The following is a 57,671-nucleotide window of genomic DNA, read 5'->3' as shown; positions in this document are numbered from 1 at the left end:
AAACTCTCGCCAGCCCAGCGTCAGCAGCCTTTGGGTTATTACTGGCGCCATTCTCCGGTCGTAGATGGTAAAGATCCGGCGCTGTTGGATCCCCTTTTTACCTGCGTGAAAGACGGACTGGATAAAGTACGGGTCAGCCAGCTTTCCGGTGGCGAACCTGACGGCGAGACGCTGTCGCTGATGGACTTTCCGGAGCGGTTGCCTCAGTTACAACCCGCGCTGCAACGCTATCTGGCGGCCTTGTGCGAACCGGATGCGTACTTTCAACCGGCGGAGTTAGGCGGGATCTGGTTTACCGCTACGGAGCCGGTCAGTAAAAACAGTGCCACGCGTCAGGCCGTCTTTGTCCATGATCTGATGACGCGGATTTTACCGATATTAAGCCGTCAGCGTGAAGTCATGCCAGTCGGGTTTGGCCGGCGTTTTCTGCAGCAATGGGGGATGCTGACTTTCAGCGCACTGGCGGTCTTATATGTGCTGGTGAGCGGCTATTTTGTCCACAATCTGACGGATGTCTTACCCGGAAAAACCGATGTCATGGCACAGGTTCAGCAACTGGAAAATATCGAAGGCTGGAGCAAGACACCCGTGCGTTATCTGCCTTTTGTGCCGGTGCTCAACCAGCGTCATGCGCAACTTGAAGCCAGCATCATGGCGGCAACGCCACGCGATAACATTAACATCCGCCAGATTGCTGACCAGTATCAGGAACAATTTGAACAGGCCGATGCGCCGCAAAAACGAACCATGATCCTTACGCTGGCACGCACTCTGATCACTAAGCAGGCCATGTGGGAAAAGCAGCCGTTAAGTGAACTGATGACGCGGGAGCCTGTTCCCGCTGAACTTAGCCTGACCGGGGCGACGCTTGCCTTGCCACCGTCGCAAGATGTGGTACTGCAGCGAGCTTTGTTGCAACAGCCCGGTGGCGAAGAACAACTTACCGTGCTGCGTGAATTGCTGGGCCGTCTGGTGAACAGTGATCCGCAAACTGAGTGGTTAGTGGCACCGTCTGAAGATCTGACGCCGGTGAATCTGACCGATTTCCTGCCTGCTTCAGCCGATAAAACTTACCTCAGCGGTCTGTGGACGTTGCAGGGCACCGCTGAAATTCAGCACTGGCTGGATGAAATTCGCCTGGCGGGCGGCAATACCCCGATGCCGGAACTGGCCGCGTTTGAGCAACGTTGGCCGATCCTGCGTCAGACACAATGGATGAAGATGATGCTGGCCATGAACCAGCAACCTGCCCCCGTTCTGGCTGATGAACAGTGGCAAGCAACGCTGATCGCTCTTGATCAGGGGCACAGTCCGTCGATGAAGTTTGCCGCGTATGCGAATGAGCAACTGGAAGATATCAGCGTAACGCAAGCACAGTTCTGGCTGCGCGAGCTTCGCCGTCTGCAGCAGTTGCAAACTATGCCGTTACCCGGCGCGCTGATGCCTCGCTTCAGCAGACTGCAGCAATCCATGCAACAGAAAATATTGGCACTGTTGAAACTCGATAGCAAAACGCAGACGCCTGCAATTTCTGAACTCAACGTGAAGAACTGGAATGCCTGGGAGGCCGGTCTGCACGCGGCAGTCGCGGATGTTTTTGCCACGCCGAAAAACAGTGACCGGCTGACCCGCGGGTTGTTCCAGACCGGTGAGAAGGGTGACAGTAATCCTCTGCAACTGCACGAAAGCCGCTTTAACGTGTTGCGTAAAAGCCTCTCGACGGAACGCCCTGATTTCGCAACTGACGCGGTGTGGGCACTGTATCAAAACGATTCCCGCTGGCTGGTGGCGCATGCCATGCAGCGTTCTGGCTGCTGGCTGCAACAGCAATGGCAGAGCCGCGTGCTGTGGCCGATGGAAAATAACGCCAGTCGTCTTGAGTATCAGGATCAGCAAGATCTGGCCTGGCAGTATCTGTCTGACTTTATTCGCGGACCGGCGAAAAGCGTGCTGGTGGTTGATGACAGCGGGCCGAAAGCGGGTGAATTCAGCGGGCAAACGCCGGGTCTGACACCGGAGTTCCTGCGGATGGTCAATCACGTGCTGCGCCCCGATGACGTACTGGCGATGCCGGAGCGCGAGAATACCCGCAGCGACGATGCACTGGCCGCGCTGAAAGAAGAACAAACTCAGCTCGAAGCACAATTGGCCGCACTGGAGACAAAAACGCTGGAACTGACGTTGAAAAGTCAGCCTGCCACCATTCCCGGCGGCGCGCGTCTGATGCCCACCGGCACCCGGCTGACGCTGTTTTGCGATGAGCAGCAATGGAAACTTAACAGCATGAACTTCAGCGAACAGGCGCCATTCCGCTGGCGGGCTGGGCACTGTAGCCGTGCATCTCTGGTGATTAATTTCCCGGGCTTTGACCTGACTTATGAATATTTTGGCGATGCCGCCTGGCCGGATTTCCTGGAAGATTTTACCAATGGTCAGCACAGCTTTAAAGCCGATGACTTCCCGGATGACGCCGCGCAGCTGGCTTCGCTGGGCATTAAAGAAGTGATGGTGCGCTATCAGGCTGGCGCGCAAAACCGGATCCAGGAAACCTGGCAGCAGTGGCAGGAGTTGCGTCAGGCACTGAATGACAATGCGGATGCGCAACAGGATGCCCGTAGCAAAAAAGCGGAAAAGCAACGACCAGCGGCGCTGAACAGTGGGTTCTCGCAGTTACCGGTCAGTATCACCGATTGTCACTGAGTGTCTGCTTAAGACTCGGTTGAGAAAACTAAACAGGATGACTTATGGGTAACTACCTGAAGAAAATTGTAGAAAAAATGAATGTCGGGGCTCGTGAATGCCTCGATGCGGCGATAAGTCTGGCGGTAAGCCGGACGCATCATGAAGTTGAAGTCGAGCATTTATTGCTGGCGGTGGTGACGCGTCAGCCTGCCATGATTGAGCAACTCTGTCTGAATGCAGGGTTGCGCGGCGATGCGCTGGTCGATGCACTGAAAACCAGCCTGAATCAGCAGCGCAGCGGCAATACGCGCAGTCCGGTGTTATCGGAATTACTGGTGGAGCATCTGGAAAAATCCTGGCTTCATGCCAGCACTTGCTGGCAACAAATGCAGCTTCCGGTACAGGCGTTTCTCGGCAGTCTGATTGCCAATGAAAAAGACATTCAGACGCACCTTTGTCCCGCGCTACAGCAGGCATTGGTGTGTCAGGCGGATCGCGCCGATCAGTTACTGCGTGACGCTTGTGTGCACAATGCCGGTGCCAGCGCAGCCGCGCCGGTGGATCATAACGCGGATTCTGCGGTGATGAAATTCACCCGTAATCTGACCGAACAGGCGCGCAAGGCGACGCTTGATCCGGCACTCGGACGCGAACAGGAAATTCGTCAGCTGATTGATGTGCTGTTGCGTCGTCGCCAGAACAATCCGGTGCTGACCGGTGAGCCGGGGGTAGGGAAAACGGCGCTGGTCGAAGGACTGGCTCAGCGTATTACGCAAGGCAGCGTGCCGGAAGCCTTGAAGAAAATGGAAATTTTATCGCTGGATATGGGGCTGTTACAGGCCGGTGCCAGCGTCAAAGGCGAATTTGAAAATCGTCTGCAAACGCTGTTACGAGAAATCAAAGAATATCCGTCTCCGGTGATCCTGTTTATCGATGAGGCTCACACGCTGATTGGTGCTGGTGGTCAGGCAGGGCAGAACGATGCCGCAAACCTTCTTAAACCTGCTCTGGCGCGAGGAGAAATGCGCGTGGTGGCAGCCACTACCTGGGCGGAATACAAAAAGTATTTTGAAAAAGATGCCGCACTGGCACGTCGTTTTCAGGTCATTAAAGTGGCGGAACCGGATGAAGAAACTGCCACCGCCATGCTGCGCTCGCTGAAACCGGCGCTGAGCCAGCATCACGGCGTGCAGATCCTCGAAAGTGCGCTGGTGGCTGCCGTTCGCTTGTCCAGCCGCTATATATCAGGCCGTCAGCTGCCGGACAAATCGATCAGCCTGCTGGACACCGCCTGTGCCCGTGTGGCGATTTCTCAATGCCATGAACCTAAGGAGATCGAAGATCTCAACGCGCTGCTCAGCAACATTCATACCGAACGGGAAAGCCTGCTCGAAGAAGTAGATAACGCCACAAGGTTGAAATGGCTGGATCAGCGTGAAAGCGAACTTACCCTGAACTTAGAGACACTGCTGCCCGTCTGGCGGCAACAGCAAGATTTGGTGGCGCAGATCACCGCGTGTGAGGATGTGGCGCAGATCGCTGCACTGCGTACCCAACTGGCGGAGATGCATAAAGACCATGCTTTGGTTTATGACTGCGTAGATGCGGTCTGTGTGGCGGATGTGATCGCCGGGTGGACAGGTATTCCGCTGGGCAGAATGGTGGAAAAAGAGCAGCAACAGCTCAGTGATCTGGTCGCGCGGCTGGAAAGCCGGGTGATTGGGCAATCCCATGCATTAGCGACAATTGCACAACAAATCCGCATCGGCCGCGCCAATCTTGCTGATCCGGTTAAGCCAACCGGCGTCTTTATGCTGGCCGGGCCTTCCGGCGTAGGTAAAACAGAAACGGCGCTGGCCTTATCCGAACTACTTTTCGGCGGTGAACAGAGTCTGATTACCATCAATATGTCTGAATATCAGGAAGCGCATTCGGTGTCCGGACTGAAGGGATCGCCGCCGGGGTATGTCGGTTATGGTCAGGGCGGCGTGCTGACCGAGGCGGTGCGCCGTCGCCCTTACAGCGTGGTGCTGCTTGATGAAGTGGAGAAAGCGCACCCTGATGTGATGGAAATGTTCTATCAGGTGTTCGACAAAGGCGTGATGGAAGACGCCGAAGGTCAGCTGATTAACTTCCGTAATACGCTCATTATTCTGACCAGCAACCTGGCAAGCGATCTGGTGATGACCGCCTGCGCAGCCGGAAGCACCGATCAAAATGCGCTGACCCGGTTGTTGCGCCCCGAATTCGACAAATTCTTCCGTCCTGCGCTGATGGGACGTTTGCAACTGATCCCGTATCTGCCGGTTGTGGGCGAAACGCTGGCCAAAATCATCCGACTCAAACTCGATAAAGTGTGCAAACGCTTTATCGCCGCGGGTGAAGGCAACTCTGCGCTGACTTACAGTGAAAAAGTGGTGGAGTTCATGGCCAGCCGTTGTCAGGTGGAACAAAGCGGGGCGCGCGAAATTGATGCCGTACTGAACCGGGAATTGCTGCCATTGCTGACTGACCGCCTGCTGGCAGTTGAAAGTAAAGCTGATATCCGCCTGCAAATTAGTGTCAGTAAAGATCAGCTCACACTGACCAAACAGCCAGCAGTGAAACGCTCTGCGGCGAAACAACCCGCCTGAACGACAGGGAAAGACTGACCATGAAAAACCGGGTGAATCTTCGGGCGCTAAAAATCAACGGGCACGATCCGCGCCTCAGCAAGTCTTTTTTGCTGCTGAGCAGCGAGCTCAGTCCGCTGACCGGCACCATCCCAGCGAGGCTGGACTGGAATGCGCTGGAGGAAAAGTGTTTTCAGCTGTTCCATGAATATGGCTATGACCTGCAAAGTGGCATGTGGTTTTGCCTGATCAACCTGCGGCTTAAAAGCTGGAAAGGGCTGGCGCTGGCACTTGATCTGCTGTCCACAGCATTTGCTCACAACAGCCAGCGTTGCTGGCCACCTGTCGCTGCGGTTCAGCAACGTAAGCAACTGATGGACTGGTTCAATGCAAATGTGGCGACGCATATCTATACGCTGGAATATGGCCCGGAAAACAGTGGCGAAATGCGTCTGGTTGAAAAAAGTATTGGCGTGCTGTGCGGACAGTCTAAAAACCTGCAATCACGAAGCCATGATTCTCTGAACAATCTGCATTATTTTCTTCAGGTTCGCTGCCGGTCGGTGCCCTATCCGTTGCAGCCAAAACCAGTGAAAGCCTTGCAGCCTGTTCCGGAGCCAGCGCCTGAAGTCATCAGCGAGAAAAAAGCGCTGGTGACCGAAATGCTGCCGGATGCAGAACCTGCAGAAATCTGTCTGGAGTCTGCGCCATGTCGGCATCCGCTTTTGTGGGCGTTGGGCGGGATGGCGGCGGGTATCGCGATATGTGCTGTCGCAGCCGGTATCTGGTTTTCTGCGCAGTCGCTGAGTTTCGGTGAAAAACTGAGTGCTCCGTTACTGGCACTGCAACACAGTGAAGGTCAGCTGGATGAGGTCTGGCGTATGGCGCAGGAACCCGAATTGCGAGCACAGAAAACGGCGGTGTTAACCCATGCTGCGCCCTTGCTGGGCTGGCTGAGCGCACAACCTTCCGATGTGCTGCTGCGGCAAGGAAAAATATTATCTGACCATCTGGAAAAAGCTTATCCGGGCAATGAATACAGTGCGCAATGGCAGCGCACAATGGATGAGAAGGCGGGAGATATCCCGGCGCTGGATGGTTTCGTTCTTGCTAATAAACATCTTGATGAGCTTGAAGCACGCTTACTGAATGCCGAAAAAAAACACAGCCAATATATGACTGTGTCGGAATTGAAAACAGCGGTATATCAGATACGCCAGGATCTGCAACGTAACGGAACCAGCGCGGAAACATTATTGTGGACGATTCAACAGGACAGGGAGAATAACCGTCAGGTTAACCCCGCCCTGATAAAACAAATCTCACAGAGAATAGATGCCTTAAATGCTGCCAGTATCACGTTGAATTAGCGAAAGGTAAAAAAATTTAAAGTCTCGGTTATTGCTTAATCATCGCTGCCTATGAAGACTCTAAAAAACAATTAATTTTTTCATTAATAGTACATCTGTAGTCAAATATTCGAAAGTAATTCATCAGGCTAATCGTTCAGGAGAGGTACGGAAAAATATGCATTTTATAGAAAAGTATCCGCAAGGTAAAAAACCATTAATAATGACGTTGTCAGAGGATTTGGAATCACCGCCGGATTATGACCATAATGCCATGAATTTTTCGTTGCTTACGCAAGCATATCAGGATGTTGCTGCGGGTCGTTGTTCTGTGCAATGTGAATCAGGAAAAAAAGATTTTTTGTATATATCAGCAATATACGTCGATGGTAATACCAATACCCCCACCAAGGAAAATCCTAACCAATTTGTTGGGTTAGGACAGATTTTAGTATTCGCTGCGATAAAATATGGGCTCGAATTGAAGATTGAACAAGCCTCACTGGTGGCGGTGGACGACAGTCAGGGATTTTATCTAAAAATGGGATTTCATCCAACTGTAGTGGGTGCCGTAAATCGAATGGATGATAGCGGGGTTTCACTCAAGTCTGGTGGTGGAAAATTAAATCCCCAGTGGCTCAATCGTTTTTCTCAGTCGTCATTTCAGAACGTAAATTTTCGGGGGTCACTCTGGTCGGGGAATATTAATAATATTTATGTAAATCTCCGGAGTAATATCATGAAGAATTGGGATATTGTTGGCTGAAACAATAAATGCTGAAACTTTATCAGGGATTGTAGTGTTGATCTATTTTTCAGAAAGTTAATAACTCATGTGCAAAAATTATATGCTTTATATCGGGAGTCAGGAGATAATGAAACACTAGCGTTTCATCGTATGGATGCTGATAAAGCCCCTAGGGTAACTAGATCCAGATCTAACAAGGAAATCAAACAAGTTACGTGTTGTTGGCGGGCATATCATTATTTTAACTTTGCATGAATTCAATGTCCGAAGCAGTGACAGCTTCACAATATGCACTGTAACAGTATCGCAATGTGAAGTTATGAATATGTCAGTTGTTTTTATTATGATAACTGAATAAATATATTTCAAGGAGTAGTAATATGTTTGGTAATAAAAAAATTAAAACGCAGGGTGAAATAAATATAGCTGAGCTTAAAAAATGGGAAGCAAGAGATAAGAAAAACCTGTTGCTTGTCCATACCGTGAGAACGCAGTATTTGAATAATAGTGTTTTGCTCACTCAGGATGCACAGTCTGTGTTCAAAACATGGGATATAGTGTCGACATCCCTCATTGATTTAAAAGCACTTAAAAAGAACTTCGATGCCGTTGCCCGAAGGGGGCATGTTGCCACAGGGCTTTTTTTCGAAGCCGGTTTTATATTAGAAGTGCCAACCCAGAATATATTAGGTACGTTCCCGCGCGATGCCTGGTTTCCAAACCATGCCGGTGTTGATATGAAAAATCAACGTATCTTTGATAAATCTGCATTGTCTGATAGCATCTTCAGCGGTAAAGCCAAAAAACCATCGAAGAATATCGAGGGAGGGTATAATAAAATTGTGGATCCCCGTAAAATCCTGTCTCAGACGAATAGCTCTTATTATAACGAAATCGTCGTTATCGGGCGTCCAAATATTAGCCTGTACCCTGGTCTGCCAGCGACAAGGGAAATAAAAGTGGCAGGTATTATTCTTGCGCCTAAATATGTCACAAACAGCAGCGAATTCTTTAAGCAGCAAGCAAGAAAAGAATCCAGAAAAGCTGGCGAGTTAATGATGAAGCATAACCCAGGCATTCCGGTAATTGAGTTATAAGGTTACACAGGAACTCTGAGCTTCATAAAGAGCGGCTATACTTTCTGTGTGGGGCGACCAACGTCGCCCCGGTAAATTGTGAAGCCACTCATGAAGCATACAAAAAATAAATCATCGCTGCTGACTGTGACCGTGGCGTGTATTGGTGTCGTCTATGGCGATATCGGTACCAGCCCGCTGTATACCCTGCGTGAATGCCTGACCGGACAAGCGGGCATCGCCGTGACCCAAAGTGCATTATTCGGCTTTCTGTCGCTTATTTTCTGGCTCCTGATGCTGGTGGTGTCGGTAAAATACATCAGCTTCGTGATGCGTGCCGACAACGACGGGGAGGGAGGCATTCTGACGCTGATGTCACTGGCGATCCGCAACCTTAATCCGCGGTGGATCCCTGCGATCATGTTTATCGGGCTGGTCGGTGGCAGCTTCTTCTATGGCGACGGTGTGATAACACCCGCCATTTCGGTACTTTCGGCAATTGAAGGGCTGGAGATTATTGAGCCGTCGCTCGACCGTTTTATCATTCCATTTTCGATTGCCGTGCTGACGCTGCTGTTCTTCATTCAGAAAAATGGCACCGGCAGCGTGGGCAAAATCTTTGCGCCGGTGATGGTGCTGTGGTTTGTGACCATCGGTGCGCTGGGGATTGGCGGAGTTATGCGTAATCCCGATGTATTACAGGCGCTAAATCCTTACTGGGCGCTGCATTTCTTTGTGGAATTCAAAACCGTCTCCTTCTTTGCGCTCGGCATGGTGGTGCTGTCGGTGACCGGTGGAGAAGCGTTATATGCCGACATGGGGCATTTCGGTAAAAAACCGATCCGCATTGCCTGGTTTATTCTGGTGGGGCCTTCGCTGGTGATGAATTATTTCGGACAGGGCGCGCTGCTGCTCAGCAAACCCGATGCTATCGTGAATCCGTTTTTCCTGCTCGCTCCGGGCTGGGCGCTGATCCCGCTGTTGATACTGGCTACGCTGGCAACGGTGATTGCCTCGCAGGCGGTGATTTCCGGCGTGTTCTCCCTGACGCGTCAGGCCGTGCGTATGGGCTATCTGCCGCCGATGCGCATCATCTATACCTCAGATGAAGAATCCGGTCAGATTTACATTCCGGTCGTTAACTGGCTGCTGTATTTCGCGGTACTGATTGCCATCGTCAGCTTTAAACATTCCAGCAATCTGGCGTCGGCGTACGGGATTGTGGTCACTGGCACGATGGTCATTACGTCGGTATTGATTGGCATTGTCATGGTCAAAAACTGGGGATGGAAAACCTGGGCTGGCGGTCTGATGATGGCAGCGATGCTGATCATTGATGTGCCGTTGTTTGCCGCCAACCTGACCAAACTGTTCTCCGGCGGCTGGCTGCCGGTGGCCATCGGGCTGACCATTCTGTTGATTATGCTGACCTGGAAAACCGAGCGTTCGCGCCTGCTGCGCCGCCTGAGGCAGGATCCGGAAGCGCTTGAGGCACTGATCGCCTCGCTGGAAAAAGCACCGCCGAAACGCGTGCCGGGCACGGCAGTGGTGATGTCACGCGGGCAATATGAAGTGCCGCTGGTGCTTTTGCACAATCTAAAGCACAACAAAATTTTGCACGAACGTGTGGTGCTGCTGACGGTGGTGACGGAAGACGTGCCTTATGTTCACAACGTGAAAAGGGTGACGATTGAACAGCTTTCACCGGCATTCTGGCGGGTGATTGCCAGTTATGGCTGGCGGGAAACGCCGAATGTCACGGATATTCTCTACCGCTGCGGGCTGGAAGGGCTGAAGTGTACGATGAACGAGACGTCTTTCTTTATGTCGCGGGACACATTTACGCTGGGCGAACCCCGTCCGTGGTATTTAAAAGCGCGCGGGAAACTGTTTCAGGTTTTGCAGCGTAACTCTCTGCGCGCGCCTGAGCATTATCATATTCCCCCGAACAGGGTGATTGAGCTGGGTGCGGTGGTGAAATTCTGAGGTTTTCCCGCCGGAGGGTGAGAACCGGCGGGAAAAGCAGATTACGCTTGCGGTGCTGAAGTCAGGTCAGTGACTTCAGGCGTAGTCGAACTCTGCGTCGCCTGTGAGGTTTGCGACTGAGTGGTCGGTGTCAGGTCGGTAACGGCCGGTGTCTGCGCAGCTGGCGCGGCAGTTTGTGTCTGCTGAGTCGCCGCCGGTGTTGCAGGCGTAGCGGTTTGCGCAGGCTGAGTCGCAACTGGCGCTGGAGTTGCTGACGTTGAAGCTGTTGAAGTCGCAGACGTTGCAGAAGTCTGCTGAGTCACTTCCGGAGTGGCTGCTGGTGTAGCCGCTGGCATTGCTGAAGCCTGCGATTGTTCGGCGGCTGCCGGTGCTTCGATGTCTTTCGGCAGCGACGGAACCGGTTCTGCCGGAATCGATTCTGACTTCGGTTTCGGGACAGGCGTTGATGCGCGAACCAGGAACGTCGGTTTGAGATTTGCCACAGAATAAGTCACGTGGCTGACCGCATCACGCGATGTCGCGACTTCGACCGGCGCAATGGTGACGCGACCGATCAGTGAACGGGCATAGCCGCCGACTTTATGTTTCCCTTCCGGAAGCTGGACTTCCATGCTCTCGCCAGTCCCCAGCGCACCCGCCTCCTTATCATCAATGGTCACATACAGTTTGGTGCCATCATCGGTTTTCGTCGGGACGTGCGCAACGGTCAGGCGCGTCGAGCCAAAATCGAAAGCCGGTGCCTGGTCGGCGGTTTTCGTTTTTGCGCATCCTGTGAGTGCGATAACGGCTGCTACGGCAGCAAGGGTGAAGCGATAACTCATAGTGCGACGTCTTCCTTTAAGGGATTTTTGTGATCTGCGTATCAATATACCTGATCCCACGGGAGAGATGAACGTTCTTACAGGGAACTCGGAGGAGTCTGCTATTCACTTCTCAATGTGTTCTTCATAGCAGTCCGCTGTAATTTCGGTTGAAGCGCTTCGTCAACTTGTGTATTTTTATGCAAATTAACTGCATAAAATAACAATCACACAGGAGTGACCATGCTTAAGTCATTAATTTTCACCGGGTGCCTGCTTTCTTCATTAATCACATCTGCTTATGCCGCACAGACTACATACGTGGTCGGTTCCGGCGGCACATACCGTCCGTTTGAATACGAAAACAGCCAGAAACAGCTGGAAGGTTTTGATATCGACATTATCAAGGCGATCGCCAAAGCCGAAGATTTTGATATCAAACTGGTTAATACGCCGTGGGAAGGAATTTTTGCGACACTGAATTCCGGTGATCGTGACATCATTATTTCTGGCATCACCATTACCGATAAACGTAAAGCGATGGTGGCTTTCTCCGCCCCGTATTTCCCGGCGGAACAGTCCATCGTGGTGCCTGAAGGCTCTAAAGTGGATTCCGTGGCCGCCCTGAAAGGTCAGAAAGTGGGTGTGGTGAACTCCAGCACCGGCGACATCGTGGTGTCCAATGAACTGGGCAAAAACAGCACCGACATCAAACGTTTTGATAACACTCCGCTGATGTTGCAGGAGCTGGCGGAAGACGGCATCGGCGCGGCGGTCGGTGACGTGGGCGTGGTGAAGTACTACATCAAATCCCATCCGGAGAAAGCGCTGAAACTGGTACCGGATGCTAAATTCGAGCGTCAGTATTTCGGTATTGCGGTCGCTAAAGACAACACCGAACTGTTGGGCAAAGTCAATGCCGGTCTGAAGAAAATCGTGGCTGAAGGCACCTACGCCAAAATCTACGAAACCTGGTTTGACAATAACGTTCCAGCGCTTCCCGCTCAATAATATTCTCATCACGAACAACGTTAATCAGGGGCGGTAACACGCTCCTGAACAAGGACAGGTATGACCGGATTTCGCTGGGAGATAATCTCAGAATATGCGCCGCTGTTTGTACAGGGCGCGCTGATGACCATCAAATGCACCATTATTTGTGTCATTTTAGGCACCACCTGGGGCCTGCTGCTGGGGCTAGGACGGATGGCCCGTGCCGACGACGGTCCGTGGAAACCTATTCTGCGTTTCGCCGTGCAATGGCCGGTGCGTATTTACGTCAGTGCTTTTCGCGGTACGCCGCTGTTTGTGCAGATTATGGTGGTTCACTTTGCTTTAGTGCCGCTGTTTATTAATCCGCGTGACGGCATTTTAGTGGCGAACGGTCTGATGTCCTCGGATTTCGCCCGTGCGCTGCGCTCAGATTACGGTGCATTCTTATCCTGCGTGGTGGCGATTACCCTCAACTCCGGGGCGTATGTTTCCGAGATTTTCCGTGCGGGTATTCAGTCTATCGACAACGGTCAGATGGAAGCTTCCCGCGCGCTGGGAATGGGCTGGGGCAAAACGATGCGCAAGGTTATCTTGCCACAGGCGTTCCGTCGTATTCTTCCGCCGCTGGGTAATAACGCTATCGCGATTGTGAAAGATTCCTCGCTGGCCTCGGCGATTGGCCTGGCCGATCTGGCGTATGCCGCGCGTACTGTTTCCGGCGCTTACGCCACCTACTGGGAACCCTACCTGACTATTTCACTGGTTTACTGGGTTCTGACTTTCCTGCTCTCGCTGCTGGTTCAACACATGGAAAAGAGGTTTGGCAAAAGTGATTCACGTTAAGGATTTACAGAAGCAGTTTGGCGAAACCCACGTGTTGCGCGGCATTTCCTGTGACATCGCAGAGAAAGAAGTGGTGTGCATCATCGGGCCTTCAGGTTCCGGTAAAAGCACCTTTCTGCGCTGCCTGAATGCGCTGGAAAAGCCCAATGGCGGCGAAGTGGTGGTGAACGGTTTTGCGGTGCATGACCCGAAAACCAATCTTAATACGCTGCGTGCCGGCGTCGGCATGGTGTTCCAGCGCTTTAATCTGTTCCCGCACATGACCGTGCTGGAAAACCTGATTATGGCGCCGATGTCGCTGAAGGGATTATCGAAAGCGGACGCCGTTTCCCGTGCCGAAAAGTTGCTGCAAAAAGTCGGACTGATCGACAAAATCGACGCCTGGCCTTCCAGTTTGTCCGGTGGTCAGCAACAGCGCGTGGCGATTGCCCGTGCACTGGCAATGGAACCGTCGATCATTCTTTTTGATGAACCGACGTCAGCGCTGGATCCGGAGCTGGTCGGTGAAGTGCTGGCGGTCATGAAACAGCTGGCGCTCGAAGGCATGACGATGGTGATTGTGACGCACGAAATGGGCTTTGCGCGTGAAGTCGCTGACCGCGTAGTGTTTATCGATCAGGGTGTGATTCAGGAGCAGGGGCCACCGGCGCAACTGTTCACCGCACCGCAAAATCCGCGAACCCGCGAATTTTTGAGTAAAGTATTATGATCCGACGGGCGCTTAAACAGCGCCCGTTTTCTTTGATGTGATGAGGTTTACCATGCAAAGTTTCCATTCTTATTGTATTTCAGCCTCCGGCGAAGAAAGGGCAGAAGGCGATATGCATGCCCGTTTTCCTTACTGGAGTTTCACGAAAACCGCGATCGCGATTTGTGCGCTGAAACTCAGTGAAAACGGGACTGTAAATTTGGATGGCTGTGTTGATGGCGAAGCTTACACCCTGCGGCAGCTGCTCAACCACACCGCCGGATTACCAGATTACGGCGCACTGAAAGATTATCACGACGCTGTCGCTGCCGGAGGAGAACCCTGGTCGCGCGAAAAATTGCTCAGTGCCGCGTTAGCCAGAGGCATGTTGTTTGCGCCGGGCGCGGGCTGGTCTTATTCCAACATTGGCTACATGCTGGCCCGCGAACACATTGAAGCCGCGTCAGGGCTGAGTTTTGCGCAACTGATGACTGACTTCATCACCACACCGCTAGGACTGACCAGTATCGCACTTGTCACCACGCGCGAGGAATTCGCACAACTGCACTGTGAAGCCGCCGGAAAATACCCTCCGGGCTGGGTCTATCACGGTTGTCTGGCAGGCAATGTGCGGGATGCGGCCAGACTGCTGCACGGATTATTCAGCGGTAAACTGCTGAGCGCTGCGTCGATGGCTGAAATGCAGGTGACCATCCCGCTTGGCGATGCCCTCGAAGGACGGCCGTGGACAGAATGCGGTTACGCGCTGGGGCTGATGAGCGGCGCGATGGGAGACGCGGGACGTTCAGCCGGTCATTCAGGCGGCGGCCCGTCGTGCGTGAACGCGGTCTATCACTTCCCGGATCTCCGCGAACCTGTGACCGGTGCCTGTTTTACTGACGGGCATCACGAAGGCGTGGCAGAAACAGAAGTGGGCAGGCTGGTGCAAAATTTCGGGTAAAAGGGCAAAAACACGGCTCCCAGTCTCGGAAGCCGTGTGTTAACAAACTTTAAGGTGGTGGATACGCAAACAGTTCGATAGATGGGATATATTCGATCCCATCAGAGGTGTACAAAACTGAATTAGTAAAGTCGTAAATCCTTCCAGTTATTCTTACTGTTACAAGACGGCCAATTTTAGTAACTTTGGCCTCGGCGCTATCTGATGTAAGAAATGGGGACATTTCCCCCAGGGCTTTCACGGGATTCGCAGCTATCTTTCCGGACAAGTAGTAACGATAGACTTCGGAAACCGTCGCACCCCCGCCCTGATATTTCGTGACGTAGAGCCATGTGTTTTCGTTTAATTGCTGCGATTTGAATAGTGCATCATTATAGGGTGGCCCAGTGTAATGCTGATAAGCAACATAGCTTGCTACCAGCAGTAATAAAACGACGGTTACTATACGGTGCCCCCATTTAATAACCATGCTGTTTGGCATAATCAATACCTTGTTTAATCCATCTTTGATCAACCGGGTCATCTCCGTAAGGCGCTACGCCATACCAATTGCTCCATTCTTCTCTGGAGTTGCCCGCCATACTTTGTGCGAATCCACCGCCCATGAGTAAAATATCTGGCGGGATACCCGCAACATATCCGGTAGCCCCGAAATTAAAATTGCCAAAATTAGCCAGCTTCTTGTTCTGTTGTTTATAGTCCCATATTCCGCGATTTCTTACCTTATGATAAAACCAGTAATAAGTTGCCGGGGTTGCCATTCCCTTGCTCATGCCACGTGCTTTTGCCTCCATAATATTTTTATTCAGAAGACTAAACCCAGGGGCTGGCATTATAGGAATAATAGCCATAATGAGTTCCCTTAGGCTGTTTTACGTTCATTCCATGAGTCAGAAAATGAGATTTCCGTCGCAGTGTTTCCATGTGATTTTTTCGTAACGAAACTCTATCTGTTCTAAACATCTTTAATGTTAATTGCAACAACTTGATTTATATGCTAATTGTCATTTTAAAAGGTCAGTGGTGGAGCTTGGTTATTTCACGGCGTGCTGACTTTTGTCTTTCCAGGATCCTGGCTTTTTTAACTTTGTGCTAAATTACCCACAATTCTTACCCGCATTCCCGAGGCAACATGATCATCCCTTCAAACCGTACCACCCGTGAAATGAAGATAAACAATGTCGTGCTGGTGACGAATGCATTGAAATCTCTGGGCTCGGCGACGAAGGCGGAACTGGCGGGTGTCACCGGTCTGAGTATCGCCACCTGCGGCGCAGTGCTGAATGATCTGAGCCAGCGACACGAAGTGCTGGCGCTGGAACTCGACGTCTCGCGTGGCGGCCGTCCGGCGCAGCGCTATGCGTATAACCCGAACTATTTCTCGGTACTTAGCCTGTACGCGCAGGGCAGCGACGCTGCCGCACAGATTGTCTGGTCGGTGAATTCAGCCACCGGTGAAAGTCTGGCGCAGGGTGAAATCCGCTTTTTACCGATGACGCTGGCGACGTTTTATCAGCAAATTGGCAGCCTGCTGGCGGACTATCCCAATATTAAAGCGCTGGGCATTGGCCTGCCCGGCGTGGTGGTAAAAGGAACCGTCACGACCTGTGATATCAGCATGTTTGCCGGTGTGGCGGTTGAGCAGCAACTGCGTGAACAGTTCGGGATTTATGTTCAGGCGGATAACGACATGAACTACACCGCATGGGGTTTTTACCGCAGCAGTTGCGCAGGCATTACCGCGCCGGTGGCGTATCTCTTCAAACCTGAGGTGCCTTGTCTGGGCTGTGGCATGGTGATTAACGGTCAGGTATTACAGGGTGCCAGCCAGTTTGCAGGGGAAGTGTCGAATCTGCCTTTTGAAGGATTGGATAAACTGCCGGTCGCAGAAGAAATGGCGAAAGTGATTGTCTCGCTGACCGCCATTATCAACCCGGCCACCATCGCGCTTTCCGGCCCAAAAATAACTGAAGCACTGCTGCCTGAGCTGACGACGCTTTGCCTGCGGCACATTCCCGCACAGCATATGCCGCAGCTGACTTACCGCCCGTCGATGCGTCAGGATTATCTTCAGGGCATCGCGGAACTGACGCTCAGCAACTACAATCTGCACATGGCTTTCGGTGAATAACGCCGGTTGACTTTGTTGTTCGCCCCCTTATACTGCGTACTTATTAAAAGACTTTTAATAACTAACTTCACCTCGCGGGAGAACCTGATGTCACTGTCATCTGAAATTGCGCACAACGGTATTCATGCCGGAAGTCCTGTCCGGCGTGTCGCGACGCGGGCGATATTTTTTGTCACCGGTATGGCGATGGGGCTCTGGGCGGCGCTGGTTCCGTATGCACAGCTGCGCACGCATTCAGAGGCGGGCGATCTCGGGTTACTGCTGCTGTGTCTCGGGGCTGGTTCGCTGCTGTCGATGCTGGGATCGGGACGGATTATCGGCAAGTTTGGCTGTCGGGCAGTGATCGTCGCGGCGGTCATTTTGTACTGTCTGATGCTGCCGCTGCTGGCGGTGTTCAGTGACATCTGGCTGCTGGCGCTCAGTCTGTTTATTTTCGGCATGGGCATCGGGCTGGCGGATGTAGCCGTCAATGTGCAGGGCACGCTGGTGGAACAGGCCGCGGATAAACCACTGATGTCAGGGTTTCATTGCCTGTGGAGCGTGGGCGGGATCGCCGGAGCCGGTGGCGGTGCGTTGCTGCTCAGTGCCGGTATCACGCCGCTCGGCAGCACGTTTTTTGCCGTCGTGCTGGTTATCGCGCTGACGGCGTATTCTTATCGCGGAATGTTACCGTTTGGCGCGCATGAGGATCCTGAAGAAGGCCAGCCGAAAGCCAGACCGAATTTCCGTCTGGTGCTGATGGCGGTGATGGCGATGATTTGTTTTATGGCCGAAGGCGCGGTGCTGGACTGGGGCGGTGTCTTCCTGACACAGGATCGCGGTCTGGCGCTGGAACATGCGGGCTGGGGCTTTGCGGTATTTGCCGTGGCGATGTCGCTGATGCGCCTGACCGGTGATGCGATTGTCAGTGCACTGGGGCGCAAACGGATCCTGATTATCGGCGGGATTTTGGGTATCGCCGGTTATCTGATGGTTGTGCTGTTGCCGGGCTGGATCCTGCCATTGTGCGGTTTTGCGCTGGTCGGGATAGGCGCAGCGAATATTGTTCCGGTGCTGATTACGCTGGCCGGTCAGGAAAAAGTGATGCCGGTCAATATGGCGGTGGCGATGGTGGCAACGCTCGGTTATCTCGGTGTGCTGGGCGGTCCGGCGCTGATCGGCTTTATTGCCCATCTTTCCAGTTTGTATGTCGCATTCTCGGCGGTCGCGGCGGCGTTTATGGTCATCACGTTTGGCGCATACAAACTGAAGTATTGATTGTTTTCAAAGACCAATGATTTATAACTGAGTGGCAAATTTGCCAGCTGGCGCGTAAAAACCGCCAGCCCTCTTTTAGCCTGATTGATTTAAAATCCGACTCTGTAAGGAGCAGTAATGGCCGTAAAACTTATCGCCGTAGACATGGATGGAACGTTTCTCAATCCGCAGCACGAATACAATAAAGCCCGCTTTGGCGAGCAATATCAGCAACTTTTGCAACGTGACATTAAATTTGTGGTGGCGAGCGGCAACCAGTATTACCAGCTTAAATCGTTCTTTGATGATCTCGATACACAAATTGCTTACGTTGCGGAAGGCGGCGGGTATGTGGTCGATAAAGAACAGGAAATTTACTGCGGCAAGCTTGAGCCGGAACAGGTGACGCAGGTGCTGGAATGGATAAGTCGTACGCCGGGCATTAACACCATTGTGTGTGGGCGCAAAGGGGCTTATGTGCTCTGCGGCACCGATGAGGATTTCATCAGTCGTATGCGCCGTTACTATCACCGACTGACAAAAGTGCATCAATACGCAGAAATCGACGATACGATTTTCAAATTTGCACTGAGCTACGTGGAAGACGATGTCTATCCGCTGATGGGTGAAGTTAACGCCAACCTTGGCGGGATTGTTGCACCGGTGACCAGCGGACATGGTTCTGTTGATCTGATCATCAGCGGGAATCACAAAGCCTGCGGTCTGCAAAAAATCCAGCAGATTTATGGTATCCGCGATGACGAAGTGCTGGCGTTTGGCGACAGCGGCAACGATCTGGAAATGCTCAGCTATGCCGGTTACGGTTTTGCGATGGAAAATGCCTCTGCACCGGCAAAAGCCGCCGCGAAATACGTCGCGCCATCTAACCGAGATGAGGGCGTGCTGAAAGTGATTGATGACGTGCTGAACGGTCGCGCGCCATTCGCTTAAACAGTTCAATGTGCATTAAAACGAAAAGGCTGCCGCGTAAAACGGCAGCCTTTTTAGCATTGTGTAATGAAGATTGTGTAATGAAGATTAAGGCACATAGTCTGGTGGAACGCCGCTGTCACCGGGCTCTGCAGGGTAGTAATCCGGCGGAACCGGCGATTGCGGTGATTGATTCGAGCTGTAACCGTCGCTGGCGTCTACCGGCACCTTATTACCTTTGGCGTACATACATTGCGTGTACACCGTATCGTACTGATCCTGCAAGTCGCCGCTGCTGGCACCCGCATTATTGCTGCCCATTGCGCTGCCAATCAGCAAACCACTGCCTGCGCCAATCAGCGCGCCCGGACCGGCCTGATGCGACGCTGCGCCAATCAGTGCTCCGGCTGCCGCGCCCACGACTGTCCCGGCAGCAGCGGTACCGGCGGCATTATTACTGGCAGTTTCTGCGCCGCCATTCACACTGCCATAGGCCGCGTTACGGCATGACATTTCATCCATCTGAAACTGTTGATAATCCTTTCCGGTACCTGGCAGCACCATCACATCTGGTCGGGTTGGGGGAGAAACGCAGCCGGATAAGGTCGCGGCTAAGGCGAGAACCGCCACCGGAGTAAACCTGTTCATGACTTTTACCGCCTGTTAACGTGGTCCTGCGACCACTTTCATCCAGCCGCGCGGGCAGGCCGGGACTCGCGGATAATATCCCGCCGGATTCTGACAGTAATACGCATAAGCCGGGGGTTTCTCGACATACGTTTGCGGCTGCGGTGGCGCAGCGTAAACGACGGCTGGCGGGCCGTAATAGACCGGCGGAGGAATGCCTATCACCACGTCCGGCCCATACCAGCCCCCGCGATAATAGCCGCCATGGTAATAACCATGGCCGTAATAGCCGTGACCGTAATAGCCATGACCGTAATAACCGTAGGCGAACGACGCAGAACTGGCCGACATCAGCGCGCCAGCAGTAAGCATCAACAACAACAGCCTTTTCATAACGACCTCGAAGTGCATTGAGCGGATGTCCGAAGTGATAAAACCTACCACTCCTGAGGATAACGATACGCCTGTTGCGGCTAAATGGTTGGCGGGGGATTAGGGTGAATATGACAAGGCTGTGGCAGCAATTGTGACCAAAAAATTCAACAGCAAACGTTTGTTTACGTTCAGGGTTTGAGAGGCGGGGGATTCATATTTCAGACCCGGTTTTGCCACAGCAAATCCGGGCTGAGAATTAAAAAATTCGAATTTAAGGTGTTATTTCTTACTTGCTGTAAAACGTCTGAAGGCTTCCAGCGTTTCATCGCTGACGTGATGCTCCACACCTTCAGCATCCAGACGCGCTGTCTCTGCGCTGATGCCGAGCGCGATGAAAAACGCTTCAACCACGTTATGACGTTCGCGGTTTTCCGCCGCCAGTTTCTCACCTTCCGGTGTAAGAAAGGTTCCGCGATAGGGTAGCTGGTGAACCAGTCCGGCATTGGCCAGGCGTTTCAGGGTTTTTGCCACTGTCGGCTGGGAAACACCCAGACGCGCGGCCAGATCTACCTGTCTCGCTTCGCCAAATTCGTGAATCAAATCTGAAATCAGCTCAACGTAATCATCCATTAATTCCCGGCGATGCGCCTCGCGCACCTGTAAGAAACCCTGCGCGTGTTCTTCCACATCCAGTAATGGATTCATTTTTTTATCTTTCACTACGCCTGCCTCTTTCTTGCTCAACGGTTTTTCACCGCAGCCGCGCTCACCGCAGCAACCCACGCATTGTAAACCAAGTCCACATATCTACCAATTTATGAAAACTTTGCATTGGCTATGGAGTATAGCCTGTGCTATACCTGAATAATAAACCGCCGTTTGATGCGCAGATTGACAGGAGAGATTTTCATGGAAAATGGACGACACATCTTAAAATTATTCAGCCATTCGCCGTTTCGTTTACGGCTGATGCTGGTGGGCATGATTGTGGCGCTGATCACCGGCAACGCGCAGGCGGCAGACCAGGCAGCCAGCAAGGACAAAAAAAAGTTTAAAGTGGTGACCACTTTCACGGTGATCCAGGACATCGCGCAGAACGTAGCCGGCGATGCCGCCACCGTGGAGTCGATCACCAAACCGGGCGCTGAGATCCACGACTATCAGCCTACGCCGCGGGATATTGTGAAAACGCAATCCGCCGATCTGATCCTGTGGAACGGGTTTAATCTTGAACGCTGGTTCGGGCGCTTCTTCGCCAACATCAAACATGTGCCTTCGGTCACCGTGACGGACGGCATAACGCCGCTGCCGATTCAGGAAGGGCCGTATCTGGGCAATCCGAATCCGCACGCGTGGATGTCGGCTAAAAATGCGCTGGTGTATGTCGAAAATATCCGAGCGGCGCTTGTAAAATATGACCCCGAAAATGCCGCAACCTACGATCGTAACGCCAAAGATTATGCGCAAAAAATCAGCCAGCTAGATGCGCCGCTGCGTGAACGTCTGGCAAAAATTCCGGCAGGGCAGCGCTGGTTAGTGACCAGTGAAGGCGCGTTCAGTTATCTGGCGAAAGATTATGATTTGAAAGAGGCCTATCTGTGGCCAATCAATGCTGAAGAACAGGGCACGCCGCAGCAGGTGAAAAAAATCATCGATCTGGTGCGTCAGCAGAATATTCCGGTGGTGTTCAGCGAAAGCACGATTTCAGACAAACCGGCAAAACAGGTCAGCAAGGAAACCGGCGCGAAATACGGCGGCGTGTTGTATGTCGATTCGCTGTCAGCGACTGACGGCCCGGTTCCCACGTATATCGATCTGCTGAAAGTCACGGTCGGTACCATTGCAGAAGGGTTCGGACAATGAGTAACGCCGCGCTGAATCTTAACGTTGATGACATTTCGGTGACCTATAACAACGGTCATACCGCGATTGAAAATGCCTCGTTTACCCTGCACGGCGGTTCGATTTGCGCGCTGCTCGGCGTTAACGGCAGCGGTAAATCCACGCTGTTTAAAACCATCATGGGAATACTCCGTCCTACGCACGGCAGCGTGACGCTGGACGGTCTGAACGTGGCGAAAGCGCTGAAGCAAAACCTTATCGCTTATGTGCCCCAGTCGGAAGATGTGGACTGGAATTTTCCGGTGCTGGTGCGTGATGTGGTGATGATGGGGCGTTACGGCAAAATGTCGTTTCTGCGGATCCCATCGGCGGAAGACAAAAAACGGGTGGCGTCGGCGCTGGCTCGCGTAGGCCTCACTGATCTGGCGCATCGGCAGATTGGCGAGCTTTCCGGCGGGCAAAAAAAACGCGTTTTTCTGGCGCGGGCGCTGGCACAACAAGGGCGCGTCATGCTGCTTGATGAACCCTTTACCGGTGTGGATATCAAAACTGAGAATGCCATTATCGAACTCCTGCGCCAGCTGCGCGAAGAAGGGCATCTGATTTTGGTTTCGACGCACAACATCGCCAGTGTGCCGGATTTCTGCGACCGCGTGGTGCTGATCAACCGCACGGTCATCGCGGCTGGTGCGCTCGACACTACCTTTACCTCTCATAATCTCGAAAATACCTTTGGCGGCGCGCTGAGGAACATTGGTTATTTAGTGCCACAGGAACCGGTGAGGCGGGCGGTATGATGGCGCTGTTGCTGGAGCCGTTTCAGTATAACTATATGGTGAAAGCCATCTGGGTGAGTGCCGGTGTCGGCGCGGTGTGCGCATTTTTATCGGCGTATCTGATGCTTAAAGGCTGGTCGCTGATGGGCGATGCGCTCTCGCATTCCGTCGTGCCGGGTGTGGCAGGCGCTTATGCACTGGGCTTTCCGTATGCCATCGGAGCCTTCGGTACCGGCATTCTGGCGGCGCTTTCCATGACGCTGCTGCGCCATTTCACCAAGCTGCGCGAAGACGCGATCATCGGCTTCGTCTTCTCGACCTTCTTTGCGCTCGGGCTGTTGCTGGTTTCCCTTAATCCGACATCCGTTAACGTGCAGTCGATTCTGTTCGGCAATATTTTAGGTATCGATGACGCTGATATTTTGCAGGTGCAGATTATCGTCGGCGTTTCCCTGCTGGTGCTGTGCGTGATCTGGCGCGACCTGCTGGCGGTATTTTTCGACGAGGCGCACGCGGTTTCGGTCGGGCTTTCTCCGCTGCGACTCAAAATCATTTTCTTCACTATATTCAGCGCGTGCAGCGTGGCGGCGTTACAAACCGTCGGCGCAATTTTGGTGATTGCCATGGTGATCACGCCCGGTGCGACGGCCTATCTGCTTTCCGATCGTTTCTCCCATGTGTTGATTATTTCGGTGATTATCGGCGCAGTCACCAGCGCGGCGGGCGCCTGGCTGAGCTATTACCTGGATGGCGCAACCGGCGGCGTCATCGTCTGCCTGCAAACCGCGGTCTTCCTGCTGGCGTTTTTATTCGCGCCAAAACACGGCTGGCTGGCCAGTCATTTACGTATCAAATGCCGGAGCCGCGCATGATGTCCTGGTTTGATGTACTGATGGAGCCGATGAGCTTCGACTTTATGCAGCGCGCGCTGCTGACCAGTATGGCGACCAGCATTGTCTGCGCGATATTCTCTTGTTTTCTGGTGCTCAAAGGCTGGTCGCTGATGGGCGATGCGATTTCCCACGCGGTGTTGCCCGGCGTGGTACTGGCCTATCTGGCGGGTATTCCTCTGGTGATTGGCGCGTTTGGTTCCGGTCTGTTTTGCGCCGTGGCAACCGGCTTTATCAAAGAGCATTGCAGGGTCAAAGAAGACTCGGTGATGGGCATTGTCTTCTCGGGCATGTTTGCTGCCGGTCTGGTGCTGTTTTCCCGGGTGAATACGGAGCAGCATCTCAGCCATATTCTGTTCGGCAATGTGCTGGGCGTGACGGACAGTGAAATGCTGCAAACGCTGATTATCGCGCTGGTGGTGGCACTGGCGATTATCATCAAATTCAAAGACCTGATGTTATTTTGTTTCGATCCGGTGCAGGCGAAAGTGGTCGGGTTGCCGGTACGTTTTTATCACTATGCGTTGCTGTGTATGCTGGCGCTGACCATTGTCGCGGCGTTGCAGGCCGTGGGTGTTGTACTGGTGGTTGCAATGCTGATTACGCCAGGCATTACTGCGTTTCTGCTGTGTAAGACACTGCCGAAAATGATAATCGTCGCTGTGACGGTGTCACTTATTGCCGCCATTTCCGGCACCTTTATCAGTTTTTATATCGATGCAGCGACCGGACCGGCGATAGTGCTGATTCAGGCTATGCTTTTCCTGCTGGCATTAGCTGTGCATCTTTTGCGTAAACCGTTTAAATCCCGGCAGTCAGCACCGAATGCATAGTGTCCGCAGTGCAGGTTTGGCATGCTTGTGTGCATGTATTCCTTATTTAAAGAGATCCTGATGACCCAACAATTTGCTCCTGTCGAACTGGAAAAGCCTCCGCCTGATTAACCACGGCACGACGGCGCTGGCTACCTGTCGCATAAAGGCCTACCATCGACCGGCAACAAAAGGGTTTAATGAAGTTCAATGAAGTAAGCGTTAAGGATTGTTATGAGCGAAGTAGCAAGTTCCATCAGTGTTGGCGATAGCTTTACTGTCAAGAACGGCTCAACCCACGAAGTAACTGGCTTTGTGAAGAAGGGAGAGAGAATTTACCCGATGATCAAAACAGATCATGGTGATTCAAGCTTCACCTTCATCAAAGAAATTGTTTCGGTAAATAAAGCTTAAACATTAACAACCTTCTCTGTGATCGCGGCCTGTTTGTATTACGTAAAGAACAGGCTGCGTGATGTCAGCTCCCCACCAATTTCCTCTTTTTTCCTCCATCTTTGCCATATGCACGTCTGCCGGACATTGCAGTTTGAATTAACGATATACCGGCAGCAGATTCGCGCTTGAAAGAATATGTACTGCCGCATTGAGCACGCCGAACAGCAGCACCAGTACGATCATTTTATTCCCACCCCACACGCGGTACAGCGGGCTGCCAAAACGCTGGCGTGATGCGCGTGCCATCAGCGCCGGAACAATCACCGCCCAGACCGTTGCCGCCAGTCCGGCAAAACCAATCGCATAAATGAAACCGTCGGGATAAATCACGCCACCAATAATGGGCGGAACGAACGTCACCAGCGCCGTTTTGAAGCGACCAGTCCGGCTGTCGTTGAATTTAAACAGATCCGCCAGATAATCAAACAGGCCGAGCGTCACCCCTAAGAATGAACAGGCGACGGCAAAGTTTGAGAAAATCGTCAGCAGCAAGTCCAGACCGGCGCTGTTAAGTATCTGGCTCAGTGACTGCACCAGCACATCAATATTGCCACCCCGTTCAGCGATGCTGATGAATTCCGGACGCGGAATGTTGCCCATCGTTCCCAGCATCCAGATGATGTACAGCCCGAGCGCCATCAGCGTACCCAGCAGCAGACACTTCCTGATGATTTGCGGATTTTTGCCGTAGTACTTCATCAGGCTCGGCACATTGCCGTGATAGCCAAATGACGCCAGACAGAACGGCAGCGTTGCCAGCACATAAGGCATGTAGCTCGGATTAATTTCGACGCTGTTAAGCAAATTCACCGGTTTCACATGCCACAGCAGGCTGCCGAAAGTCAGGAAGAAGGCAATTATTTTCGCGCCAAGCACAATGGCCGTCATCCGGCTCACCGCACGGGTGCTCAGCCAGACGATAAAGGCCACGACCAGCGCCGTCAGCAGACCGCCGAGGCGGGGAGAAAAACTCACCGACATCTCACGCAACGTGTGCTGGATCACCGAGCCGCTGGCGGAAATATAGGCGTAGGTCAGAATGTACAAAACGAACGCGATAGTGATGCCGTTCAGCCGGTTCCAGTGTTTACCCAGCAGATCGCCGGTCACCGTATTGAAACTCGATCCCACCGGATAGTTAAGATTTGCTTCGAGGATCATCAGTCCGGAATGCAGCATACAAAACCAGGTAAAAATCAGGGCAGCTACAGACCAGAAAAACCAGGCGCCGGACATTACCACTGGCAGGGAAAACATCCCTGCGCCGATGATCGTTCCACCAATAATCATTGCGCCGCCCAGTACAGAACGTTGCGGGGCGGTCACGGAAAGCGTCGCCATAGTGCGTATCCTCGCGTGGCTTTTGTCAGAATTCGTTGAAAGAATGGCTGAAAAAGAAATGAGTGAAATAACGAACAAAAATCGCTGTTTTGTGCTGCGATTTTGGTCTTAAGCGCGGCAATATAGTGGAAATGAAGTAGTTTGTACACTGCTGAACTAGTTTGCTGATACAAAAGCCCACATTCAGAAGCTGAACAGGGCATTCACGAAGGTGAGCAGGGAAATAACGCCGAAAATGTGTACAAAATATTAACGTTGTGCAATTTTGCGGTTAATAGGGTGCGGGGTATTCCTGGCGCAGATCACAGATTTCATTACGATTTCTTATCTAACAAAAATAAAAAACCCTGTTTGAAAATACAGGGTTGACACACAACATATAGCGAGTAAATTAGAACTCAGCACCAGAGAGAAGTGAAAAGAAATTTTTATTTCGCGGTGCAATTAGCAAGTTGATAAACTTGTCAGTAATGAGATGCGATAAAGGCCACGAAGTATTTTAGTATGGGTGATTCAACACCGGGCGTTATTTGAAAGTCCGTGAGATGATGCTTTAAGGCCACGCAGTAAAGCTGTGCAATCGCATGATGTGGACGAAAACGCGATGATGTAACGCCTTGTTAGTTAGAGTAATGTTCGCGATTTGGGTACGTAAGTATGAAATCGAGAATGTCGCGACGAAAGTAAGGCCACGCATCAAAGAGTATATATCGCGAGGGTGATGTACTCATTTATCCCGAGACATATCAGAAGGGTAAATGAAACGAGCAGGATACTGATGTTATTCCACAAAATTATAGGAGGATAGCGTTACCAGGCAGTAAAAATATATCCTGTGAGAATATGTACATCTTTAGCAGTTGCATTACCTAAGCAGTACACGTAATTAAGTTGATGAATGTTAAATGTTAATTTGATAGTACCTTAAAAGCCCCGGTTTAACGATTGGGGCTTTTTCATTTGTACCGCCTGTGACTCTTTATTTCCCGCTGATAGTGCCTTCAAGAATCGTCTGCGCGCCCAGACAAACCAAAAAACACACCAGCGTGGTGTCTTTACCTGCAGTCGCAGCAGTTAATGCGCTGTCCTCATCGCTGATCGCGTCACCTTTTGACAGAGTGACATCGCCGATGCTGATTTCGCCGTCCATCACATACAGCCATTGAGCAAAACCCGCATGTAAAGGAACTTCCGTGGTGGTGTTTTCATCCATGCGAATGTCATAGACATATACCGCCTGCCTGATTTCAAGCGGAGACTCAATGCCTTCCGGCGCAGCCAGCAGCGTCCACTCATTGCTTTTTATGCCGTCAGGGCGCGTCATAAACTGCACGCGGCCTTCCAGATTTGCCTGACGCGGACGGATAAATATCTGCAACATTTCTGCCGACACCAGCGGCGTGGACTCCTCATGCCAGAAACTTTCACCGGCGTTCATCATCATCAGTTGTTTCGGTGAAAGGGGAACACGGTTACCGGCAGAATCTTCATGCACCATCGAACCACGCCACATATAACTGAGGATTTCGTCGTTGTTATGCTCATGCATTTTCACCAGCGTACCCTGTTCGAGAGTGGCATGGTCTATAACACTCAGAGGGCCGAAAGCGTCGTCATTTTTTTCAGGCTGGATTTGCCCCGGCCGCATACGACGGATACGAAACGGGCCATATTCAAAAGTAGTTTTGGGTTCAGCACGTAAAACGTTAAACATAATCTCTCCGGCGGCAGACAGGAACGCAGGGTTCGGATGAAAATCGGATACCATTTTTTAACATACTATGATCATTAAAGCGTACCTGCCGTGAATAAACTTTCTGTTTAATCAGAAACAAAGACCCCGTCCCTGAGGCCTTTGGATCCAAAAAGAACAATTAATCCAGACTCAACAACGCACTCAGCTGCTCAATTTGTGATTGCCACTGACGTTGCAGCTCAGGTTTCTGGTGCTTAGGTTTGCGCGCCAGATCTTCTGCCAGAAGGTGTTCAGCCTCCACCAGCCTCGCCAGCAGTTGCTCTTCTTCCGTGTCCTCGGTGTGGATTACGTCAGTCCCGCTTTCTGAAAAAAACGGTTCCGCTGGCGGGGGAGAACCCGCCAGTACGGCGTAAACCGGCGCAAGCGTATGCCACTCTTCTAACCGTTGCTCATCCACCAGCCAGAACCGGTTACAACTTTGCTCAATGAGCGTCCGGTCGTGTGACACCAAAAGCACCGCACCACGGAAGGTTTTCAGCGTTTCCGCCAGCTCTTCTTTGCCTTCCAGATCCAGGTGGTTAGTCGGTTCATCAAGCAGCAAAAGCGAATAATTCGCCAGCGTCAGCCCGATAAACAGCAGCCGCGAACGTTCTCCGCCGCTGAGCGTACTCACTTTTTGCTGATGGCGGATAAACGGGAATCCTGCGCCAATCAGCGCCATTTTTCTCTGCTCTTCCGTCAGCGGGGCAAAGTTCGCCAGCGCATCACCAAGAGAATCATCGTCCTGCAACTGATGCTGATTCTGATCGTAATAACCCACCCGCACGCGGGGATGGAAAGTCACACCCGTATGGGTTGTTTCCGGCTGACTGAAGGCGTACCACAACGTCTGCAACAGCGAGGACTTGCCGCAACCGTTGCGCCCGACCAGTGCGATACGGTCACCGCTTTTGATGCGCATTTCATCCATTGTGAACAAAACCGGAGCATTGCGCGCAGGACGAACCTGCAAACCGGACAGCGCCAGAACCCGGTCCGCCGCCAGCGCTTCGCCTTTTAACTGCAGTTTCCACTGATTACCGGCGGTGACTTCAGTTTGATCCTCTTTCAGCCGGTCTACCTGCTTTTCCATTTGCTTTGCCTTGCGCGCCAGCTTTTCGTTGTCATACACGCTGCCCCACAGCGCCAGACGTTTGGCACTTTTAGTTACGCGGTCAATCTCCTTTTGTTCTGTTTCCCTGCGCACAGCGTCGGAGGCGTCTTTTTCTTCCAGCGCCTGACGTGCCTGCGTACAAGGGAGACGAATAAACTGCAGGGTTTTATCGCGCAGGATCCAGGTGCTGTTGGTCACGTTATCGAGCAGGCTGCGGTCGTGAGAAACCAGCACGAAACTGCCGTTCCAGTTTTTCAGAAACTGTTCCAGCCATAACAGCGTCGGCAGATCCAGATGGTTGCTCGGTTCATCGAGCAGCAGTAAATCGGGCTGGCGGATCAGCGCGCGGGCCAGCAGCAGGCGGGTATGCTGCCCGCCGCTGAGCGTTCCGGCCGTCAGTTGCCAGGCAGATTCATCGAAACCCAGCGTGGAAAGCAACACCTGCGCCTGCCAGAGTTCAGGCTGATGAAGGCCCGGCGGCAGATGATTCAGAACAGATTCGAGCAGGGTATGATGATTCAGTTCTTCAGGCAGATGTTGTTCAACGCGGGCCATCAGACACTGATTTGCCAGCGTGACACTGCCGGACGTTGCCGCCAGTTCACCGCTGAGGATTTTCAGCAGGGTACTTTTGCCACAGCCGTTGTGGCCGATAAGGCCGATGCGGTCGCCTTTTTTCAGGCCGAATGAAATCTCAGCCAGCAAAGGACCAAAAGAATTATCGAATGATACAGATTGTGCAGACAGTAAAGTCATGATGCTTACTCAGGTTTTCGGGCATAGAATGCCTCTCGTCAATAAAGCCGACGATAACCGGTAAGCCGGAGGGAAGAACTCAGATTGTCAGTTAGCTTCGCTCAGACAGGTTATCGCGGCAGGGAGCCGGAAACGCCTGAGCAGCGACGATCGCCAAAGACAGGTGAATATAAAAACCATTCACGGGTCAGCATGGGGATCCTCCTTATATATAAAATTGGTGAATGAATGAACTGATTATATTAGGGAATTTTGAATTGTTCCAGTTTCAAAATTCCCCGACCCGCCGTTACGCCTCAACAACCTCATTTTCCAGTTTCTGCCGCTTACGCAGACCGGGGAACCAGGTCATCCACAATCCGACGACAATCAATGTACCGATGCCGCCAATGGCTGCCGCCGGGACTGCGCCCACCCAGGCGGCCATCAGACCGGATTCAAATTCGCCTAGCTGGTTCGAGGTGTTGATGAAGATGGAGTTGACCGCGCTGACGCGTCCGCGCATATCGTCTGGCGTGTCCAGTTGTACCAGTGCGCCGCGAATGACCATGCTTATCATGTCAAATCCGCCGAGCGCAAACAGTGCCAGCATGGATAACCACAGTGAGGTGGAGAACGCGAACACCAGCGTCGCCGCGCCGAAGCCTGCCACGGCGGCAAACATGGTCATACCCACGTTACGTTGCAGCGCGCGGTGGCTCAGCCAGAAACCGACAATCAGTCCACCCACAGCCGGAGCACCGCGCAACAGACCCAGTCCCCACGGGCCGGTATGCAGAATGTCGTGGGCAAAAATCGGCAGCAGGGCGGTCGCACCGCCGAGCAAAACCGCGAACAGATCCAGAGAGATCACACCCAGAACATCCGGACGGGCGCGGATGAAACTGATACCGGCGAACAAGGTTTTAAAGGTCGCCGGAACACGGCGCGGTGGCGCCTGTTCGTAACGTAAACGGCTGACCATCACAATCGATAACAGATAAAGACAGGCGCACACCGAGTAAGCGACGCCGGCTCCGGCGACATACATAAAACCGCCGAGCGCCGGACCCACCATAGACGCCGCCTGACCTGAAACACTGTTAGCGGCCATCGCCCGTGCCAGTAAATGCGGCGGCACCAGTGCCGGAAGCATCGACTGTAAAGACGGCGCTTCCATGGCTTTGGCGGTCGAAATGATAAAAATCAGGCCGAGGATAATGACTTCGTTGACGTGATGTGTCAGCGATAAATACGCCAGGGCGGCAATCGCCACCCATTCGGCGACTTGTCCGAGCAAGACCACGCGGCGGCGGTCAAACTGATCCGCCACGTGTCCGGCGACCAGCGCCAGCGCGACAGAGGGGAAAAACTGCACCAGCCCGATCAGCCCCAGATCAAACGCCCTTCCGGTAATCGAGTAGATTTGCCAGCTCACCACAATGGAAAGCATCTGGAAACCAAAACTGGAGGCCGCGCGGGCTATCCAGAACGCCACAAACGAGCGGTGCTGTAACAGTGGATCCGGATTACCGGAAGAAGATGACATGACAAATCCCTGAAAAATGAAAGATGCCGTGTCTGCTGGTCGCATGCGACAAGTTAGCCCGGCAATTATTGTGGATACAAATAATTAACAAACAATCTTATCGGCCGTTTTACCATAAAAAATTCAACAAATCTCCCTATCACATTGTGAAGAAAGTGTGCAGTTCGCGTGCAAGCGCCTCTGGTTGCTCCTCGGGAATAAAATGCCCGCTGTTGGCGATAATAATTCCGGTGATGTTTTCAGCAAAATCGCGCAGCGGTACGGCCATATCCGGGATAGAACCCTGATCGGCACTTACCGCCAGCAGCGGCATCTGCAATTTTCCCTGACTGTTCAGCTTCCGGTTCTGCTCAGCGGAAACCGTGACTGAACGGTAATACGCCAGTCCGGCGCGCAACCCGCCGCTTTTGAGGAAAACGCGCAAATACTCGCTGATGTCTTCGTCCGTAAAGGCATCAGGCGCTGCTGTTTTTCTGCGTAAAAACCAGTCCAGATAGATCCGTTCGTTGCCGGTAATCAATGCTTCAGGTAAATCGGGAAGGGTATGAAACGCAAAGTGCCAGGTTTTCCATGATTTATCCGGCGTGACCGGCAGCGCATCCGGCAAGGTAATTCCGGGGATCCCGGCATCGAGCAGCGCCAGTCGTTTCACTTCATTCGGGTAGAGCGCGGCATACGGATAAGCCACCCAGGCACCGACATCGTGGGCGACCAGAAAATAGCGTGTATGTCCAAGAGACTGCATCAGCCCGTGGGTTTTCTGCGCCAGACTCTGTGTGTCGTAGCCGGTTTCTGGCCGGTCGGAGTCGCCCTGACCCGGCAAATCAGGGGCCACCAGCCAGAAAGTATCCTTCAGATCCTGCATAACGTGACGCCATGCAAACCAGCTCTGCGGGAAACCGGCCAGCAGAAGTAAAACCTCGCCGTCAGGATTTCCGCCACAAACGTAATGTATTCGCACGCCATCCACTGTGGCGTAATGGTGATGAAATCCTTTCAGTGTGGGATCGGGTATACCGAAAAGCGCGGTGGCAACGGGAGTGGAAGGCATATTCTGATTCATGATATTTCTCCTGTTAAAGTTTATTAGGAAATGTTTATTTCCTAAATGGCAAAAAAATTTTAATCGAGGATTTTTAGCGCCAGTTCCAGCGTGGAGTCAGCATCCGGATTGTTTTCAACTTTGCCGGCAACACGCATTCCCAGCACGACATAAAGCATCAGGGTTGACGCGGCTTGTGCATCAATGGCCGTTGAGACTGAACCGTCACGTTGCCCCAGTTCGATCAACGAAATCAGGAACGCTTTATTGCGGGTAATCGCCTGGCGAACCAGCCCGGCAACTTCATCATCGAAGGTCAGTAACTCAACAGTGCCGGCGACAACCAGACAACCGCGGCGGCCTTCAATTTCATGCGAAGATTTAAGGTAAAAGCGCAGCACCTGGGCAATACGTTCGCGCCCGGTCGTAACCCTCTCAATCTGCTGGCGCAGCTGAGCATTACGCAATGAGGTATAGCGCTCAAAAACCTTGAGAAACAGAGTACGTTTATCAGTGAAAGCCTTGTAGATGCTGCCCGCCGTCAGGTTCATCGCCCGACTCAGGTCGCTGACAGATGCGGCATGAAAGCCTTTCTCACGAAATACCGTCATGGCGTTATCCAGCGCCAGACTGGTGTCGAACTCACGCGGGCGTCCGCGTTCTCTGGAAGGGGAAGGTTGCACAGGAGTCGCCACCATTAGGAAACGTTAATTTCCTAATGGTGGCACTTCGTTGAGGAACCGGCAAGCTATTTTTCTAAAGCTGGCAGAATTGACGCAAAACGGGTGTTAATTTGTGACTATTTGCCAGCAAAAAGTTACCAGCGTAACTTACGGCCAGAATATTCCACGAAATGATGGCCACCCTTACCGGATAAGGCTTCAAACTGATCGACAATACCGGTGGTACTTTCTTCAATCGTCAGGGTGGCATTTTCACCGCCCATATCAGTTTTCACCCAGCCCGGATGGACGGAAAGCAGTGTCACTTCCTGTTTTTCGGTCTGTTGCTGCAAACCACGGGTCAGCATATTCAGCGCGGCTTTGCTGGCAGAATAAAGCGGATAGGTCGCCACTTCGTTCTCATTGAGACTGGAAAGCTCAGACGTCATCAGCGCCAGCACACCGGTGCGGTGGTTTAGCAGCGGCAACAATTCGGCGGCGCAGCGTACAGGGGAGATAGTGTTAGTCAAAAACAGCTGAAGAATTTCGTCATCGCTGGCCTGATGAATATCCTGGTGATCCGGACCGAACACGCCTGCATTCACAAAAATCAAATCAAAATGGCTCGCGGAGAGCGCGTCTTTTACCGCCTCCCTCGCTTCGGATTTATTGATGTCCAGTTTTACCCATTCAACTGACGCGGGGCTTTTATCAGGTACGGCATCACGCGTGGTAGCAGTCACCTGCCAGCCGCGCTTTGTGAGTACGTCCACCACACCTAAACCGATACCGCGCGATGCGCCGATGATCAATGCTTTCTTAGAGTCAGTCATATTCATCCTTATGTAATCAATGCGTTAACATCAGTTTATTTTTTTCATTAAATCAGTAAATCTGCTTCGTATTAATTGCAGTATGAGCCTGTAACGTTTGGGCAACAATGGGCTGGAGTCTGATTTTCCCTGTCGGCAGAGCGCCTGATGATGAACCGGGGTTTCATTGCAAGCGCTAGTGCATGAGGCGGTAAGTCTTTACTATAGGCGCAGATGAAGTATTCATGTTGTTTCCAACAGACAGGCAAAGGTGAATAAAAGCATGATCGCCATAAAATGGTTTAGCCTCGTATTTGTCCTCGTTTTACTGCTGTCTTTTGGATACAGCTATGCAAAAGCCTCGCAAACCCGTGAAGAACCCGCAGGGCAGAGCTGGTCTACGGCGCGGCGGGATTCCGCCGGAATTGCGCCGGATCCAGCCAAACTCAAAAGTACCGCCATTGTGCAGATTTATGCTGCACCGACCTATGGCTGGCGCGGACTGGTCGCTGTACACCCGTGGATCATATTCAAGCGGGAAGGGGAAACACAGTTTACCCGTTATGACGTCATCAGCTGGGGCAGTACCAATGTGGTTCGCCGTAATTATGCTATTCCGGATGGCTACTGGTTTGGTTCGCAGCCACGTTTGCTGGTGGATCACCGTGGCGCACAGGCGCAAATGATGATCCCAAAAATTGAAGCCGCCATTAAAAGTTACCCGTATCCGCACACTTATCACGCCTGGCCGGGACCAAACAGCAACACGTTTATGGCGCATATTGGCCGTGAAGTGCCGGAACTTGAACTGGATATGCCGTCTAACGCCATCGGTAAGGATTATCGCGGAATCACTAATCCGATTGGGTTGCCGCCTTCCGGGCGTGGTGTTCAGGTATCGTTGCTTGGGCTTCTGGGCGTTACGCTGGGCGTGGAAGAAGGTCTTGAAGTTAATGTGCTGGGGCTGAACCTGGGTATCGATGTCAAAAACCCGGCGTTGCGTTTGCCGTTTGTCGGGCGTGTCGGATTTGATAATCCGGGGAAAGCAGAGCTTTAATTAGAGACTTAAGCGGCATTTCGACAAAAAAGGCCCGCCATTTCTGGCAGGCCTTTTGTCTTTCACGAGGCGCTTACTTCACGCACTTCGCACAGGTGCTTGCATGGATTTGCTGGAAGAAATCGTTGCCTTTGTCATCCACCAGAATGAACGCCGGGAAGTCTTCGACTTCGATTTTCCAGATGGCTTCCATACCCAGTTCAGGATATTCCACACATTCCAGGCTCTTGATACTTTGCTGAGCCAGAACTGCTGCCGGGCCGCCGATGCTGCCGAGATAGAAACCGCCGTGTTTATGGCACGCGTCGGTCACCTGCTGGCTACGGTTACCTTTTGCCAGCATGATCATGCTGCCGCCGTTGGATTGCAGAAGATCCACGTAGGAATCCATGCGGCCAGCGGTGGTCGGGCCGAGAGAGCCGGAAGCGTAACCTTCAGGGGTTTTCGCCGGGCCTGCGTAGTAAATCGGATGATCTTTAATGTACTGCGGCAAACCTTCGCCGTTATCCAGGCGCTCTTTCAGTTTGGCGTGCGCAATATCACGACCAACAATAATCGTACCGCTCAGGGAAAGGCGGGTTGATACCGGATATTCAGAAAGCTGCGCGAGGATTTCTTTCATCGGACGGTTCAGGTCAACCTTCACCACACCGGCTTCGCCCTGCTGACGCAACGCTTCAGGAATGTACTTGCCCGGATTTTCTTCCAGTTTCTCGATCCAGATACCGTCGCGGTTGATTTTGGCTTTGATGTTACGGTCTGCGGAGCAGGAGACGCCCATACCGACCGGACATGACGCGCCGTGACGTGGCAGACGTACTACGCGGATATCGTGGGCAAAGTATTTGCCACCGAACTGTGCGCCCAGGCCAAGATTGTTGGCTTCAGCCAGCAGTTCCTGTTCCAGATTGACGTCGCGGAATGCCTGACCGTGTTCGTTACCTTCAGTTGGCAGACCGTCATAGTAATGGGTGGACGCCAGTTTCACCGTTTTCAGCGTCGCTTCAGCGGAAGTTCCGCCAATCACGAACGCGATATGGTACGGCGGACAGGCTGCTGTACCCAGCGTGCGCATTTTCTCAACCAGATAATCTTTCAGCTTAGCCGGCGTGATCAGCGCTTTGGTTTCCTGGTACAGATAGGTCTTGTTCGCTGAACCACCGCCTTTGGCGATGCACAGGAATTTGTACTCGTCGCCATCGACACTGTAGAGATCGATTTGCGCAGGCAAGTTGGTGCCGGTGTTCACTTCTTTGTACATATCCAGCGCGGCGTTTTGGGAATAGCGCAGGTTATCTTCAATGAAGGTGTTGTACACGCCCTGAGACAGGCTGGCTTCGTCGCCGCCGCCGGTCCAGACGCGCTGGCCTTTTTTACCCATGATGATGGCCGTACCGGTGTCCTGACAGGTTGGCAGGATACCTTTGGCCGCGATTTCAGAGTTACGCAGGAATTGCAGCGCGACATATTTGTCGTTTTCGCTTGATTCCGGGTCATGAAGAATAGAGGCCACTTGTTGCTGATGCGCAGGGCGCAGCATGAAAGAGGCATCGTGGAACGCCTGCTGGGCCAAAAGGGTCAGCGCCTGCGGTTCCACTTTTAACACTTCTTCGCCATCGAAGGTGCTGACAGATACGTGATCTTTGGTCAGCAGGTAGTATTCGGTGTCATCTTTAGAAACGGGGAAGGGATTTTGATAATAGAACGGTTTGTTCGACATTGTTTTCTCACTTTTTCCGTTTTTGCCGCCACGGATGGGACTGTTGACTCGGTATGGCAGAGGTATTCGGGGCGACGTTTATATTCGTTCTGTATGTTGCCAGCCAAGTACACAGGCTGGCAACGGGGTTTATATGTTTTCTTTCAGTAAATGCTCTGTTAATGCTTTGTGGGTGATTTTATCGCCACAATCAGAACATCATCACCATCCACGGATAACCGATTACCAGTAAAGCAATCAGGAAGATGGCACCAAAGATTGTCCCGAGACGCCAGTAATCTTTGGTTGGCAGATAACCGCTGCCGTAATAAATCGGGCTTGGACCGGTACCGTAAGGTGTGATGATCCCCATAACGCCCAGAGACGTCACCATCAGCAGACAGAATACCTGCATATTAATACCCGGAATGGCGGCACCAATAGTCAGCATAGCCGGTAACAGCGCGGTAGTGTGCGCCGTGGTGCTGGCGAACAGGTAATGGAGCAAATAAAACGCCAGCAGCAGGGCAATCGTCGCTGCACCCGGGGAAATACCGCCCATCAGCGCCGCGCCTTCTTTACCCAGCCAGGCGATGAAACCGGTGCGGGATAAGCCGTCGGCCAGTGCCACCAGCGTAGCGAACCAGGCAAAGGTGTTCCAGGCTGGTTTGTTGCTGGTGATGTCGTTCCAGTTCAGAACCCCGGTCCACAGCATCAGCACCACGACCAGCAGTGCGGCCATCGCCGGTTCAATGAAGCTGGCTGCGAAAATCCACATTGCCAGCGCACAGCACACGAATACCAGCAGCAGGATTTCATGACGGGACATTTTGCCCAGTTTCGCCAGTTCAGCAGTCGCCCAGCGAGGTACTTCGTCATTGATTTTCACTTCCGGCGGGTAGAACCAGTACGCCAGCAGCGGCATGGTCAGCAGAAGCAACAGACCGACCGGCAGGAAGGCGATGAACCAGGTGCCCCAGGAAATGTTGATACCGGTTACGCTGTTCACGATGCCCAGCGCCAGCAGGTTTGGTGCCAGTGCAGACAGGAACATGGAACTGGTGATACAGGCTGCGGTAATCGCCACCCACATCAGGTAAGAACCAATTTTACGTGCGCTCGGGTCATTCGGTTTTGAACCGTACAACGGCGGCAGGTTGGCAATGATCGGGTAGATTGTGCCGCCGCTGCGCGCGGTGTTGGAAGGCGTAAACGGTGCCAGTAATAAGTCAGCGAAGGTGATGGCGTAACCGAGCGTCAGGCTGCGGCGACCCAGATATTTCACCAGGATCAGCGCCAGACGGCGGCCAAACTGGGTTTTATCGTAGCCGGCAGCAAACATGAACGCGCCGAAGATTAGCCAGACCGTGGAGTTACCAAAACCACTGACGGCCCATTTGAAGGACTGTGCTGCGGTTTTGAATTTAGGATCCGCCAGCTCAGCCGGGCTGAACAACAACCACTGGCTGAACAGGGCGATGACCACTACACCGGTTAAGCCGATAACGGCACCCGGCAATGGTTCGAAGATCAGGCCAACAATGACGCCCACGAAGATGGCGAAGAAATGCCATGCATAAGGTTCAAGCCCGGCAGGCACCGGAACCAGCAGCAGCAACACCGACACCAGCACGGGAAGTACCATAAAGATCCAGCGATTTTTTTTGCCGGGTTCGGCTTTTTTCGCTGGCTCTTTCACCGCAGTTTTTGTTATTTCGCTCATAATATTTATCTTAGGTAGTTAGGAATATTGTGATGATGCATAGGTAAGATGTAGTCTGGTTTTTTTAGTTACTTAATATTTTCTTTAGTTATTCAATAGTGGCATGTTCATTGCCTCATTATTGTTATTTTTGTCTGATAACTCTTATTCCCCGTAAGAGGGAGGAAATGTTTATATAATGCGATTTCCCTATTTTTAACTGTTGATCTTGATCAAGAAAATACGGGGCTGAATTGTTTTTTAAATCGAATAAAACAAAAGAACAGGCTTTATCTGATTAATTATGGCGAGACAGGAGGGCGACATCGTATGCGGGAAGTATTCTGGAAGTGTTCGGGGAGTAGATCAGCAAAAACGGAGTAGGGTAAATGAGAGGCATTCACAGTGTTGAGCTACAACCGCGGGTCGCCTTCAGGCTTTCATGCGCCACTTGTCAGCGGCTGAACTTCATGATCTGCCGGAGGATAAGGGCGGCAGGATGTAATAATATTCTCATCAGTTAAATACAATTACGCCCGTAGTTTACAGGAATGTGATTATTTAATTTGTTAGTTAACATATTTTTAATATAACAGGTATTAAGTTAATAGATAAATAGTTAATTAACTAATGTTATAGGTTTAGAAAGTAAAAATAAAACTATATTAATAAGCATGATTCCGGCTTTGAAATAATACAACGAATAATAAATAAACATTTCAACACGCTTCACAAAAATAGCGCGCCGGTGACGAATTCAGATTTAAAACCTTAAAGTTTGGAGTCACTATTATGAGCAACAACGATCTGCTATTGAGCCCGTTTACTTTACCGAATGGCACTGTGCTGAAAAATCGCATTCTGATGGCGCCAATGACCACCTGCACCGGCTTTTATGACGGCACCGTCACCAGCGAACTGGTCGAATACTACCGTGCCCGCGCCGGCAGCATCGGTACGGTGATTGTTGAATGCTGTTTTGTAGATGACAAAGGCCTGGCATTCCCGGGCGCCATCGGTATCGACAACGACGCTAAAATCGACGGACTGGCAAAAATCGCTGCCGCAGTGAAATCTCAGGGTTCAAAAGCCGTTCTGCAGATTTATCACGGCGGCCGCATGAGTGAGCCAAAACTGATTGGCGGCCAGCAGCCTGTCGCGCCAAGTGCATTAGCAGCACCGCGTGAAGGTGCAGCCACACCTGTCGCGCTGACCGCAGAAGAAGTCGACGGCATGATCGCCAAATTTGGTGAAGGCGTGCGTCGTGCCATTGAAGCCGGTTTCGACGGCGTAGAAATCCACGGTGCCAATACCTATCTTATCCAGCAATTCTTCTCTCCGAATTCCAACCAGCGTGACGACAAATGGGGCGGCAGCCGTGAAAACCGCGCACGTTTCCCGCTGGCGGTGCTGGAAATTACTCATGAAATGGCGAAGAAATACGCCGACGACTCTTTCATTATTGGTTACCGTTTCTCTCCGGAAGAGCTGGAAGAACCGGGTATCCGTTTTGCCGACACCATGTACCTGCTGGAACAACTGGCGGCGCGCGGTCTGGATTACCTGCATTTCTCCCTCGGTTACTCGCTGCGTCCTTCCATTGTCGATACCACGGATCCGACACCGCTGATCGACAAATACGTCGCAATGCGTTCCGACACACTGGCAAAAATTCCGGTGATGGGCGTGGGCGGCATCGTCAATAAATCCGATGCGGATACGGCGCTGGAACACGGCTACGACATGATTGCTATCGGTAAAGCGTGTATCGCCTATCCGGACTGGGCTGACCGTATCGCCGCCGATCAGAAACTCGATCTGTTCATCGACAGCACACAACGCGAAGCGTTGACGATCCCTGAGCCGCTGTGGCGTTTCTCGCTGGTGGACGCGATGATCCGCGACATGAGCATGACGTCGAAGAAATTTAAAGCCGGTGTGTTCCAGGAAAAAGTGCAGGATCCTGCACACGAACTGGCGATCAGCGTCAGTCTGGAAACCGACCGCATTGCGGATATCGCGCTGGAAGCAGGTGCGGATCTGGATGTGGAATTCACCACCAGTTTTGAAATCATCCGTACCCGGATTCTGGACGCCAACAGTCCGCACGTTGATGCGGTGACTGGCGCGACCGAACAGAGCGAAGCAGTGAAAAAAGCGGTATCCAAAGCGATCGCTAAATCGTGCAAGGCTCAGTTACTGGAAGAGGGCGGCAGTCTGAATGAGCCACAAAACTACGACGTTGTAGTGGTGGGCAGCGGCGGCGCAGGTCTGGCGGCGGCAATTCAGGCGTGTGACGAAGGGGCGAAAGTCCTGATTGTTGAGAAAATGTCTACCATTGGCGGTAACACCATTAAAGCGTCGGTTGGTATGAACGCCGCAGAAACCCGCTACCAGCGTCTGAAAGGCATCGAAGACAGCAAAGAGCTGTTCTATCAGGAAACCCTGAAAGGCGGCCAGTTCAAAAACAATACTGTGTTGCTGAAAGAGTTCATCGAACGTGCGCCGCAGGCGGTGGAATGGCTGGCGGAGCACAATATTGAACTGAGCGACATCACCATTACCGGCGGGATGAGTATCGATCGTACGCACCGTCCGGCGGATCGCAGCGCAGTTGGCGGCTTCCTGATCAGCGGCCTGGTGAAGAATCTCAACAAACGCAACATCGACGTCATGCTCGACACTTCTGTCACTGAAATCCGTTATGCCGACGGCGCGGTGCAGGGTGTGAATCTGCTCAATGATGAAAACGAAGTGCTGGTGGTTAACGCCAAAAGCGTCATTGTCGCTACCGGTGGTTTCAGCGCCAACCGCGACATGGTCGTGAAATACCGCCCAGAGCTGGATGGTTTCGTCACCACCAACCACAAAGGTGCGACCGGCAGCGGTATCGCTATTTTGCAAGATATCGGCGCTGGCACGGTCGATATGGGTGAAATCCAGATCCACCCGACCGTTGAACAAACGACGTCTTATCTGATTTCAGAAGCCATTCGCGGCGGCGGTGCGATTCTGGTCAGCCAGGCAGGCAAACGCTTCTTCAATGAAATGGAAACCCGCGACAAAGTCTCGGCGAACATTATCGCGTTGCCGGAGAAATTTGCTTACGTGGTGTTTGATGAGCAGGTGCGTCTGAATAATAAAGCGGCTGATGAATACATCGCCAAAGGCTTTGTGATCAGCGGCAATTCGCCACGCGAACTGGCGGCAAAACTGGAGATGAACTCAGACGCCTTCCTGGCGACGCTGGAAAGCTATAACGTGGCCGTTGATAAGCAGGATGACGTGGAATTTGGTCGCCGCACCGCGCTGCGCCACCCAATCAACCAGGGGCCATTCTATGCAATCCGTATCGCGCCGGGCGTGCATCACACCATGGGCGGTGTGACCATCAACACCGACACTTGTGTGCTCGATGCGCAGCAACAGGTACTCGGCGGCGCATTTGCGGCGGGTGAAGTGGTCGGCGGCATTCACGGCGGTAACCGTATCGGCGGTAACGCCGTTGCAGATATCATTATCTTCGGTATCCTTGCAGGACAAAACGCCGCGGAATTCGCGATGCGGTAACCGTTATCACGCAAGGTAATACAATGACGCCAGACGATCGTGTTTATGCTTATTCCGCTGTTTTAATGGGTTCGCCCATTCTTCTCAAGCTGTTTGAACATAACGAGAGTCTGGCGTCTGGCGTTTTCAGGCTGATTAAACATCAGGAAAACACCTTCACGGTGAATCGCCCGCATTCCGATATCATGGCGATCAATCATGCCGCCGGACGTGACCCTGTCACTGTCAGCGCGCCGGTCTTTGATTTGATCCGCCGCGCTAAAGCCATCAGTTGTCTGCCAGACAGCAGTTTCAATTTCACTATCGGCCCGCTGGTTAAACGCTGGAAAATCGGTTTTAGCGGTCACAGCATTCCGGCGGCTCAGGATCTCCAGACGTTACTTGCGCTGACAAATCCCGAAGATGTGATCCTCGATGAACAAACCCGTTCGGTGTTTCTGCAACAGGCAGGAATGGAAATTGACCTCGGCGCGATTGCTAAAGGTTATATCGCCGATGTGGTGCGTGATTATCTGCGTGAACAGCAGGTTGAGAACGCGTTAATCAATCTGGGCGGGAACGTACAGACGCTGGGTGCCGGTGCAGAAGGGGCGTGGGCAATTGGCCTGAAAAAACCGTTTTCCGAGCCGGACACGCTGATTGGGGTAATCAACGTTATCGGTAAATCGGTCGTGACATCTGGTATTTACGAACGTTATTTCGAGCTGGAGGGTCACTGTTATCACCATATTCTCGATCCGAAAACCGGCTATCCGCTGGATAACGAACTGCTCAGCGTAACCATTATTTCAGAAGATTCGATAGACGGGGATATCTGGACAACGTTGCTGTACGGAATGGGCGTGGAGAAAAGTCTGGCGTATCTTGAGCAGATCCCGCACATCGAGGCGATTTTTGTTACCCGGGACGGGCAAATTATTTTGTCATCGCAGCGGCAGTTTACCTTCACACCGCTGGATGACAGTTACCGGATCACGACTTACTGACAATACTGTTTTAACAGCGAATAGTGATCGGCTTGTAAACGGTAGCGGTAAACCGGGCGGCCGGTGACACCGTAGTGAATGCTGGTAAACAGAATGTTCATCTGCGCCAGCCAGATCAGGTATTTACGGCACGATACCCGCGAAATATTCACCGAACTGGCCAGTTCATCCGTGGAGAATTCCATGGTCGGATGAGCATCAATCCACTGACACAACGTGCGGAGTGTTTGCGGCGTTAAACCTTTCGGCAGCTTTTTTGTGTCCGCAGCGGCAGGATTACTGCCGTGGATCAACCGGTCAACGTCAGACTGCTCATAATACTGCTGATTATCCATCAGCTTTTTTTTCTGCTGCCAGCCGGTCAGTGCTTCCTCGAAACGGGAGAACTGGAACGGTTTGATCAGATAATCCACCACGCCATAATTGAGCGACTTCTTAATGGTTTCCGCATCAGCGGCTGAGGAAATCACAATCACGTCGATTGGCCGGCGGGCATTGCGCAGTTCAGGCAGTAAATCCAGCCCGTTGTCCTGCTGCATATACACGTCGAGCAGAATCAGGTCGATAGACAGCTCTGAATTCAGAACCAGATCTTTCGCCTGTTGCAGCGTCGATGCCGTACCGCAGCACGTAAAACCTTCTATCTGGCCAACATAACAGCGGTTCAGCTCTGCTACCATGGCGTCGTCGTCAACTATCAGCACATTGATCAAGAACTTGTCCTCTCCGCATCCCAGGGAAGTTGTACAAAAAATTGGGTGTAAACGTCAGGCTCTGATTCGACATTAATCGAACCTCCCAGGCTTTCGACCTGCTGTTTAGCCAGGAACAGGCCCATACCGCGTTGATCGCCTTTTGACGACACCCCTTTTTCAAAAATGGTTTCAATATTTTCCGGCTGAATGCCCGGACCATCGTCACTCACGATGCACGCCAGCTGTCCGTTCTGATAATGCAGCAACACGCTGACTTCACCATCATGCTGCTCGCCGAGCGCATCCAGCGCGTTTTCAATCAGATTGCCGAGCACGGTAATCAACGCAGCCACCTGATCTTCATTATTGTTGTCCGGCAACAGGCTGTCATCGCTGAGCGTCAGCAAATGCCGGGTATCAGATGCGCGGTTAATTTTGCTCAGCAGGAAACCGGCAATCACCGGAGACTTGATTTTCAGCAGCAGCGAACCGATTTCCGCCTGATAATTATTGGCTGTTTTGAGGATGTAATCTTCAAGTTGCGCGTAACTTTTCATGTGCAGCAATCCGAGGATCACGTGCAGTTTGTTCATAAACTCATGCGATCTTTCACGCAACGAATCGGCATAGTTTACCATGCCGCTGAGGCGCTGCATTAACTGGCTGACCTCGGTTTTATCCCTGAAGGTACAGATAGCGCCAATAATGACGCCATTATTGCGTACCGGCACCGTGTTGCTGAGCAGTAAACGGCCTTTGAAATTGATCTCTTCGTCACGGCGCGGCACACCGGTATTCACCACGTCCCGCAGATTGGCGATCAGCGGCAGAGTGCTTTCATCCGGTGTCACGTCTTTAGCGGTTTCCTGAAATATTTGCCGGGCAGTCTGGTTGATCAGCGTGACATGCGCCAGATCGTCTACGGCAATTACGCCTTCTTTGATCGACTGCAACATCGCCTGACGCTGTTCGAACAGCGTCGAAATTTCATAAGGTTCCAGCCCGAACAGGATGCGTTTGAGCATTCGCACCAGACAATACGTGCCAAGTGCGCCGACAATGATGCCAAACAGCACCGTCCACAGAATACTCCAGCGGCTCTTGTTGATTTGCTCGGTGACTTTGACCAGCGAAATCCCGATGGCGACCACGCCGATTTGTTTGTGATTGTTGTCATAGACCGGCGTGAAAACCCGCAGCGCTTCATCAAGCGTGCCTTTATTGATCGAGACGTTCTCTTTGCCGAGCAGTGCCGGATTGATGTCATCGCCGATAAAATGATGACTGATCACATCCGCATTCGGATGCGAATAACGGATGCCGTCCATATTGGTGACCACGATAAACAGCAGATCGTTACGTTTTTGGACGGAGCTGGCGATCGGCTGAATGATATTGCTGTCAGGCGGCAGAAGCAGGGCGCGTTTGGTTTCCGGCAGATCCGCCATGGTGCGGGCCACGGCCAGTGCTTTATCTTTCACGCCGTCGCGGGTGGTATCGCTGACCTGCACAAAATAAAGCATATGCACAACCAGTAACACGGAAGCAATCACCGCGCTGACCATCAGAATGACCGATGTGCTGAGTTTCATGGGGTGCTTGCGCACGGGATGGCGTTGCTGCGAGTCGCTCATGGGAGCCCCGGAGAGAAGAGAGCCAAATGCTCATTGATGATTTTGACAGTTCGCGTTGTTCGTCCGGCGGTCTGGCGTTGAACACTGCATGAACCATCCCTGTTCACGCATAATGATATGACTATTTGTCTGATATTTCCGCTATTTAATACTTTCAAAAGTGAATCAGACGGCCATTAAAAAAGGCCTGAATCTCTTCAGGCCTTATCTTTATATTTCTTTTCCAGATCACTGGAAGTAAATATCACCGTTTTCGGCTTTGAGGATTTTGCCGTCGGTGTCGGTGATCAGCGCATAGCTGCCGCCGATATAAGTCCAGTGGCTGCCTGCATCCGGGGCAGGCAAATGACGTTCCTGCCAGCCGACGATTTCGTAAGGCTTGGTGCGGTACAGCGCCGGAACCTGGTCACCGATCGCATACAGTTTGGAATCATCGTAGAACGATTTGATTTCGTGCGAGTTTGACGCGGCAAACGCCGTATTGGCCAGAGGTAACACTGAAGAAACAACCAGAGCAGATAACATAACAATTTTAAAATGACGCATAGATTATCCCGTTTAAAACCATCAACTTAATGCGTGCCTCGGTGATATGCTGCCAGTCCGTTGTATGAGTCATAAAGCCAAAGCCTGTGCTTTTTCTGTAGGACAGGATAATAACGAGAAAGTGTCCGGATGACGGGACGTTTTTTTGTGTCGAAATGCAAATGATTTCAGAACTGTCCGTTAGTGCAAACGCCCGTCGAAATTTCTTCTAGCCTTATAGTTCACTCATTTTTCAAATAAGGAATGTTGATGAGCAATCAAAAAACGATTCCCGACTCACTCAATGCGCCACATGTGGACGCTTTCCCGACACCGCCGTTCGAACGCCAGAAACAACCGTTTCCCGGACTCGCCAGCAAAATGAAACCGGTTCCCGATCACGGCGAGAAGACCTATAAAGGCAGCGGGCGGCTGAAAGGGCGTAAAGCGCTGATCACCGGCGGTGATTCCGGCATAGGCCGCGCAGTGGCGATTGCGTTCGCCAGAGAAGGTGCCCAAGTGGCGATCAATTATCTGCCTGACGAAGAACCTGATGCGAAAGAAGTAGTTGAATTGCTTGCAGGTGAAGGGCTGAAAGTGGTGACGCTTCCGGGCGACATCCGCGATGAAAAATTCTGTCAGCAACTGGTGAACGACGCTGCAGAAAAACTCGGAGGGCTGGATTTGCTGGTCAATAATGCCGGTCGCCAGCAGTTCTGCGATTCGATTAAAGATCTGACCACCGAAGCGTTTGATGCCACCTTCAAAACCAACGTTTATGCCATGTTCTGGATAACCAAAGCAGCACTGGAATTTATCCCGCGCGGCGGTTCGATTATCAACACGTCCTCGGTTCAGGCATTTTTACCAAGCGATAATCTGCTCGATTATTCTCAGACCAAGGCGTCTATCGTGGCGTTCACCAAAGGTCTGGCTAAACAACTGGCGCCTGAGGGCATCCGCGTGAATTCAGTTGCGCCGGGCCCGTACTGGACGGCGTTGCAGGTTTGCGGCGGTCAGCCTCAGGAAAAAGTCGAATCGTTCGGTGAACAGGCTCCGCTGAAGCGTCCGGGACAACCTGCGGAAATCGCGGGAATGTATGTGACGCTGGCTTCGCAGGAAAGCAGCTACGCCTCTGGCCAGGTCTGGTGCTCAGACGGCGGAACCGGCACGTTATAGTTTTCATTCGCTGCGATGACAGAAAAAGTCACCGGCGTCTGCCGGTGACGTCGTAGTTTGATGGGAGCAATCTGCGGATTATTCCTATTTGTCATCACGCAAGCAAAGTCGCCTCGCGGACAATGTAAAGGAAGCTATGATTGATTCATCTGTACCACGCTACAGATAACCACTGCATTTAATCCTTGTGTCTGTCTGTGATTGCCCGCCGTCGTGCGGGCTTTTTTTGTGGGGTTTCTGACCAGTTAACGAAAAAAAGCCACTTTCCGTTTGAAAACCCTGAGTTTTACTATGGACAATGAGAATTATCTAATTATGCTATATTTAACTTAAATATTTATTCTTATTGCCGGACCCGTCACATGCCAGATATCAGGATTGTCTGCGAACAATGCGGCTCAGACCGCTTCGTCGCCAGCGCAAATACACCTTTCGCTGAACAGGTGAATGCTATTATCTGCGCAGTCTGTTCGCATCCGGTCAGGGTGGATGAAGTCGTCATTTTCAGAGAAGGGACCTATATCAGCGGGATCTACGACAACTTCCCCGCTGGCATACCACGAATGAATGATTTCGATATCTGACGTTATAATCCCCGTGCGGCCCATTCCTCCGGCGTCAGCGTTTTGACATCAAACTGGTCACGTGTGCGGGTGTAAGTGTGACCGCCCATTCTTCCGATAGCATCCATTATCTGCTGGTCGATGTGCAGATTCGACGGGTCAACCGCATCGCTGCGGACATACACACCAAGCACTTCACCGAGAATAATTTCACGCGCCGGTCCCACCTGAAGTGTGGTGTGACGACGGCATTCCAGCGCCGCCGGTGCCGCGAGAATGCGGGGACTTCTGACCATCAGCCCTGGCGTGGTATCCAGCCCCGCTTCTTTAAGTTCATCTACCTCCGGTCCGAATTTAATGGCACAGATTTCCATCTGACTGACCAGTGCGTCATCGACGATATGAACCGTAAATTCGCCGGTTTCACGGATATTGCGCGCGGTATCTTTAAAACGCATATCGGAATAATTTTCTACGCCTATCGCCACAATCGCGGGGTCATGCGTCAGGACATTAAAAAAACTGAAGGGCCCGGCATTCGGTATGCCGTCCTGGCTGACGGTCGTGACCAGCGCGACAGGACGTGGGATTACCGTGCCGATCAGGATTTTGTACCGCTCACGTTCCGTCAGCCGTGCAAAATCAAAATGAGTGTGCGAAGAAGGTCGGGTCATATCAGTTTCCTGCCGTAACGCGATGGGTTTCAAGTGGCGTGTGGCGGCTCAGATTTTCAAAACCGTCTTTAGTGACAACGTAACAATCACCGATATTACAACCCGCGGACAGCGGCTCAAGCCACTGTGTATGCAGGACAAACACCATGCCTTCTTCCAGTGTGTCGTAATTATGCGACGAAATATTAAAGCTGTTCTGCGCACCGGCCATGCCGACGGAATGCCCGAGATTGGGATTGTGCGGGCCATGCGTCGCCGGATAAACATGCATCAGCTTGCGCCCCTGTGCTTCCCAGTCGATATCCTGCACATACTGATGAGGTATCAGCCGCGCGTTGCCATCCGGCATCGGTGCCCAGTTATAGGGCATGGTTCGCGCCTCCGGTGAGGTCAACATGCCGCGCTCAATCAGCGGACCGAAGGCGGCATTGTTGATATCACGCATTAATGCACCAGGACGGATCAGCTTTTCAGCACGTTTCACACCTTCGGTACAGGCGGCGAGTACGTCTTCCTGATGCGGTGTGATGTCGCCGACCGCAATCATTCTGGCCGTTTGCGCGGTATAACCCCGGCATGTCACGTTGGAAATATACAAATTGATCAGATCGCCCGGACGGACAACATGGCCGTAAGGTTTGCCGCAATGCGTGCCAAATTCGTTGATACCAATCTGATACCCGTCGCCGGTTTCACCTCCGGCTGCCAGCTGAGCAAAAGAAAACGCCGCATAAATTTCATGATCTGTCACACCCGGTCTGGCGACATGGTAGGCGGCCTGTGTCCCGAGGCTGATCATCTGCGCCGCGCCACGGAATAACGCAATCTCCCGCGGTGAACGGACTTTTTGCAGACGATCCAGAATGGCGTTATCGGCCACGTATTTGCATTTTGGCGTCAGCGATCCGAGTGCCGCCCAGAAGGTCAGGGAGGTACGGTCACCGATTATGCCAATCTGCGCGGCGGTCAGTGCGAAACGGGCAAGTACCTGCGCACATTTTTCCGCTGTTTTAATCACTGAATCGCCCGGACGGTCGGCGTACTCGCGCCCGATTGGCCCGATTTGCCAGATTTCATCCACCAGCACCGGTTCGCCACCCGGCGGCAGCAGCACGGATTGCGTGAAGAACGAGAGCAATACCAGCGGCTGATGCGAATCCGTGGGGATGATCAACACACCTTCGCGCATCCAGTCGCAGATATAACGCAGATACGCATTCGACGCATGGAACCAGCCGACGCTGCCGGCGTGAACCACGATAGCGTCGTGTCCGGCTTCGACCGCCTGACGGCGGATTTTACGCAGACGTTCTTCGAACTCTTCCACTGGCAGAGGAAGCGGGGCGGTGAAATCGAAATCTGGCTGAAAATCCGCCAGCAACTGTCCGATGCGGGAGCCATTGGCCATCGTCGCATGAGTGTTCATAGGGTCTTCCTTACATCAAAAAAAGAGTCAGTGAGTTATGAGTTTTCAGGGGCAGGACGCGGTGCCAGAACCCGACGGGCAACCAGCAGGCCGAGTAATGTGACGGCGATGAGGATCCCGGAAATAGCCGCCACACGCACATCCAGCGATTCTTCAATCAGCGCAAACATGCGCAGAGGCAGTACCGTGGTTTTAGCGTCCGCAAGGAACAGCGAAACCGACACATTGTCGAGCGACTGGATAAACACCAGGAACGCGCCGGCCAGGATCCCCGGCAGCAACAGCGGTAACGTGACGCGGCGCAGCGTCATAAACCAGCTGGCACCCATGGTGGTAGAGGCTTCTGCCAGCGAAGGGTTGATCCCCTGCGCAACTACCGACGCCGCGCGGTACATCAGCGGGCCAAATACCACTACATGCCCGATCACCGTAAGCCACAGCGACGGCTGAAAGCCGATGAAGTTCGCCACAATCAGCGCCGCCAGCCCGTAAACCAGACTCGGCAATACCAGTGGCGCGAGCAGCAGCGGCTCGATAGTGCTGACGCTGCGGCGCTTCATACGGGTCATGCCGATAGTGGCGGGAACCGCGAACAGCAAGGCACCAAGCACGGCCAGACCGGCGATTTTCAGCGAGTTCCACGCTGCGGTCTGCTCTGTGGCAGAACGCACCGGATCCAGCAACGCTTCGTACCAGCGCAATGAAAAGCCCTGCGGCGGGTATTTCAGCGTCTGGCCGGAGGTAAACGACATCATCAGCGCGATGACAATCGGTGCCACCAGATAGATGACGCACAGCGTGCCGAAGCCATACACGAACAGTTTGTAGAGCAGCGCCGGAAGCGGATTTTCTCGTGTTTTAAGCATGACCGACCAGTCTCCTGTGGCGTGAAATCATGGTGAGCGCCACCAGCAGGCAGCCCGTGGAGAGCAACAGAACCACGGCGATGGCCGAGGCCAGCGGCCAGTCGAACAGCGTACCGACTTCACGGTAAATCAGCTGCGGGACGTATACATTTCGCGCGCCGCCGATCACTGCCTGAGTGACGAAAGAGCTGCTGGTGCTGGCAAAAACCAGGATCCAGCCCGCCAGCAGACCCGGCAACATCAGCGGCAGCAGCACGGTCACCAGAATGCGCCACGGCCCGGCACCTGATACCTGCGCCGCTTCGGTAAGCTGATACGGCGTACGGGAGAGAATGGCAATCAGCGGCAAAATGATCAGCGGCAGATCAATCTGACACATCGCCATTACCAGCCCGAGTTCGGTAAACATCAGGCTGACCGGCATACCGGTAATGCCCATCGCCATCAGCGCCTCGCTGATCGGCCCCTGACGCCCGAGGATCACAATCCAGGCAAACGTGCGCACCACGTTGCTGGTCAGCATCGGAATGAGGGTCAGGAAAATCAGGATCTGCCGCAGATTGCGTCCGCCATGCCAGTAAAGCAGGGCAATCGGAATGCCCAGCAGAGTGGTGCCGATAACCGTTTCGATACCGAGCCGCGCAGTGTTGACCAGTACGCGGAAATTAAACGCATCCCCGAAGAAACGGGCGTAATGATCCAGCGTCATTCCGCCGTTGCCGGTAAAGCTGAAACCGACCAGCACGGCGAGTGGCGTCGCGAAAAATGCCACGGAAAGCAATAACATCGGTACGACGTAAGGGAAGCCGCTCTGCTTCATCATTCCACCTCAGCCTGCAACCAGTGTGTCGAACTGGCGGATCCAGGCATCACGGTTTTTGTTAATTTCTGCCCAGTCCGGATAGACCAGGGTTTTAAGCTGTTCGCGGGTGACATAGGCGGAAATCGCCGGGGTCAGTGCCACGTTTTTGTTGGTCGGGAACATCTCGGTCGGCGGCTGTTCCAGTTGCTGCTGTGCAGACTGGGAAATGGCGGCATCCATATAGGCGTAGGCGGCGTCGAGATTTTTGCTGCCTTTGGTCAGATGAATATTGACCGGCGCGGCCGGAGAGCCGGTTTCCGGATGCACGAATTCCGCATTCAGGCCGAGGCTTTTCAGGCGCGCCACGTTGCTGGTGCTGCACATGAACACCGCGATTTCGCCCTGCTGGAACAGCGTCATCTGATGGTTGGTGCTGTCCACCACGCCTTTGAGTTGCTCAGGATGTTCCTTGAAAAGCTTAAACACGGCGGCCATATCCGCAGGCCCATTGCCGTAAATTTTGGCGATTTCGGTGTAGGCCATCACGGCGGTATTCGAGGCAAAACCGGTCCAGGACACCAGCCCTTTGTAAGCCGGATTCTCAAACAAATCGCGATACCCTTTTGGTCGCGGCACCAGATCCGGGTTATAGGCGATACCGTTCACTTCCACGGTTACGGTCGGGCCGTATTCGCCCTGGAAGGACGGATCGAGCAGGTCCCAGTTTTTCAGTCTGGACGGGTCAATTTTCTGGATAAGATCGTTCTGAACCGCAATCGTCATTTGCCCCGGTGACATCAGCAAGGTGTCATAAGGCGGATTCCCTGGGCTGGCCATGATTTTTGCCAGCTGATCCTGCGCCATGGCAGGTGCGATGGTCAGGTCAAAGCCTTGTTTTTTCAGTACCGGTGTAAGAACGTTGCGATAGGCATCTTCCCAGTTTCCGGGGAAGGTGGCCGCGACTGCACTGCCGCCGGTAGCTGCACTCGCAGCGCGTAACGGAAAAGGCAGCATTGTGGAGGCCGCAACGCCCGCCATGAGATAACCGAACCGGCGACGACTGATTTCAAAGTCTTTCATAAAGCTCACCTCTGTTTATTCACTGATGAATTCCGGTTCAGCCGGAAAGGCATGACACCTTGCGGTATCGATTTCTGCGAAAAGTTGTGACCCTGGTTCAGGGATGAACGTCGACGGACCTCTGACTTCGGACGCGCGCAGGCTGGTTCCGTCTTCCAGAATCAGGTCGTGAACCAGCGAGGGGCCGAGCGGCACCGAGACGGTCATCCGTGCGGGTTGGGTGTTTTCACCCGGCAGCGCGGATAAACGCACTTCTTCCGGACGGAAGGTAATGGTGACACGAGAACCCAGAGTGAAATTCAGACGGCGCGGCAGGCGAAGCTGCCGGTTATCCGCCAGGCCGATGACTGTGGTGTCGAGTTCAAAACGCAGCACCGTACCGTGCAGCAAATTGGCCTGCCCGATGAAAGTGTTCACGAACAGTGTCTTCGGACGGTCATACACGGTCATCGGCGTATCAATTTGTTCGACGTTGCCTTTGTTCATCAGCACCAGACGGTTTGCCAGACTTTGCGCTTCTTCCTGATCGTGAGTGACGATCAACGTGGTGATGCCGAGCGTTTTTTGCAGATGCAACAGCTCCACCTGAAGATCGAAACGCAATGCACGATCCAGCGCGCCAAAAGGCTCATCGAGCAGCAGAAGTGAAGGACGACCGGCGATAGCACGGGCGACGGCGACACGCTGTTGCTGTCCGCCGGATAGTTCGCGCGGCAGCCGGTTGCCGAAATCATTCAGCCTGACCAGGGACAGCATTTCTTCCACACGCTGCTTACGGGCGGCACGGGAAATCTGCTGACAGGCCAGCGGATAGGCGATGTTCTCGGCAACAGTCAGGTGCGGGAATAACGCATAGTTCTGGAACACCATACCGATCCCCCGGCCTCTGGCTGACACATCGGCCAGATCCTGATCACCGAGCACGATCTTGCCGTTCTTCGGCTGGATCAGACCGGCGATAGCCCGCAGCACGGTGGATTTGCCACAGCCACTCGGCCCCAGCAACGCCACAATCTCGCCTGCTTCTATTGAAAATGACACATCACTGATGGCGTTCTTTCCACCGTAACTGTGAGTCAGGCCGTGAACGTTCAGGCGTTTGCTTTCAGTGGTGTTTTGCATGTCTGGCATATGGCTTCCCGGATCTGAGTCGTGTGCTTGAAAAGAAATAGCAAACGGCGTGCCAGAATCGAATGCGCCCATGAGGTTAAAATTCAACCCATTGAAAAACAGACGTTAAATAGCAATTTCGACTTGCGCATACAGATGTTTATAAAAATAAAGCGTGATATTCGTATGTTTAATCACCCTGCTGTTACGCCATGATGGTGCATTGTGTTAACCATTTTGGTGCGAATGTTGTTATTTTAATTCGCAATAACCTTCGAAAATGGTTGCGAATATATGGAGTTGATTTTAAATGTATGATATTTCGGATTTTTTAGGCTTGCCCCGCCGTGCTCCTCTGTCATGGCATGTGATTTGCACTGTCTACGATGAATCTTTAATTCCTCTTTTGGCAGCCACAAGCTGCGGAGTCATTTATGAAATTAGGCATCGACGGACAGAAACTCCCTGAAGTTAAGAAACGCGGACCGCTGGGCAGCCTCGACCATGTCAGGGAACTGGGTCTGGAAGGGATATTTTTCAGTACCGTACTGGATATGAGCCCGACACTGGATGCGGGAATGCTGCGGGAAATCCGGGCTAAAGCGGACGAATTAGGTCTTTATCTGGAAAGTGGTCTGGGGAAAATCAATCCTTATTGCAGCGCAGAAGCCCCGGAATTACGGGCGATTGGCGATGGCGACATTATTGCGGGTTTCATACGAATGATCGAAGCCAGCGCAGCGATAGGTTGCCGCGAGATGTGGGTATCACCCGGTAATTTTAAAGGCGAGTATCGCGGACGTCTGGCAGTCGATCGTTTTCGAACCGATGTCACCTGGGACGAACAGTTGCAGGCTATGGGCAACGTGCTGCAAAAACTGGCGCCGGTGGCGCGCGCGCATGGCGTACATATGAATATTGAGACGCATGACGAAATCACGTCTTTTGAAATCCTGCGTCTGATTGAAAGAGTGGGTGAAGACTGTGTCGGCGCGGTGCTGGATACCGCCAATATGTTGCAGCGCGGTGAGCATCCGGTGATGGCGGCGCAGCGGCTGGCGCCTTATATCCGGCAGACGCACATTAAAGATGCCTGGGTCGGTCGCGCGCCCGGCGGTCTGGATTTCCAGCCCCGTGCCTGCGGTCAGGGTGTGGTGGATTTTGCGGCGATTTTACCGATACTCGCTAAGGCCAATCCTGACCTGAATCTGTCGCTGGAAATTAATCAGTCAACCGACGACAAACGCCGCCAGCCTAATCCGCGCCAGTGTATTCAGATTGATGATCCGGTCTGGCGTGCCGGTCATCCGGATCTGAATACGACGGAGCTTGAACTCTATTTTGCCATGCTTGATGAAGGCGAAAAGCGCGTTGCTTCAGGTGAAATCCCGGACTGGGAAGGATTTGAAAGTGCGCAGTACGGTTATCCAACCTATGAAAATCAGTCTTACGGCTTTGATGCAGCGACGCGGTTTATTCAGGACTCTGCACGCCATATCCGCGCTATCTGCGAACAGAAAGGCATAATATTAGCCTGAAGCCTGGGGATTAAGAGGTTCTGTGCAAATATTGCCACAAGCTTATTCAGCATTTGCGCAGAAACATTCTTAACGAGATACTTAAACCCGCAATGACCGGAGCGCCTTTGTCCGGCATAAGATATGACTGAGCGTAAATCTGGAGACAACAATAATGAAGAAAACGCGCGCGCAAAGCGCCAGGACAGCGCCGGTCGCGGCCAGTACGGCCGATAATAACGACGATGTTTCCGAGCGGATCCGTGCCACGCTGGCGGCGGCGATTGGTGAAGGGGCGTTAAAACCGGGCACCAAAATTCTCGAAGAGGCGATTGCCGAACATTTTGGTGTCAGCCGCACGGTGGTGCGTGGCGCGCTGGGCGTACTGGAAAGCGACCATCTGCTTGAGCGCAAAAGAAATCGTGGCACGTTTGTCGCAGAACCCGGTATTGAGCAGGCCAGAAACCTGTTTGAAGCACGGCGTAAAATTGAAGCCCTGCTGCTGGAGCTGGTGGTGGAAAGGGCGACTTCCGAACAGCTGGAAGCACTGGAAAAGCTGGCGGATGAGGAAGAGCACATCCATCATCATGGCGATGAAAAATCGAAAACCGTGCTTTCCGGCAAATTCCACATCGTGCTGGCGGAAATCGCCGGGAATCCTGTGCTGACCGAAATGCTGGCGAAGATTGTCGCGCGGCTCTCGCTGGTGATGTCTTTGTATGAAGAAGAGCATAAGGACGATTGCGGTGCGGATCATCACCGAATGATTGTGGCGGCCATCAAAGAGAAAGACCTGACCAAAGCGCAGCAGCTGATGGACCACCATCTTGCCGACATCGAAGGGCGCGTGCGCTTAACCGAAGGCCACGGCGACCGGCATACGTTTCTGTCTGTTCTGGAAAATTTCTCGTGATGAAACCGTCCGCTTAGCGGCATTCATTCCGGCAGCATTCTTCAACTTTACTAATCTATTACAGGTAGCCCTGTCGGCTGTCGCGCCATTTCTGGCGCTGACAGCTTTGGATTAGTCAAAGGAGAAGGACATGCAAACGCATTCGAATTCGACGCGCCGTGGAATTGCCACGGCGTTGTACGAACTGTTAAACCCCATTCCTCTTGGTTTTTTTGTCGCCGCCTGGATTTTCGACATTCTCTATATGAAAACCTTTATCACCATGTGGACCGATGCGGCGAACTGGTTGATTGTACTGGGGCTTTTCATCGCTGTTATTCCTCGTCTTATCAATCTGGTCCAGGTCTGGACAGGTCCTGAATCTATCGCTGACAGCGCGCGTAAACTGCACTTTTGGCTGAACCTGCTGGCAATCGTGCTGGCGATTTTCAATGCCTTTATTCACAGCCGTGATGCTTATGCGGTTGTCCCGGCGGGCGTCATTCTTTCGACGCTGGTGGTGGTGCTTTTGCTTCTGGCCAATGTCCAGCTGGCATTACGCCTTCCGGTTGCAGGAGGGGCGATACGATGAAAAATTATCAACGTTTATTGTCCGCCTGTGTGCTTGCCGGGCTGCTCAGCAGCTGTGATAACAGTTCGCAAATTGATCCGAAAAAACAAACCGGGGCAGATCCTGAACTGCCAAAAGCGCAGAATTTCCTGATGCCGCCAATGAAAGTGCCGGAAGGTATTCCCTGGAAAAGCGGCGAAATGCCGAAAGTTGCCGACGGACTGAAAATCGAGAAAATCGCTGAAGGGTTGAAACATCCCCGTCAGGTTTACGTGCTGCCCAATAACGATGTGCTGGTGGCGGAATCGAATGGTCCGGCCAAAAAACTCATCTTCCGTCCGAAAGAGCTGATTATGGGCATGGTGCAGAAGTCTTCAGGTAAAGGCGGCGAGGGCGGCAACCGCATTACGTTGCTGCGTAATACCGGCGGCAAATGGGAGAAACATACGTTTATCGCACAGGTAAACTCTCCCTTTGGCATTCAGCTGACCGGAAACACGCTGTGGATTGCGAGCGCCGACAGCCTGATAAAATATCCCTATCAGACAGGTGAAACAGAGATTACCGCGCCTGGTGAAGTGGTGACGCAGTTGCCGGGCGGTCCGATTAACCATCACTGGACGAAATCCCTGCTGGCCAGTCCGGATGGCAGCAAACTGTACGTCGGCGTCGGTTCGAACAGTAATATCACCGAGAATGGCATCGGGGCAGAAGACCGGCGTGCGGCGATACTGGAAGTGGATGCTGCAACCGGGGCCAGCCGCATTTTTGCCAGCGGATTACGCAATCCGACCGGCCTGCAATGGGAACCGCAGAGTGGGAAACTCTGGGCGGTGGTGAATGAGCGCGATGAAATTGGCTCTGATCTGGTACCGGATTACATGACGTCGGTACAGGAGCACGGTTTCTACGGCTGGCCATACAGTTATTACGGCCAGCACGTTGATGAACGGGTCAAACCTCCGCGTCCGGATCTGGTAGAGAAAGCGATCAAGCCTGATTATGCCATCAGCTCACACGTCGCGCCCCTTGGATTGCTGTTCTATACCGGCGAAAACATGCCGCAATATCGCGATGGTGCCTTCGTCAGCGAGCACGGCAGCTGGAACCGTAAACCGCTGAACGGCTATCAGGTGATGTGGGTGAAATTCGAAAAGGGTAAACCGGTGGGGCTGCCGCAACCTGTGGTGACGGGTTTCCTGACTGACGATCAAAAACAAGTTCGCGGTCTTCCTGTCGGGCTGGCGATGGACAAACAGGGCGGCGTACTGATCGCCGACGATGCGGGCAACGTCGTCTGGCGGGTAAGTAAGGCGCAGT

General features: G+C 52.6%; 51 protein-coding genes and 1 pseudogene (2 of these 52 running past the window's edge). 27 read left to right on the top strand and 25 right to left on the bottom strand.

The window, feature by feature from the left end; translation table 11 throughout:
• The 6 genes from ACM615_RS12195 to kup form a co-directional block, all read left to right on the top strand.
• Positions 1-2,700, top strand: partial view of a type VI secretion protein IcmF/TssM N-terminal domain-containing protein gene (locus tag ACM615_RS12195; RefSeq protein WP_431011961.1) — the 3' portion only. It extends 504 nt beyond the left edge of the window; 2,700 of the gene's 3,204 nt are visible here — the last part of the coding sequence; its start codon lies off the left edge, out of view; its stop codon occupies positions 2,698-2,700.
• 44 nt (positions 2,701-2,744) lie between these two features.
• Positions 2,745-5,315 (top strand): type VI secretion system ATPase TssH, encoded by a 2,571-nt coding sequence (gene tssH / locus ACM615_RS12190; RefSeq protein ID WP_129638816.1) that lies wholly within the window; start codon positions 2,745-2,747, stop codon positions 5,313-5,315.
• Positions 5,316-5,335: 20 nt separating this feature from the next.
• Entirely contained in the window at positions 5,336-6,664 is a 1,329-nt protein-coding gene (locus ACM615_RS12185) for a VasL domain-containing protein (RefSeq protein WP_431011960.1), read from the top strand.
• A gap of 157 nt (positions 6,665-6,821) precedes the next feature.
• On the top strand, positions 6,822-7,409 hold the full coding sequence (locus ACM615_RS12180; protein WP_129638814.1) for a GNAT family N-acetyltransferase: 588 nt from the start codon (positions 6,822-6,824) through the stop codon (positions 7,407-7,409).
• 362 nt (positions 7,410-7,771) lie between these two features.
• A complete protein-coding gene (locus ACM615_RS12175; protein ID WP_129638813.1) occupies positions 7,772-8,488 on the top strand; it encodes a hypothetical protein in 717 nt (238 codons plus the stop codon).
• A 90-nt stretch (positions 8,489-8,578) separates the two neighbouring features.
• The gene (gene kup, locus ACM615_RS12170) at positions 8,579-10,453 is read left to right on the top strand and encodes a low affinity potassium transporter Kup (RefSeq protein WP_129638812.1); all 1,875 of its coding nucleotides are present in this window, start codon (positions 8,579-8,581) and stop codon (positions 10,451-10,453) included.
• Positions 10,454-10,494: 41 nt separating this feature from the next.
• Here the strand turns inward: kup and ACM615_RS12165 are convergent, their stop codons facing one another.
• Positions 10,495-11,274, bottom strand: a complete 780-nt coding sequence (locus tag ACM615_RS12165) for a hypothetical protein (RefSeq protein WP_129638811.1) — start codon at positions 11,272-11,274, stop codon at positions 10,495-10,497.
• Between the two features lie 222 nt (positions 11,275-11,496).
• Between ACM615_RS12165 and ACM615_RS12160 the strand changes: the two genes are divergently transcribed.
• From ACM615_RS12160 to ACM615_RS12145, 4 genes are read left to right on the top strand one after another with little or no spacing between them, the layout of a single operon-like run.
• Entirely contained in the window at positions 11,497-12,264 is a 768-nt protein-coding gene (locus tag ACM615_RS12160) for a basic amino acid ABC transporter substrate-binding protein (protein WP_129638810.1), read from the top strand.
• Positions 12,265-12,324: 60 nt separating this feature from the next.
• A complete protein-coding gene (locus ACM615_RS12155; protein ID WP_129638809.1) occupies positions 12,325-13,089 on the top strand; it encodes an amino acid ABC transporter permease in 765 nt (254 codons plus the stop codon).
• On the top strand, positions 13,076-13,798 hold the full coding sequence (locus ACM615_RS12150) for an amino acid ABC transporter ATP-binding protein (protein WP_129639443.1): 723 nt from the start codon (positions 13,076-13,078) through the stop codon (positions 13,796-13,798). The genes ACM615_RS12155 and ACM615_RS12150 overlap by 14 nt, the downstream gene beginning before the upstream one ends.
• 52 nt (positions 13,799-13,850) lie before the next feature.
• The gene (locus ACM615_RS12145) at positions 13,851-14,738 is read left to right on the top strand and encodes a serine hydrolase domain-containing protein (RefSeq protein ID WP_129638808.1); all 888 of its coding nucleotides are present in this window, start codon (positions 13,851-13,853) and stop codon (positions 14,736-14,738) included.
• Positions 14,739-14,787: 49 nt separating this feature from the next.
• Here ACM615_RS12145 and ACM615_RS12140 read toward each other — a convergent pair whose 3' ends face one another.
• The 3 genes and pseudogenes from ACM615_RS12140 to ACM615_RS12130 all read right to left on the bottom strand — a co-directional run.
• Positions 14,788-15,219 carry a hypothetical protein gene (locus ACM615_RS12140; RefSeq protein WP_129638807.1) on the bottom strand — a complete coding sequence of 144 codons (432 nt, stop codon included), beginning with the start codon at positions 15,217-15,219 and terminating at the stop codon, positions 14,788-14,790.
• Entirely contained in the window at positions 15,197-15,589 is a 393-nt protein-coding gene (locus ACM615_RS12135) for a polymorphic toxin type 44 domain-containing protein (RefSeq protein ID WP_129638806.1), read from the bottom strand. The genes ACM615_RS12140 and ACM615_RS12135 overlap by 23 nt, the downstream gene beginning before the upstream one ends.
• An 11-nt stretch (positions 15,590-15,600) precedes the next feature.
• Positions 15,601-15,697, bottom strand: a pseudogene (locus ACM615_RS12130) (type VI secretion system tube protein Hcp); the annotation flags it as partial.
• A gap of 173 nt (positions 15,698-15,870) precedes the next feature.
• Here ACM615_RS12130 and ACM615_RS12125 point away from each other — a divergent pair.
• From ACM615_RS12125 to ACM615_RS12115, 3 genes are all read left to right on the top strand, one after another.
• Positions 15,871-16,869: an ROK family protein gene (locus ACM615_RS12125; protein ID WP_129638805.1), complete on the top strand. Its 999-nt coding sequence runs from the start codon at positions 15,871-15,873 to the stop codon at positions 16,867-16,869.
• Positions 16,870-16,956: 87 nt separating this feature from the next.
• Positions 16,957-18,126 carry an MFS transporter gene (locus ACM615_RS12120; protein WP_129638804.1) on the top strand — a complete coding sequence of 390 codons (1,170 nt, stop codon included), beginning with the start codon at positions 16,957-16,959 and terminating at the stop codon, positions 18,124-18,126.
• Positions 18,127-18,243: 117 nt separating this feature from the next.
• Positions 18,244-19,056: a Cof-type HAD-IIB family hydrolase gene (locus tag ACM615_RS12115; RefSeq protein WP_129638803.1), complete on the top strand. Its 813-nt coding sequence runs from the start codon at positions 18,244-18,246 to the stop codon at positions 19,054-19,056.
• 87 nt (positions 19,057-19,143) lie between these two features.
• Here ACM615_RS12115 and ACM615_RS12110 read toward each other — a convergent pair whose 3' ends face one another.
• The 3 genes from ACM615_RS12110 to mntR form a co-directional block, all read right to left on the bottom strand.
• Complete coding sequence (locus ACM615_RS12110; protein ID WP_129638802.1) at positions 19,144-19,683, bottom strand: glycine zipper family protein; 540 nt, start codon at positions 19,681-19,683, stop codon at positions 19,144-19,146.
• A gap of 15 nt (positions 19,684-19,698) precedes the next feature.
• Complete coding sequence (locus ACM615_RS12105; RefSeq protein ID WP_314720933.1) at positions 19,699-20,034, bottom strand: hypothetical protein; 336 nt, start codon at positions 20,032-20,034, stop codon at positions 19,699-19,701.
• Between the two features lie 282 nt (positions 20,035-20,316).
• Complete coding sequence (gene mntR, locus ACM615_RS12100; RefSeq protein ID WP_112286701.1) at positions 20,317-20,757, bottom strand: manganese-binding transcriptional regulator MntR; 441 nt, start codon at positions 20,755-20,757, stop codon at positions 20,317-20,319.
• Positions 20,758-20,946: 189 nt separating this feature from the next.
• Here mntR and ACM615_RS12095 point away from each other — a divergent pair, with 189 nt between their 5' ends.
• The 5 genes from ACM615_RS12095 (at position 20,947) to ACM615_RS12075 (ending at position 24,771) form a co-directional block, all read left to right on the top strand.
• Positions 20,947-21,900 (top strand): metal ABC transporter substrate-binding protein, encoded by a 954-nt coding sequence (locus ACM615_RS12095; protein WP_113877315.1) that lies wholly within the window; start codon positions 20,947-20,949, stop codon positions 21,898-21,900.
• The gene (locus ACM615_RS12090) at positions 21,897-22,676 is read left to right on the top strand and encodes a metal ABC transporter ATP-binding protein (RefSeq protein ID WP_129638800.1); all 780 of its coding nucleotides are present in this window, start codon (positions 21,897-21,899) and stop codon (positions 22,674-22,676) included. The genes ACM615_RS12095 and ACM615_RS12090 overlap by 4 nt, the downstream gene beginning before the upstream one ends.
• Positions 22,673-23,527 carry a metal ABC transporter permease gene (locus ACM615_RS12085; protein WP_129638799.1) on the top strand — a complete coding sequence of 285 codons (855 nt, stop codon included), beginning with the start codon at positions 22,673-22,675 and terminating at the stop codon, positions 23,525-23,527. Before ACM615_RS12090 ends, ACM615_RS12085 begins: the two co-directional genes overlap by 4 nt.
• Positions 23,524-24,378, top strand: a complete 855-nt coding sequence (locus ACM615_RS12080) for a metal ABC transporter permease (protein ID WP_129638798.1) — start codon at positions 23,524-23,526, stop codon at positions 24,376-24,378. Before ACM615_RS12085 ends, ACM615_RS12080 begins: the two co-directional genes overlap by 4 nt.
• Before the next feature lie 213 nt (positions 24,379-24,591).
• Positions 24,592-24,771, top strand: coding sequence for a hypothetical protein (locus tag ACM615_RS12075; protein ID WP_112286608.1), 180 nt, complete (start codon positions 24,592-24,594; stop codon positions 24,769-24,771).
• A 138-nt stretch (positions 24,772-24,909) separates the two neighbouring features.
• Here ACM615_RS12075 and mtr read toward each other — a convergent pair whose 3' ends face one another.
• The 7 genes from mtr to ACM615_RS12040 form a co-directional block, all read right to left on the bottom strand.
• Entirely contained in the window at positions 24,910-26,154 is a 1,245-nt protein-coding gene (gene mtr, locus ACM615_RS12070) for a tryptophan permease (RefSeq protein ID WP_129638797.1), read from the bottom strand.
• 979 nt (positions 26,155-27,133) lie between these two features.
• Positions 27,134-27,868: a pirin family protein gene (locus ACM615_RS12065; RefSeq protein ID WP_431011959.1), complete on the bottom strand. Its 735-nt coding sequence runs from the start codon at positions 27,866-27,868 to the stop codon at positions 27,134-27,136.
• 160 nt (positions 27,869-28,028) lie between these two features.
• Positions 28,029-29,762, bottom strand: a complete 1,734-nt coding sequence (locus ACM615_RS12060; RefSeq protein ID WP_431011986.1) for an ABC-F family ATP-binding cassette domain-containing protein — start codon at positions 29,760-29,762, stop codon at positions 28,029-28,031.
• Between the two features lie 286 nt (positions 29,763-30,048).
• Entirely contained in the window at positions 30,049-31,287 is a 1,239-nt protein-coding gene (locus tag ACM615_RS12055; protein ID WP_431011958.1) for an MFS transporter, read from the bottom strand.
• A 139-nt stretch (positions 31,288-31,426) separates the two neighbouring features.
• Positions 31,427-32,350 (bottom strand): alpha/beta fold hydrolase, encoded by a 924-nt coding sequence (locus tag ACM615_RS12050; RefSeq protein WP_431011957.1) that lies wholly within the window; start codon positions 32,348-32,350, stop codon positions 31,427-31,429.
• Between the two features lie 59 nt (positions 32,351-32,409).
• Complete coding sequence (locus tag ACM615_RS12045) at positions 32,410-33,027, bottom strand: TetR/AcrR family transcriptional regulator (protein ID WP_431011956.1); 618 nt, start codon at positions 33,025-33,027, stop codon at positions 32,410-32,412.
• A gap of 119 nt (positions 33,028-33,146) precedes the next feature.
• Positions 33,147-33,824, bottom strand: a complete 678-nt coding sequence (locus tag ACM615_RS12040) for an SDR family oxidoreductase (RefSeq protein WP_112286614.1) — start codon at positions 33,822-33,824, stop codon at positions 33,147-33,149.
• Positions 33,825-34,086: 262 nt separating this feature from the next.
• Between ACM615_RS12040 and ACM615_RS12035 the strand changes: the two genes are divergently transcribed.
• Positions 34,087-34,860, top strand: coding sequence for a DUF3750 domain-containing protein (locus ACM615_RS12035; RefSeq protein WP_431011955.1), 774 nt, complete (start codon positions 34,087-34,089; stop codon positions 34,858-34,860).
• Between the two features lie 73 nt (positions 34,861-34,933).
• On the opposite strand, the gene fumA is transcribed toward ACM615_RS12035, so the two are convergent.
• Both fumA and ACM615_RS12025 read right to left on the bottom strand, forming a co-directional pair.
• Entirely contained in the window at positions 34,934-36,580 is a 1,647-nt protein-coding gene (gene fumA / locus ACM615_RS12030) for a class I fumarate hydratase FumA (protein ID WP_113877325.1), read from the bottom strand.
• 190 nt (positions 36,581-36,770) lie between these two features.
• A complete protein-coding gene (locus tag ACM615_RS12025; RefSeq protein ID WP_113877326.1) occupies positions 36,771-38,282 on the bottom strand; it encodes an anion permease in 1,512 nt (503 codons plus the stop codon).
• 771 nt (positions 38,283-39,053) lie between these two features.
• On the opposite strand from ACM615_RS12025, the gene ACM615_RS12020 reads away from it, so the two are divergent.
• On the top strand, positions 39,054-41,831 hold the full coding sequence (locus ACM615_RS12020; RefSeq protein WP_431011954.1) for a flavocytochrome c: 2,778 nt from the start codon (positions 39,054-39,056) through the stop codon (positions 41,829-41,831).
• Between the two features lie 23 nt (positions 41,832-41,854).
• Complete coding sequence (locus ACM615_RS12015) at positions 41,855-42,817, top strand: FAD:protein FMN transferase (protein WP_113877328.1); 963 nt, start codon at positions 41,855-41,857, stop codon at positions 42,815-42,817.
• Here ACM615_RS12015 and dcuR read toward each other — a convergent pair.
• From dcuR to ACM615_RS12000, 3 genes are all read right to left on the bottom strand, one after another.
• Positions 42,811-43,530, bottom strand: a complete 720-nt coding sequence (gene dcuR, locus ACM615_RS12010; protein WP_431011953.1) for a two-component system response regulator DcuR — start codon at positions 43,528-43,530, stop codon at positions 42,811-42,813. The genes ACM615_RS12015 and dcuR overlap by 7 nt on opposite strands.
• Positions 43,527-45,146: a sensor histidine kinase gene (locus ACM615_RS12005; protein WP_129640010.1), complete on the bottom strand. Its 1,620-nt coding sequence runs from the start codon at positions 45,144-45,146 to the stop codon at positions 43,527-43,529. The genes dcuR and ACM615_RS12005 overlap by 4 nt, the downstream gene beginning before the upstream one ends.
• A gap of 228 nt (positions 45,147-45,374) precedes the next feature.
• Positions 45,375-45,692 (bottom strand): RcnB family protein, encoded by a 318-nt coding sequence (locus ACM615_RS12000; RefSeq protein WP_112286626.1) that lies wholly within the window; start codon positions 45,690-45,692, stop codon positions 45,375-45,377.
• A gap of 249 nt (positions 45,693-45,941) precedes the next feature.
• Here ACM615_RS12000 and ACM615_RS11995 point away from each other — a divergent pair, with 249 nt between their 5' ends.
• Positions 45,942-46,850 carry an SDR family oxidoreductase gene (locus tag ACM615_RS11995; protein ID WP_113877334.1) on the top strand — a complete coding sequence of 303 codons (909 nt, stop codon included), beginning with the start codon at positions 45,942-45,944 and terminating at the stop codon, positions 46,848-46,850.
• A 362-nt stretch (positions 46,851-47,212) separates the two neighbouring features.
• Positions 47,213-47,434 carry a hypothetical protein gene (locus ACM615_RS11990; protein WP_112286628.1) on the top strand — a complete coding sequence of 74 codons (222 nt, stop codon included), beginning with the start codon at positions 47,213-47,215 and terminating at the stop codon, positions 47,432-47,434.
• A gap of 2 nt (positions 47,435-47,436) precedes the next feature.
• Here ACM615_RS11990 and ACM615_RS11985 read toward each other — a convergent pair whose 3' ends face one another.
• Genes ACM615_RS11985 through ACM615_RS11960 form a run of 6 tightly spaced genes read right to left on the bottom strand, consistent with a single transcriptional unit; the run spans position 47,437 to position 53,392 of the window.
• Positions 47,437-48,087: a flavin reductase family protein gene (locus ACM615_RS11985; RefSeq protein ID WP_129640012.1), complete on the bottom strand. Its 651-nt coding sequence runs from the start codon at positions 48,085-48,087 to the stop codon at positions 47,437-47,439.
• 1 nt (position 48,088) lies between these two features.
• Positions 48,089-49,513 (bottom strand): M24 family metallopeptidase, encoded by a 1,425-nt coding sequence (locus tag ACM615_RS11980; protein WP_132964214.1) that lies wholly within the window; start codon positions 49,511-49,513, stop codon positions 48,089-48,091.
• Between the two features lie 35 nt (positions 49,514-49,548).
• On the bottom strand, positions 49,549-50,379 hold the full coding sequence (locus tag ACM615_RS11975) for an ABC transporter permease (RefSeq protein WP_113877337.1): 831 nt from the start codon (positions 50,377-50,379) through the stop codon (positions 49,549-49,551).
• Positions 50,372-51,202 (bottom strand): ABC transporter permease, encoded by an 831-nt coding sequence (locus tag ACM615_RS11970; RefSeq protein WP_181955523.1) that lies wholly within the window; start codon positions 51,200-51,202, stop codon positions 50,372-50,374. The genes ACM615_RS11975 and ACM615_RS11970 overlap by 8 nt, the downstream gene beginning before the upstream one ends.
• Before the next feature lie 6 nt (positions 51,203-51,208).
• Entirely contained in the window at positions 51,209-52,261 is a 1,053-nt protein-coding gene (locus ACM615_RS11965; protein WP_431011952.1) for an extracellular solute-binding protein, read from the bottom strand.
• 15 nt (positions 52,262-52,276) lie between these two features.
• The gene (locus ACM615_RS11960) at positions 52,277-53,392 is read right to left on the bottom strand and encodes an ABC transporter ATP-binding protein (protein ID WP_113877339.1); all 1,116 of its coding nucleotides are present in this window, start codon (positions 53,390-53,392) and stop codon (positions 52,277-52,279) included.
• A gap of 413 nt (positions 53,393-53,805) precedes the next feature.
• Between ACM615_RS11960 and ACM615_RS11955 the strand changes: the two genes are divergently transcribed.
• The 4 genes from ACM615_RS11955 to ACM615_RS11940 all read left to right on the top strand — a co-directional run.
• Complete coding sequence (locus ACM615_RS11955; RefSeq protein WP_431011951.1) at positions 53,806-54,909, top strand: sugar phosphate isomerase/epimerase family protein; 1,104 nt, start codon at positions 53,806-53,808, stop codon at positions 54,907-54,909.
• A gap of 154 nt (positions 54,910-55,063) precedes the next feature.
• Positions 55,064-55,801, top strand: a complete 738-nt coding sequence (locus tag ACM615_RS11950) for a GntR family transcriptional regulator (protein ID WP_431011950.1) — start codon at positions 55,064-55,066, stop codon at positions 55,799-55,801.
• A gap of 130 nt (positions 55,802-55,931) precedes the next feature.
• Positions 55,932-56,372: a DUF2231 domain-containing protein gene (locus ACM615_RS11945; RefSeq protein ID WP_129640018.1), complete on the top strand. Its 441-nt coding sequence runs from the start codon at positions 55,932-55,934 to the stop codon at positions 56,370-56,372.
• Positions 56,369-57,671, top strand: the 5' portion of a protein-coding gene (locus ACM615_RS11940; protein WP_129640019.1) for a PQQ-dependent sugar dehydrogenase. The gene runs 2 nt beyond the window's last position; 1,303 of the gene's 1,305 nt are visible here — the first part of the coding sequence; its start codon is at positions 56,369-56,371; its stop codon straddles the right edge of the window (only 1 of its three bases is visible, at position 57,671). Before ACM615_RS11945 ends, ACM615_RS11940 begins: the two co-directional genes overlap by 4 nt.

This window comes from Rahnella sp. PAMC25617, assembly GCF_050606005.1.
In the GTDB taxonomy this organism is placed as follows: domain Bacteria; phylum Pseudomonadota; class Gammaproteobacteria; order Enterobacterales; family Enterobacteriaceae; genus Rahnella; species Rahnella variigena.
The sequence above is the reverse complement of the archived record's forward strand: the minus strand, read 5'-3'. Positions and strand labels throughout refer to the sequence as shown.

What these genes read in the sequence shown, in the direction of transcription:
- tssH (WP_129638816.1), top strand. Translation starts at nt 2,745, where the DNA reads ATGGGTAACTACCTGAAGAAAATTGTAGAAAAAATGAATGTCGGGGCT.
- ACM615_RS12185 (WP_431011960.1), top strand. Translation starts at nt 5,336, where the DNA reads ATGAAAAACCGGGTGAATCTTCGGGCGCTAAAAATCAACGGGCACGAT.
- ACM615_RS12180 (WP_129638814.1), top strand. Translation starts at nt 6,822, where the DNA reads ATGCATTTTATAGAAAAGTATCCGCAAGGTAAAAAACCATTAATAATG.
- ACM615_RS12175 (WP_129638813.1), top strand. Translation starts at nt 7,772, where the DNA reads ATGTTTGGTAATAAAAAAATTAAAACGCAGGGTGAAATAAATATAGCT.
- kup (WP_129638812.1), top strand. Translation starts at nt 8,579, where the DNA reads ATGAAGCATACAAAAAATAAATCATCGCTGCTGACTGTGACCGTGGCG.
- ACM615_RS12165 (WP_129638811.1), bottom strand. Translation starts at nt 11,274, where the DNA reads ATGAGTTATCGCTTCACCCTTGCTGCCGTAGCAGCCGTTATCGCACTC.
- ACM615_RS12160 (WP_129638810.1), top strand. Translation starts at nt 11,497, where the DNA reads ATGCTTAAGTCATTAATTTTCACCGGGTGCCTGCTTTCTTCATTAATC.
- ACM615_RS12155 (WP_129638809.1), top strand. Translation starts at nt 12,325, where the DNA reads ATGACCGGATTTCGCTGGGAGATAATCTCAGAATATGCGCCGCTGTTT.
- ACM615_RS12145 (WP_129638808.1), top strand. Translation starts at nt 13,851, where the DNA reads ATGCAAAGTTTCCATTCTTATTGTATTTCAGCCTCCGGCGAAGAAAGG.
- ACM615_RS12140 (WP_129638807.1), bottom strand. Translation starts at nt 15,219, where the DNA reads ATGCCAAACAGCATGGTTATTAAATGGGGGCACCGTATAGTAACCGTC.
- ACM615_RS12135 (WP_129638806.1), bottom strand. Translation starts at nt 15,589, where the DNA reads ATGGCTATTATTCCTATAATGCCAGCCCCTGGGTTTAGTCTTCTGAAT.
- ACM615_RS12125 (WP_129638805.1), top strand. Translation starts at nt 15,871, where the DNA reads ATGATCATCCCTTCAAACCGTACCACCCGTGAAATGAAGATAAACAAT.
- ACM615_RS12120 (WP_129638804.1), top strand. Translation starts at nt 16,957, where the DNA reads ATGTCACTGTCATCTGAAATTGCGCACAACGGTATTCATGCCGGAAGT.
- ACM615_RS12115 (WP_129638803.1), top strand. Translation starts at nt 18,244, where the DNA reads ATGGCCGTAAAACTTATCGCCGTAGACATGGATGGAACGTTTCTCAAT.
- ACM615_RS12110 (WP_129638802.1), bottom strand. Translation starts at nt 19,683, where the DNA reads ATGAACAGGTTTACTCCGGTGGCGGTTCTCGCCTTAGCCGCGACCTTA.
- ACM615_RS12105 (WP_314720933.1), bottom strand. Translation starts at nt 20,034, where the DNA reads ATGCTTACTGCTGGCGCGCTGATGTCGGCCAGTTCTGCGTCGTTCGCC.
- ACM615_RS12095 (WP_113877315.1), top strand. Translation starts at nt 20,947, where the DNA reads ATGGAAAATGGACGACACATCTTAAAATTATTCAGCCATTCGCCGTTT.
- ACM615_RS12090 (WP_129638800.1), top strand. Translation starts at nt 21,897, where the DNA reads ATGAGTAACGCCGCGCTGAATCTTAACGTTGATGACATTTCGGTGACC.
- ACM615_RS12085 (WP_129638799.1), top strand. Translation starts at nt 22,673, where the DNA reads ATGATGGCGCTGTTGCTGGAGCCGTTTCAGTATAACTATATGGTGAAA.
- ACM615_RS12080 (WP_129638798.1), top strand. Translation starts at nt 23,524, where the DNA reads ATGATGTCCTGGTTTGATGTACTGATGGAGCCGATGAGCTTCGACTTT.
- ACM615_RS12075 (WP_112286608.1), top strand. Translation starts at nt 24,592, where the DNA reads ATGAGCGAAGTAGCAAGTTCCATCAGTGTTGGCGATAGCTTTACTGTC.
- mtr (WP_129638797.1), bottom strand. Translation starts at nt 26,154, where the DNA reads ATGGCGACGCTTTCCGTGACCGCCCCGCAACGTTCTGTACTGGGCGGC.
- ACM615_RS12065 (WP_431011959.1), bottom strand. Translation starts at nt 27,868, where the DNA reads ATGTTTAACGTTTTACGTGCTGAACCCAAAACTACTTTTGAATATGGC.
- ACM615_RS12055 (WP_431011958.1), bottom strand. Translation starts at nt 31,287, where the DNA reads ATGTCATCTTCTTCCGGTAATCCGGATCCACTGTTACAGCACCGCTCG.
- ACM615_RS12050 (WP_431011957.1), bottom strand. Translation starts at nt 32,350, where the DNA reads ATGAATCAGAATATGCCTTCCACTCCCGTTGCCACCGCGCTTTTCGGT.
- ACM615_RS12045 (WP_431011956.1), bottom strand. Translation starts at nt 33,027, where the DNA reads ATGGTGGCGACTCCTGTGCAACCTTCCCCTTCCAGAGAACGCGGACGC.
- ACM615_RS12040 (WP_112286614.1), bottom strand. Translation starts at nt 33,824, where the DNA reads ATGACTGACTCTAAGAAAGCATTGATCATCGGCGCATCGCGCGGTATC.
- ACM615_RS12035 (WP_431011955.1), top strand. Translation starts at nt 34,087, where the DNA reads ATGATCGCCATAAAATGGTTTAGCCTCGTATTTGTCCTCGTTTTACTG.
- fumA (WP_113877325.1), bottom strand. Translation starts at nt 36,580, where the DNA reads ATGTCGAACAAACCGTTCTATTATCAAAATCCCTTCCCCGTTTCTAAA.
- ACM615_RS12025 (WP_113877326.1), bottom strand. Translation starts at nt 38,282, where the DNA reads ATGAGCGAAATAACAAAAACTGCGGTGAAAGAGCCAGCGAAAAAAGCC.
- ACM615_RS12020 (WP_431011954.1), top strand. Translation starts at nt 39,054, where the DNA reads ATGAGCAACAACGATCTGCTATTGAGCCCGTTTACTTTACCGAATGGC.
- ACM615_RS12015 (WP_113877328.1), top strand. Translation starts at nt 41,855, where the DNA reads ATGACGCCAGACGATCGTGTTTATGCTTATTCCGCTGTTTTAATGGGT.
- ACM615_RS12005 (WP_129640010.1), bottom strand. Translation starts at nt 45,146, where the DNA reads ATGAGCGACTCGCAGCAACGCCATCCCGTGCGCAAGCACCCCATGAAA.
- ACM615_RS12000 (WP_112286626.1), bottom strand. Translation starts at nt 45,692, where the DNA reads ATGCGTCATTTTAAAATTGTTATGTTATCTGCTCTGGTTGTTTCTTCA.
- ACM615_RS11995 (WP_113877334.1), top strand. Translation starts at nt 45,942, where the DNA reads ATGAGCAATCAAAAAACGATTCCCGACTCACTCAATGCGCCACATGTG.
- ACM615_RS11990 (WP_112286628.1), top strand. Translation starts at nt 47,213, where the DNA reads ATGCCAGATATCAGGATTGTCTGCGAACAATGCGGCTCAGACCGCTTC.
- ACM615_RS11985 (WP_129640012.1), bottom strand. Translation starts at nt 48,087, where the DNA reads ATGACCCGACCTTCTTCGCACACTCATTTTGATTTTGCACGGCTGACG.
- ACM615_RS11980 (WP_132964214.1), bottom strand. Translation starts at nt 49,513, where the DNA reads ATGAACACTCATGCGACGATGGCCAATGGCTCCCGCATCGGACAGTTG.
- ACM615_RS11975 (WP_113877337.1), bottom strand. Translation starts at nt 50,379, where the DNA reads ATGCTTAAAACACGAGAAAATCCGCTTCCGGCGCTGCTCTACAAACTG.
- ACM615_RS11970 (WP_181955523.1), bottom strand. Translation starts at nt 51,202, where the DNA reads ATGATGAAGCAGAGCGGCTTCCCTTACGTCGTACCGATGTTATTGCTT.
- ACM615_RS11965 (WP_431011952.1), bottom strand. Translation starts at nt 52,261, where the DNA reads ATGAAAGACTTTGAAATCAGTCGTCGCCGGTTCGGTTATCTCATGGCG.
- ACM615_RS11960 (WP_113877339.1), bottom strand. Translation starts at nt 53,392, where the DNA reads ATGCCAGACATGCAAAACACCACTGAAAGCAAACGCCTGAACGTTCAC.
- ACM615_RS11955 (WP_431011951.1), top strand. Translation starts at nt 53,806, where the DNA reads ATGAAATTAGGCATCGACGGACAGAAACTCCCTGAAGTTAAGAAACGC.
- ACM615_RS11950 (WP_431011950.1), top strand. Translation starts at nt 55,064, where the DNA reads ATGAAGAAAACGCGCGCGCAAAGCGCCAGGACAGCGCCGGTCGCGGCC.
- ACM615_RS11945 (WP_129640018.1), top strand. Translation starts at nt 55,932, where the DNA reads ATGCAAACGCATTCGAATTCGACGCGCCGTGGAATTGCCACGGCGTTG.